The 56552-nt window shown below is 65.0% G+C and carries 51 protein-coding genes; 18 read left to right on the top strand and 33 right to left on the bottom strand.

Features of this window, described 5'->3' with window-relative positions:
• Positions 1-137: 137 nt before the first annotated feature.
• From rlmD to ACI48I_RS05490, 7 genes are all read right to left on the bottom strand, one after another.
• Complete coding sequence (gene rlmD / locus ACI48I_RS05520; RefSeq protein WP_498573562.1) at positions 138-1481, bottom strand: 23S rRNA (uracil(1939)-C(5))-methyltransferase RlmD; 1344 nt, start codon at positions 1479-1481, stop codon at positions 138-140.
• 178 nt (positions 1482-1659) lie between these two features.
• Positions 1660-2685 (bottom strand): RNA polymerase sigma factor RpoS, encoded by a 1026-nt coding sequence (rpoS, locus tag ACI48I_RS05515; RefSeq protein ID WP_193684942.1) that lies wholly within the window; start codon positions 2683-2685, stop codon positions 1660-1662.
• 55 nt (positions 2686-2740) lie between these two features.
• Positions 2741-3667, bottom strand: a complete 927-nt coding sequence (locus tag ACI48I_RS05510; protein WP_193684941.1) for a peptidoglycan DD-metalloendopeptidase family protein — start codon at positions 3665-3667, stop codon at positions 2741-2743.
• A gap of 40 nt (positions 3668-3707) precedes the next feature.
• Positions 3708-4586: a protein-L-isoaspartate(D-aspartate) O-methyltransferase gene (locus tag ACI48I_RS05505; protein WP_498573561.1), complete on the bottom strand. Its 879-nt coding sequence runs from the start codon at positions 4584-4586 to the stop codon at positions 3708-3710.
• Positions 4583-5320, bottom strand: coding sequence for a 5'/3'-nucleotidase SurE (surE, locus tag ACI48I_RS05500; protein ID WP_193684939.1), 738 nt, complete (start codon positions 5318-5320; stop codon positions 4583-4585). The genes ACI48I_RS05505 and surE overlap by 4 nt, the downstream gene beginning before the upstream one ends.
• A 306-nt stretch (positions 5321-5626) precedes the next feature.
• Positions 5627-8296 (bottom strand): tetratricopeptide repeat protein, encoded by a 2670-nt coding sequence (locus tag ACI48I_RS05495; RefSeq protein ID WP_498573560.1) that lies wholly within the window; start codon positions 8294-8296, stop codon positions 5627-5629.
• 7 nt (positions 8297-8303) lie between these two features.
• Positions 8304-8912 carry a toll/interleukin-1 receptor domain-containing protein gene (locus ACI48I_RS05490; protein WP_193684937.1) on the bottom strand — a complete coding sequence of 203 codons (609 nt, stop codon included), beginning with the start codon at positions 8910-8912 and terminating at the stop codon, positions 8304-8306.
• Between the two features lie 181 nt (positions 8913-9093).
• Between ACI48I_RS05490 and ACI48I_RS05485 the strand changes: the two genes are divergently transcribed.
• Positions 9094-10068: an NADPH:quinone oxidoreductase family protein gene (locus tag ACI48I_RS05485; RefSeq protein ID WP_498573559.1), complete on the top strand. Its 975-nt coding sequence runs from the start codon at positions 9094-9096 to the stop codon at positions 10066-10068.
• 177 nt (positions 10069-10245) lie between these two features.
• Here ACI48I_RS05485 and yoaA read toward each other — a convergent pair whose 3' ends face one another.
• Together yoaA and ACI48I_RS05475 are read right to left on the bottom strand one after the other, a co-directional pair.
• Positions 10246-12276: a DNA repair helicase YoaA gene (gene yoaA, locus ACI48I_RS05480; protein WP_193684935.1), complete on the bottom strand. Its 2031-nt coding sequence runs from the start codon at positions 12274-12276 to the stop codon at positions 10246-10248.
• 50 nt (positions 12277-12326) lie between these two features.
• The gene (locus ACI48I_RS05475; RefSeq protein WP_056333185.1) at positions 12327-12527 is read right to left on the bottom strand and encodes a YdcH family protein; all 201 of its coding nucleotides are present in this window, start codon (positions 12525-12527) and stop codon (positions 12327-12329) included.
• Positions 12528-12735: 208 nt separating this feature from the next.
• On the opposite strand from ACI48I_RS05475, the gene ACI48I_RS05470 reads away from it, so the two are divergent.
• The gene (locus ACI48I_RS05470; protein WP_193684934.1) at positions 12736-13533 is read left to right on the top strand and encodes a PP2C family protein-serine/threonine phosphatase; all 798 of its coding nucleotides are present in this window, start codon (positions 12736-12738) and stop codon (positions 13531-13533) included.
• 113 nt (positions 13534-13646) lie between these two features.
• On the opposite strand, the gene ACI48I_RS05465 is transcribed toward ACI48I_RS05470, so the two are convergent.
• The 6 genes from ACI48I_RS05465 to ACI48I_RS05440 form a co-directional block, all read right to left on the bottom strand.
• The gene (locus tag ACI48I_RS05465) at positions 13647-14339 is read right to left on the bottom strand and encodes a hypothetical protein (protein ID WP_193684933.1); all 693 of its coding nucleotides are present in this window, start codon (positions 14337-14339) and stop codon (positions 13647-13649) included.
• Positions 14340-14361: 22 nt separating this feature from the next.
• Complete coding sequence (gene zapE / locus ACI48I_RS05460; protein ID WP_498573558.1) at positions 14362-15459, bottom strand: cell division protein ZapE; 1098 nt, start codon at positions 15457-15459, stop codon at positions 14362-14364.
• Positions 15460-15629: 170 nt separating this feature from the next.
• On the bottom strand, positions 15630-17063 hold the full coding sequence (lpdA, locus tag ACI48I_RS05455) for a dihydrolipoyl dehydrogenase (protein ID WP_498573557.1): 1434 nt from the start codon (positions 17061-17063) through the stop codon (positions 15630-15632).
• Positions 17064-17078: 15 nt separating this feature from the next.
• Entirely contained in the window at positions 17079-17417 is a 339-nt protein-coding gene (locus ACI48I_RS05450; RefSeq protein ID WP_193684930.1) for a PspC domain-containing protein, read from the bottom strand.
• Between the two features lie 69 nt (positions 17418-17486).
• Entirely contained in the window at positions 17487-18743 is a 1257-nt protein-coding gene (odhB, locus tag ACI48I_RS05445; protein WP_193684929.1) for a 2-oxoglutarate dehydrogenase complex dihydrolipoyllysine-residue succinyltransferase, read from the bottom strand.
• A 94-nt stretch (positions 18744-18837) separates the two neighbouring features.
• Positions 18838-21702, bottom strand: a complete 2865-nt coding sequence (locus ACI48I_RS05440) for a 2-oxoglutarate dehydrogenase E1 component (protein WP_193684928.1) — start codon at positions 21700-21702, stop codon at positions 18838-18840.
• Positions 21703-22089: 387 nt separating this feature from the next.
• On the opposite strand from ACI48I_RS05440, the gene ACI48I_RS05435 reads away from it, so the two are divergent.
• The 10 genes from ACI48I_RS05435 (at position 22090) to ACI48I_RS05390 (ending at position 32468) form a co-directional block, all read left to right on the top strand.
• Positions 22090-22758 carry a PepSY-associated TM helix domain-containing protein gene (locus ACI48I_RS05435; protein ID WP_498573556.1) on the top strand — a complete coding sequence of 223 codons (669 nt, stop codon included), beginning with the start codon at positions 22090-22092 and terminating at the stop codon, positions 22756-22758.
• A gap of 31 nt (positions 22759-22789) precedes the next feature.
• On the top strand, positions 22790-23302 hold the full coding sequence (locus ACI48I_RS05430) for a DUF2271 domain-containing protein (protein WP_498573555.1): 513 nt from the start codon (positions 22790-22792) through the stop codon (positions 23300-23302).
• 12 nt (positions 23303-23314) lie between these two features.
• Positions 23315-24157, top strand: coding sequence for a DUF4198 domain-containing protein (locus ACI48I_RS05425; protein WP_498573554.1), 843 nt, complete (start codon positions 23315-23317; stop codon positions 24155-24157).
• A gap of 20 nt (positions 24158-24177) precedes the next feature.
• Positions 24178-25179, top strand: a complete 1002-nt coding sequence (locus tag ACI48I_RS05420; RefSeq protein ID WP_498573968.1) for an FAD:protein FMN transferase — start codon at positions 24178-24180, stop codon at positions 25177-25179.
• On the top strand, positions 25176-26522 hold the full coding sequence (locus tag ACI48I_RS05415; RefSeq protein WP_498573553.1) for a sulfite reductase subunit alpha: 1347 nt from the start codon (positions 25176-25178) through the stop codon (positions 26520-26522). Before ACI48I_RS05420 ends, ACI48I_RS05415 begins: the two co-directional genes overlap by 4 nt.
• 347 nt (positions 26523-26869) lie before the next feature.
• Complete coding sequence (locus ACI48I_RS05410; RefSeq protein ID WP_498573552.1) at positions 26870-29137, top strand: catecholate siderophore receptor Fiu; 2268 nt, start codon at positions 26870-26872, stop codon at positions 29135-29137.
• 64 nt (positions 29138-29201) lie between these two features.
• On the top strand, positions 29202-30737 hold the full coding sequence (locus tag ACI48I_RS05405) for an ATP-binding protein (RefSeq protein ID WP_498573551.1): 1536 nt from the start codon (positions 29202-29204) through the stop codon (positions 30735-30737).
• The gene (locus tag ACI48I_RS05400) at positions 30734-31399 is read left to right on the top strand and encodes a response regulator (RefSeq protein ID WP_498573550.1); all 666 of its coding nucleotides are present in this window, start codon (positions 30734-30736) and stop codon (positions 31397-31399) included. Before ACI48I_RS05405 ends, ACI48I_RS05400 begins: the two co-directional genes overlap by 4 nt.
• A gap of 91 nt (positions 31400-31490) precedes the next feature.
• On the top strand, positions 31491-31931 hold the full coding sequence (locus tag ACI48I_RS05395) for a hypothetical protein (RefSeq protein ID WP_193684920.1): 441 nt from the start codon (positions 31491-31493) through the stop codon (positions 31929-31931).
• A 75-nt stretch (positions 31932-32006) separates the two neighbouring features.
• The gene (locus ACI48I_RS05390; protein ID WP_193684919.1) at positions 32007-32468 is read left to right on the top strand and encodes a DUF421 domain-containing protein; all 462 of its coding nucleotides are present in this window, start codon (positions 32007-32009) and stop codon (positions 32466-32468) included.
• Here ACI48I_RS05390 and gluQRS read toward each other — a convergent pair.
• The gene (gene gluQRS, locus ACI48I_RS05385; RefSeq protein WP_498573549.1) at positions 32446-33366 is read right to left on the bottom strand and encodes a tRNA glutamyl-Q(34) synthetase GluQRS; all 921 of its coding nucleotides are present in this window, start codon (positions 33364-33366) and stop codon (positions 32446-32448) included. The genes ACI48I_RS05390 and gluQRS overlap by 23 nt on opposite strands.
• Before the next feature lie 46 nt (positions 33367-33412).
• Positions 33413-33907 (bottom strand): nuclear transport factor 2 family protein, encoded by a 495-nt coding sequence (locus tag ACI48I_RS05380; RefSeq protein ID WP_193684917.1) that lies wholly within the window; start codon positions 33905-33907, stop codon positions 33413-33415.
• Between the two features lie 123 nt (positions 33908-34030).
• On the opposite strand from ACI48I_RS05380, the gene ACI48I_RS05375 reads away from it, so the two are divergent.
• Complete coding sequence (locus tag ACI48I_RS05375) at positions 34031-34408, top strand: hypothetical protein (RefSeq protein WP_193684916.1); 378 nt, start codon at positions 34031-34033, stop codon at positions 34406-34408.
• An 8-nt stretch (positions 34409-34416) separates the two neighbouring features.
• Here ACI48I_RS05375 and rnk read toward each other — a convergent pair whose 3' ends face one another.
• The 8 genes from rnk to ACI48I_RS05335 form a co-directional block, all read right to left on the bottom strand.
• The gene (rnk, locus tag ACI48I_RS05370) at positions 34417-34824 is read right to left on the bottom strand and encodes a nucleoside diphosphate kinase regulator (protein ID WP_498573548.1); all 408 of its coding nucleotides are present in this window, start codon (positions 34822-34824) and stop codon (positions 34417-34419) included.
• A gap of 398 nt (positions 34825-35222) precedes the next feature.
• Positions 35223-36524, bottom strand: a complete 1302-nt coding sequence (gltA, locus tag ACI48I_RS05365) for a citrate synthase (RefSeq protein ID WP_193684914.1) — start codon at positions 36522-36524, stop codon at positions 35223-35225.
• A 56-nt stretch (positions 36525-36580) separates the two neighbouring features.
• The gene (locus tag ACI48I_RS05360) at positions 36581-36859 is read right to left on the bottom strand and encodes an FAD assembly factor SdhE (protein WP_193684913.1); all 279 of its coding nucleotides are present in this window, start codon (positions 36857-36859) and stop codon (positions 36581-36583) included.
• Between the two features lie 285 nt (positions 36860-37144).
• Entirely contained in the window at positions 37145-37855 is a 711-nt protein-coding gene (locus ACI48I_RS05355; protein WP_498573547.1) for a succinate dehydrogenase iron-sulfur subunit, read from the bottom strand.
• Between the two features lie 56 nt (positions 37856-37911).
• Entirely contained in the window at positions 37912-39693 is a 1782-nt protein-coding gene (sdhA, locus tag ACI48I_RS05350; RefSeq protein WP_498573546.1) for a succinate dehydrogenase flavoprotein subunit, read from the bottom strand.
• Between the two features lie 2 nt (positions 39694-39695).
• Positions 39696-40064: a succinate dehydrogenase, hydrophobic membrane anchor protein gene (sdhD, locus tag ACI48I_RS05345; RefSeq protein ID WP_193684910.1), complete on the bottom strand. Its 369-nt coding sequence runs from the start codon at positions 40062-40064 to the stop codon at positions 39696-39698.
• A 2-nt stretch (positions 40065-40066) separates the two neighbouring features.
• On the bottom strand, positions 40067-40492 hold the full coding sequence (sdhC, locus tag ACI48I_RS05340) for a succinate dehydrogenase, cytochrome b556 subunit (protein ID WP_193684909.1): 426 nt from the start codon (positions 40490-40492) through the stop codon (positions 40067-40069).
• A 213-nt stretch (positions 40493-40705) separates the two neighbouring features.
• A complete protein-coding gene (locus tag ACI48I_RS05335) occupies positions 40706-41470 on the bottom strand; it encodes a GntR family transcriptional regulator (RefSeq protein ID WP_193684908.1) in 765 nt (254 codons plus the stop codon).
• Between the two features lie 261 nt (positions 41471-41731).
• Here ACI48I_RS05335 and ACI48I_RS05330 point away from each other — a divergent pair, with 261 nt between their 5' ends.
• The 4 genes from ACI48I_RS05330 (at position 41732) to acnA (ending at position 47145) form a co-directional block, all read left to right on the top strand.
• On the top strand, positions 41732-42721 hold the full coding sequence (locus tag ACI48I_RS05330) for a malate dehydrogenase (protein WP_193684907.1): 990 nt from the start codon (positions 41732-41734) through the stop codon (positions 42719-42721).
• 133 nt (positions 42722-42854) lie between these two features.
• The gene (locus ACI48I_RS05325) at positions 42855-43844 is read left to right on the top strand and encodes an HpcH/HpaI aldolase/citrate lyase family protein (protein ID WP_498573545.1); all 990 of its coding nucleotides are present in this window, start codon (positions 42855-42857) and stop codon (positions 43842-43844) included.
• The gene (locus ACI48I_RS05320; protein ID WP_193684906.1) at positions 43844-44362 is read left to right on the top strand and encodes a hypothetical protein; all 519 of its coding nucleotides are present in this window, start codon (positions 43844-43846) and stop codon (positions 44360-44362) included. Before ACI48I_RS05325 ends, ACI48I_RS05320 begins: the two co-directional genes overlap by 1 nt.
• A 74-nt stretch (positions 44363-44436) precedes the next feature.
• Positions 44437-47145, top strand: a complete 2709-nt coding sequence (acnA, locus tag ACI48I_RS05315) for an aconitate hydratase AcnA (protein WP_193684905.1) — start codon at positions 44437-44439, stop codon at positions 47143-47145.
• Positions 47146-47239: 94 nt separating this feature from the next.
• Here acnA and ACI48I_RS05310 read toward each other — a convergent pair whose 3' ends face one another.
• The 3 genes from ACI48I_RS05310 to ACI48I_RS05300 form a co-directional block, all read right to left on the bottom strand.
• Positions 47240-47773, bottom strand: a complete 534-nt coding sequence (locus ACI48I_RS05310; protein WP_193684904.1) for a GNAT family N-acetyltransferase — start codon at positions 47771-47773, stop codon at positions 47240-47242.
• 79 nt (positions 47774-47852) lie between these two features.
• Positions 47853-48533 carry a Fe2+-dependent dioxygenase gene (locus ACI48I_RS05305; protein WP_193684903.1) on the bottom strand — a complete coding sequence of 227 codons (681 nt, stop codon included), beginning with the start codon at positions 48531-48533 and terminating at the stop codon, positions 47853-47855.
• Positions 48534-48628: 95 nt separating this feature from the next.
• Complete coding sequence (locus ACI48I_RS05300) at positions 48629-50962, bottom strand: TonB-dependent receptor (RefSeq protein WP_498573544.1); 2334 nt, start codon at positions 50960-50962, stop codon at positions 48629-48631.
• Positions 50963-51280: 318 nt separating this feature from the next.
• Between ACI48I_RS05300 and ACI48I_RS05295 the strand changes: the two genes are divergently transcribed.
• Complete coding sequence (locus ACI48I_RS05295) at positions 51281-52543, top strand: DUF2863 family protein (RefSeq protein WP_498573543.1); 1263 nt, start codon at positions 51281-51283, stop codon at positions 52541-52543.
• 66 nt (positions 52544-52609) lie between these two features.
• On the opposite strand, the gene ACI48I_RS05290 is transcribed toward ACI48I_RS05295, so the two are convergent.
• The 5 genes from ACI48I_RS05290 to ACI48I_RS05270 all read right to left on the bottom strand — a co-directional run bounded on the left by ACI48I_RS05290 (position 52610) and on the right by ACI48I_RS05270 (position 56329).
• Positions 52610-53758, bottom strand: coding sequence for a serine hydrolase domain-containing protein (locus ACI48I_RS05290; RefSeq protein WP_498573542.1), 1149 nt, complete (start codon positions 53756-53758; stop codon positions 52610-52612).
• Positions 53755-54231 (bottom strand): CYTH domain-containing protein, encoded by a 477-nt coding sequence (locus ACI48I_RS05285; protein WP_498573541.1) that lies wholly within the window; start codon positions 54229-54231, stop codon positions 53755-53757. The genes ACI48I_RS05290 and ACI48I_RS05285 overlap by 4 nt, the downstream gene beginning before the upstream one ends.
• A gap of 3 nt (positions 54232-54234) precedes the next feature.
• The gene (locus ACI48I_RS05280) at positions 54235-55356 is read right to left on the bottom strand and encodes a M14 family metallopeptidase (protein WP_193684898.1); all 1122 of its coding nucleotides are present in this window, start codon (positions 55354-55356) and stop codon (positions 54235-54237) included.
• Positions 55357-55477: 121 nt separating this feature from the next.
• Positions 55478-55840, bottom strand: a complete 363-nt coding sequence (locus ACI48I_RS05275; protein WP_193684897.1) for a hypothetical protein — start codon at positions 55838-55840, stop codon at positions 55478-55480.
• A 198-nt stretch (positions 55841-56038) separates the two neighbouring features.
• Complete coding sequence (locus ACI48I_RS05270; protein WP_056333040.1) at positions 56039-56329, bottom strand: KGG domain-containing protein; 291 nt, start codon at positions 56327-56329, stop codon at positions 56039-56041.
• Between the last annotated feature and the right edge of the window lie 223 nt (positions 56330-56552).

Raw genomic sequence — 56552 nt, 5'->3', positions numbered from 1 at the left:
ACCCGAGGGTCGGCTTTTTTTTGCGCTTTTCGTAGGGTGGGCACTCTGTGCCCACGCGGTGATACGCGGCGGCGAGATCGTCGAGCACGATAACGGAATCGGTGCGTATCACCGCGTGGGCGGAGCCCACCCTACGATCACGCCAGTTCGAACACGCCGATCGACTCGACGTGCGAGGTGTGCGGGAACATGTTCACCACGCCCGCCTTCTTCATCACATAGCCTGCCCGGTGCACCAGGATGCCGGCGTCGCGCGCCAGGGTCGAGGGGCTGCACGAGACGTAGACGATGCGCTGCGGCAGGAATTCGGCGTGGCCGCCTTCGCGCAGCTCGGCCAGGGCAGTCACCAGCGCGATCGCGCCGTCGCGCGGCGGATCGATCAGCATGCGGTCGAAACGACCCAGGGCGACGAGGTCCTCCGCCGTCGCCTCGAACAGGTTACGCGTATAAAAGGTCGTCTTTTCCGACAGGCCGTTCGCTTTCGCGTTTTCCAGGGCGCGCTCGCTCAGGATTGCGCTGCCCTCGATGCCGACCACTTCGCGCGCCTGCGTCGCCAGCGGCAGCGTGAAATTGCCGAGGCCGCAGAACAGGTCGGCCACGCGGTCGTTCGGCTGCACTTCCAGCAGCGTCAGCGCCTTGTGCACCAGGGCGCGGTTGATCTGGTGGTTGACCTGGGTGAAATCGGTCGGCTTGAAGGGCATGCGCACGCCGAACTCGGGCAGCGTGTAATACAGCTCCTTGCCCAGTGGGTAGAACGGCGCGACCGTTTCCGGCCCCTTGGTCTGCAGCCACCACTGGATGCCCCATTGGTCGGCAAAGGCCTTGAGCAGCTCCTCATCCTTGTTGCTGAGCGGCGCCATGATGCGCAGCACCAGCACCGTCGTTTCCTCGCCGACCGCCACTTCGATCTGCGGTACCCCGTTGTAGATCGACAGCGAACCGATCAGCTCGCGCAGCGGCATCAGCATGGCGCCCAGGTGCGGCGGCAGGATGTGGCAGAACTTGATGTCCGCGACAAAGGCCGAGGCGCGCTCGTGGAAGCCGACCAGCACCGTGCCCTTCTTCGCCACGTGGCGCACGGACAGGCGCGCGCGGAAGCGGTAGCCCCAGGTCGGGCCATACATCGGACGCATGATGTTTTCTGCTTTTACCTTCGACAGGTGCCACAGGTTGTCTTCGAGCGTGCGCTGTTTCATCGCCACCTGCGCCGTCGGTTCCAGGTGCTGCATCGAGCAGCCGCCGCAATAGCCGAAGTGCTCGCAGCGCGGTTCGACCCGCATCGAGGAAGCGCGCTGCAGCGTGACCATGCTGCCCGCTTCCCAGTTCTTCTTCTTTTTCTTGACCTCGTAGCTGACGCGCTCGCCCGGCAGTGCGTCTTCGACAAAGACCACCTTGCCCTGGGAGCCGTCCTCGTTCTCGAGGTGGCCGACGCCGCGCGCATCCGCGTCGAGGGATTTGATTTCGATGAAAGTTTCTTGCATTGGGTATGGGGGCGCATGGCCCACGCAGAATCGTGAATGTAGGGTGGGCGCCCCGTGCCCACGCGGACGCATGAACAGTGGAAGGCGGATCCAGGAATGAGCCAGGCGCCGGAATTCGGCCTGCTACCGTCGCGCAGGACCCAACGGCGGTAATATCCAGCTCACAAGACCGGCGGCATCATAACAAGGAATCGCGCACGACGCCACGGGCCGCCATCGCCCGCTTCAGCTTGACCAGGGCTTCCTGCTGGATCTGGCGCACCCGCTCGCGCGTCACGCCCATCTCCTCGGCCAGGGTCTCGAGCGTGGCCGGGTCGTCGTTATCCAGGCCGAAACGGCGCATCACGACCAGGCGCTGCTTTTCCGGCAGGCGCGTCAGCCAGTCACGCACCAGTTCGGTCATCTCGTGCTGCTCGGCGCGGGTATCGGGGCCGTCGTCGGCCTCGCCCGGCAGCATGTCCATCAGGCTCGAGCCCGGGTCGTTGTCGAGCGGAGCGTCGAGCGAGGCCGCATGCTCGGACAGGGCCAGGATGTCCTGCACCTCTTCCGGGGGGCGTCCGACCAGGCTGGCGATGTCCTCGATGCTGGCGTCCTTGCCGTCGTGGTGCTGGGCTTCCAGATGGTATTTGGCGCGCAGCACGCCGTTCAGTTCGCGCACCATGTGCACCGGCAGGCGCACCGTGCGCGCCTGGTTCATGATCGCGCGTTCGATGCTCTGGCGGATCCACCAGGTGGCGTAGGTAGAGAAACGGAAGCCGCGCTCGGGCTCGAACTTGTCGATGGCACGCATCAGGCCGATGTTGCCTTCCTCGATCAGGTCGAGCAGGACGACGCCGCGGTTGATGTAGTGCTTGGCGATCGAGACGACGAGCCGCAGGTTATGCTCGATCATCTTCTGGCGGGCTTCGAAGTCGCCCGCCTTGGCCAGGGTCGCGTAATGCGATTCCTGCTGGGCCGACAGGAGCGGCCGGGTACCGATCTGGTTCAGGTAATGCTGGGTGGTGTCGGTCGAGAGCTCGGCCGCAAGCACTTTCTTGAGTTCGTCGACGCTGTCGACCTCGGCGGCCGCGCCGGGCAGCAGTGCGTCGGCATCGGCACCGTCAGTGACTGCTTCGGCAGCGAAACTCGACGCGCCCTCCCCCTCCAGTTCGTCAGGCAGTTCGTCTGAAGCGTCTCTTTCCTGAGAGTGCGGCGGCAGCGTCATTAACCCTCTCTACGAGCATATGAAAAAATCGCCCTGGCGCTTTTTTCCACACGCCCTAACGGCTGGGCAGGAACCTCGACGGATCGACCGGTTTACCCTGCTGGCGAATCTCGAAATGCAGCTTCACCGTCTCGGCGTCGGAATCGCCCATCTCGGCGATTACCTGTCCCTTGGCCACGTTGTCGCCTTCCTTCACGACGATGGCGCGGTTATGGGCATAGGCCGACAGCAAGCTGTTGCTGTGTTTGACGATGACGAGGTTACCATAACCTCGGATACCGCTACCAGCGTACATTACTTTACCGGCGCCCGCCGCCATGACTTGCTGTCCCGCGCGGCCCGCGATGTCGATGCCCTTGCTCTTGCCTTCGTCGAAGGTGGCGATGATGCGGCCGTCCGACGGCCACATCCAGCTCAGCTTCTCGTCGTCGGTCGCGGTGACGGTGCTGCCGACGCGCGAACCGGTGACGGCCGCGGCGGCGGCAGGCGACGGAGCCGCGGCGGCGGCCACGGTCTCGGCGCGCTCGCCGGCCTTGTCGCTGCGCGGCGCCTCGGCGGTATCTTCATACGCCTTCTTGTCGGCGCGCGGCGTGGTCTTGCGCGGCACCGCCGGACGGCTTTCCGGCGGCATCGGCACCGGCTGGGTCACGACCGCCGTGCTGGCCTGGCGCTCGGGCGCGACACGCAGCACCTGGCCGACCTTGATGTCGTCCGGGTCGCTGAGGTTGTTCCAGGTGACCAGGTCGCGGTAGCTCTGGCCGTGGTCGAAGGCGATGCGCAGCAGCGTGTCGCCACGGCGCACGGTATAGGTGCCCTTCGCGTCCGGGCGCGCTTCTTCGGTGCGGACCGGCGCCGGGCGCGGCTTGGCGGTGGAGGAACCGACGGGACGCTCGATGATCGGCGCCTGGCGCGAGGTGGTGGTACAGCCGGCAACCAGGCCGAGCGTGAGAGTCAGCAGGACTAAACGGGGTGTTTGTTTCATTCTCATCTAATATTTGTTACGTACGTGGCAGCGGCGGCGATCAAGCGGTGCCCGGGCGAAGCGGCACGAAATGGCAGGCTTCCAGGGTTTCGCTGGTCCACTCCGACTTGCCGGTACGGGTGATCCGCTGCAGGTGTTGAACCTGGCCGCCGACCGGGGCCACCAGGCGCGCGCCGATGGCGAGCTGTTCGAGCAGGGCGCGCGGTACTTCCATCCCGGCCGCGGCGAGGATGATACCGTCGAATGGCGCAACTTGCGCGAGCCCGAGCATACCATCTCCGTAGTGCAAGCGCAGATTGGACAGGCGCAGGGTGCGCAAATTGGCCTTGGCGAGCTCGTGCAAAGGCTTGATGCGCTCGATCGAATACACCTCGCCGGCGACCCGCGCCAGCACCGCCGCCTGGTAGCCGCAGCCGGTGCCGATCTCGAGGACGCGGTTCATCTGTTTACCGTCGCGCATGGCTTCTATCATGCGCGCCACGATATACGGCTGGGAAATCGTCTGGTGGTGGCCGATCGGCAGCGAGGCGTCGATATACGCCTGGCTGGAGAGCGCCGGCTCGATGAACAGGTGGCGCGGCACGGCCTCCAGGGCAGCCAGCACGTGCTGGTCGCGCACGCCCTGCCCCGCGACCCGCGCCACCATGGCGCGGCGGAGCGCTTCGGTGGCCATCAGGTCCGAGCGCTGGGCGGTGGGCGCGCTCCGGGTAGCCGACGGCGCATAGCCGGGCAGCTTCGGGCCCGGTTGCGGCGCCTTCGGCAGCGGCGCGCCGCCGACGGCGCGCGCCGCATTCTGGGTCGCGGTCTGGGGCGTGGCCACCGGCGCCGGCGTCGTCGGCTTGCGCGCGCCACCGCCCGTCACCGAGGACAGCGGCAAGGGAAAGGTGCTGCCTCCCGTGGTTTTGCTGCGGTCGTTCATGCGAGTCCCTGTTTCAGCAAGGCGAGCTGGGATTGGTGCGTCAGGTCGATCTGGAGCGGCGTGACCGAGACCAGGCCCGTCGACGTGGCGTGGAAATCCGTGCCCTCGCCCGCATCGCGGCAGGCGCCCGGCGCGCCGATCCAGAAGATCTCGCGTCCGCGCGGATCCTGCGAGCGGATCACGGGCTCGGCCTGGTGGCGGCGCCCGAGGCGGGTCGGGGTGAGCGGGCCGAGCGCCTCGTAGGGCAGGTTCGGGATATTTACATTCAGCAGGAACGGCGACGGCAGCATGTCGAACTTGCGCAGCACCACATCGCGCGCAACGCGCGCGGCCGAATCGAGATGTTCCCAGCCGTGGTGGACCTGGGAAAAGGCGATCGCCGGGATCCCGAACAGATAGGCTTCGGTGGCGGCGGCGACGGTGCCCGAATACAGGGTGTCGTCGCCCATGTTCTGGCCATTGTTGATGCCGGAGACGACCAGGTCGGGCAAGGCGTCGCCCATGCCGGTCAGCGCGATGTGGACGCAGTCGGTCGGCGTGCCGTTGACAAAATAGAAACCGTTGGCGGCACGGGTCACCGTCAGCGGACGGTCGAGCGACAGCGAGTTCGACGCGCCCGAGCGGTTGCTGTCGGGCGCGACCACGATGATTTCGGCGATGCTCGCCAGGGCTTCCGCCAGGGCGTTGATACCAGGGGCGAGATAGCCGTCGTCGTTACTGATAAGAATTCGCATCCAGCGATTTTACCTGAAGCAACGCTTTGAACACGCATCCGGGGCAGATAAATTCTGGGCTGCGGGGCGTAGCGGCGTTGCACTGCAACTACGCTAAGCCCCGCGGTTTTCATTTTTATTACGGCGTAGCGGCGTTGCACTGCAACTACGCTAAGCCCCGCGGTTTTCATTTTTATTACGGCGTAGCGGCGTTGCTCTGGAACTACGCACGCCCCGCGGTTTTCATTTTATTACTGGCGTAGCGGCATTGCGTTGTAAGTACGCCATGCCGCGCTATTTTCAATTTTATACCTGTCGGCACACACGTCAGCGCATCGCCAGCGGCCGCCCGCCCGCGGCCTCGATCAGCGCGCCTTCGAGCGAGGCCACCTCGTCCTCGGCAAAGGCGAGCAGCGCATCCTTGTCGTTATCGTCCTGGTACACCTGCTTGATCAGCGCCACCCCGCGCCGCCGCAGCGGCTGGGCGACCGAGGGCCGCAGGATGATTTCGCGCAGGCTGTCGGCGAGCTGGCGCGCCTCGCGTGCCCGTCCTCCCTCGACCAGCTTGTGCAATTGCCCGAGCTTGTGTTCGAGCGGCTCCTGCCCCGCCGGGCCGGAGCTGGCGCGCCCGTCCGGGGCCCGCCCGCCGCCCGGATCGCGGGTGCCGGGCAAACTCGCGCCCGGCAAGCCGGCCGGGCTGTCATGGGCCCCTGCCGACATCGCGCGCAGCTGCAGCAGGCGATTGCCGCCCTCCTCCACGCTCTGCTCGAGCCGGCGCGCGGCGACGCTGTGCCCCTGGCTCGACAGGGTCTGGGCCAGCATCTGCTTGCTGCGCAGGGTTTCGTGGTCGTCCATGCCGCGCAGGCGTTCGTGCAGGCTGACCACGTGCTGCTGCAGGCGGCGCGCTTCTTCCAGCTCGCCCTGCTGGCTCAAGGTCGAGGCCAGCCGCAGCAGCACCCCCAGGGTATCCGGATGTTCGGAGCCGAGGCGCTGCTCGCGCGCCACGGCAAGCGACTGCTGCATGTCGCGCACCGCGCCGAGATCGCCCTGGGCGGCAAAGATCTCGGCCAGGGCCTCGCGTGCCTGCAAGGTGACCGCGGCGTCCATCCCGGCCTGGCGCTCGCGCACGCGCACCACGCTCTCCTGCAGCTTGCGCGCGTTGCCGAGGTCGCCCATGTCGCGCAGCAGCGTGGCCAGCTGCTGGGTGCAGCGCAGCGTGTCTTCATGTTCGGTGCCGAGCATGCGCTGGCGTCCTTCGAGCACCTGCTCGTAGAGCATGCGCGCCCGCGAATACTCGCCCTGCAGGGCCAGTGTCCGGGCCTGGGCAGCGACGGCATCGAGGGTGGCGATCTGGTCCGGGCCGTACAGGCGTTCGCAGGCATCGAGGACGGCATCGTGCAGGCCGAGCGCGGCGCCGAATTCTTCCTGGCGCGCGAGCGTCGCGGCCAGGCCCGAGCGCGCGGCCAGGGTTTCCGGATCGTCGAACCCGGCCGCGCCGGCGCAGTGCTCGACCAGCGCCTCGTACTGCTGGCGCGCCTCGGGCAGCCGGCCGCTGTCGCGCAGGGCGGCGGCCAGCGCCGCGCGGCTGGCGCGGGTGTCGGCATGCGCGTCGCCCAGCAGGCGCTGGCGCAGCGTGGTGCTCTCGGCGAAGCAGTCGCAGGCGCCCGGCAGGCGTCCTGCGTGCAGGTACAGCTCGCCCAGGCGCAGCAGCTCGCGCGCCAGCAGCACCGCGTTCGGATCGAAGGCGGCATGCCCGCCGGCGTGACCCTCATGGCCCGCTGCATCCTCACGGCGCTCGTTCGCCGCCAACCGTGCGCGCGCCGCCTCGACGGCGTCGAGCAACTCGATCTCGAGGCGCGACTGCCACGGAAAGCGCCCCGCCGCAGCCCAGCCGAGCAGCGCCTCGATCGCGCGCGTCTGCGACAGGCGGTCGCCATCGCGTTCGGGCAGCGCGCCGACATGCAGGGCCGCGCCGCAGGCCAGCGCACCGTGCAGCTGGACTTCGTCGAGGTAGCTGTCGAGCGAGACCTGCGCCATGCCGTAGCAGTTGCGCAGCAGCTGTTCGAGACGCGGCTGGTAGCCGGCCACGCCCTTGTGCAGGTCGCCGCGGCGCCACAGCAGGCGGCGCTCGGCGTCGACGCCGTCGACGCCGCAGGGCACCGGATACACCAGTAGCGGACGCTGGGCCTCTTCATGGCTGCAGCGGTACTCGATGGCGCGCGTGACGACGCCGGCCAGGCCCTCGAGGCTGCGCCCGTTCGGCGTGAACAGGCCGACCAGGCGGTCGGGCAGCAGCGTGGTGCAGACGCTCACCGCGGCCGAACGCCCGCCGCGGCAGTCGATCAGCACGTGGCGGAAGTGGCGCGTCAGGTGCGCGGCGAAGGCGCGGAACAAGGCCGGGCAGGCCGCGAACAGGCCGTCCCAGTCCATGCGGTCGGCGCGCTCGCCGAAGCTGTCGTCGAAGCAGCCGGCCCGCATCAGGTACAGGGTGCGGCTCTGGTCGACGCGTTCGACATAGGCTTCCCAATCGATCGCCTCGAGCACCAGGCGCGCGCGTTCCTCGTGGTCGTCGCCCCCTGTCCGTCCGAGCGTTTTCAACTGCTCGCGGCAGGCTTCGAAGTATTCGAGCAGGCCGGGCCGCGCCAGGCCGGGCCGCGATGCCTCGGCGCGTCCCGCCTCGCCGCGCGCGCCTCCGTGCCGGCCGCTGGGGCCGCCCCCGCCCGCGCCTGGTCCCACGCCCCGGCCCACGCCCCGGCCCTCGTCGGCGTGCGCCTGTTCGTAGCGCTCGTCGCGGGTCGGGAACAGGTGGTGCAGGCCCGGCGCCTCGGTGTCCCAGTCGATCATCAGGACCGGGGTGGTCGCATTCTGGCGTCCGGCCAGCAGCACGGCGCTGTCGGCCAGTGCGATGCTGCGCGCGGCGCCGCTTTCGAAGGAATAGAAGGTGGTGACTTCGCCGGGGCCGCCGATCGGCGGCAGCGTCAAACGGTTGATTTCCATGAGCTCCTCATTTTTTGGGGAAGGTGAGATCCGGGACGGCACGCCACTCCGGTGGGACATCGGGGAGCACGAATTGGTTGCAGTCATGCCCGGGGGGCATGGTCATTTTCTGGTACTGGTAGTGGGTGGCGATCCGCTTCACCATCTTGCCGATATCGGGTAGAAAATCCGGGTTCGATTTCAGGTCGGCCGTGGCCATCGTGAAATGCGAAAAATCCACATAGAAGGTCGAGGACGCGATCTGCGGCGGCAGCCGGTCCGGGTGCTGGGTCATGATGACCGGAATGATCAGGTGGCTGGGCAGCGTGTACCACTGGCTGCGCTCGGCCTCGATCTGGCGCATCGCCGCGTATTCGCGCCGCGTGTACGGGTGCGCCTCGTATTTCGGCGTGTAGATGAGGATCATGCAGACGCTCTCGCACATCGCGCGCGCGATCTTGCCGTCGAGGTCATCGCCGCCGCCGAGCTGCTCGGTGTCGACGAAGAGCTCGTCCTCATTGTCGAAATAGGGTTCGAGGTAGCAGCGCAATGCGTCGGCCAGCGCGCTCTTGAAGCGCTTCATCAAATCGTGTCGCCCGTGGGCGTAGCTGAAGAAACAGCCGTACCGTATCGCCATTGCCATTCCTCCAGTCAAGACGCTGCTGGGCCGCATGCGCATCCATCACTCTAGCGCCGCGTTCCCTCATCATTTTGCGGGCGCACAAACGCGTCCGCCTCGCGGGGTCAATGCCAGCGTTAGCGTTCCCTGAGGCATAATCAACTGAATGGATAACCAATAACCAACAGGAGGAGACAGCATGAAAGCAATCGTATGCAAGGCCTGGGGCCCGCCCGACAGCCTCGAACTGCAGGACCTGCCCGACCTGGTGCCGGGCCCGGGCGAAGTCGCCATCGACGTGCGCGCGGCCGGGGTCAACTTTCCCGACGTACTGACGGTACAGGGCAAATACCAGGTGAAGCCGCCCCTGCCCTTCACGCCCGGCAATGAGTTCGCCGGCGTGGTGCGCGCCCTCGGCGCGGGCGTCAGCAACGTCGCCGTCGGCGACCAGGTGATCGGCTTCACCCAGACCGGCGCCTTCGCCCAGCAGGCGATCGCACCGGCAGCCGCCCTGATGCCGATGCCGCCCGGGATGGATTTCGACACCGCCGCCGCGATCACCCTCACCTATGGCACCTCGCACCATGCGGTGGTCGACCGCGGCCAGCTGAAGGCGGGCGAGACGATGCTGGTGCTGGGCGCGGCCGGCGGCGTGGGACTGGCGGCGATCGAGATCGGCAAGGCGCTCGGCGCACGCGTGATCGCGGCGGCGTCCAGCGCGGAGAAGCTGGAAGTCTGCCGCCAGCATGGCGCCGACGTCCTGATCGACTACACCAGGGAAGACCTGCGCGAGGCACTCAAGGCGGCCACCGCTGGCCGCGGTCCGGACGTGATCTACGACCCGGTCGGCGGTCCGTACAGCGAGCCGGCCCTGCGTTCGATCGCGTACCGGGGACGCCATCTCGTGATCGGCTTTGCGGCTGGCGAGATCCCGAAGCTGCCGTGGAACCTGATGCTGCTGAAAAGCGCCTCGGTGGTCGGCGTGTTCTGGGGAGATTTTGCGCGCCGCGAGCCGCAGAAAAACCTGGCGGCGATGCGCGAGATGCTGGGCTGGATGGCGGAAGGTAAATTGAAGCCGCTGGTGTCGAAGCGCTATGCGCTTGGCGAGACGGCGCAGGCCCTGAACGACATGGCCGAGCGCAAGGTGACGGGCAAGGTTGTCATCGTGCCGTGACCGATAACGGCTCCGCTATCGCGCCGGATGATCTCGCTGCCAACGATCACCGCGTGGGCGGGAAACCCGCCCACGCTACGGGTCAGAGCGAAACCGGCCGATTATTCCGAGGCCGGCGGTAGGGTGGGCGGGTCCCCCGCCCACGCGTTCAAGCGGCCAACAGGCAGCCCGTCCGGATTATTCCGCGGCCGGCTTGAAGAAGGCCAGCACCTCTTCCTGCACCCTGGTCCGCTTGAACGGCGGCAGACTCTGCCAGATACGCCGCCCATACGGCTTGCTGATCAGGCGCGGGTCGCAAATCATCAGCACGCCGCGGTCGTCGACGTCGCGAATCAGGCGTCCGGCGCCCTGCTTCAGGGTGATGATCGCCTCCGGCAGCTGGTGGTGCATGAAGCCGTTCATGCCCTGCTTTTCCATCACCTCGATGCGCGCGGCCAGCACCGGATCGTCCGGCGGGGCGAAGGGCAGCTTGTCGATGATGACGAGCGACAGCGCATCGCCGCGCACGTCGACGCCTTCCCAGAAACTCTGGCTCCCCACCAGCACCGCGTTGCCCGCATTCCGGAACGAGTCGAGCAGTTCGGTACGTCCACGCTCGCCCTGCACGAACAGCGGGAACTCCAGCCCCCGTTCGGCGAATTCGGTGCGCAGGCGCTCGGCGACGCGGTTCACGGCGCGGATCGTCGTGCACAGGAAGAAGGTGCGCCCGCCCGCCGCCTCGATCACCGGCAGCGCGCAGTCGACCACGGCATCCGTGTAGCCCATCGAGTTCGGTTCCGGCAGGCCGGTCGGCACGTACAGCACGCCCTGCTCGCCATAATTGAAGGGGCTCGGCCAGGTCAGCGCCGGTTCGCCCGTCAGCCCCATCTGGTCGGCGAAATGCTTGAAATCGTTTTTGACGGCCAGCGTCGCCGAGGTAAAGATCCAGCTGCGCGGCGTGCCTTCGCGCTGGTTCTGGAAGATCGGCGCGATCGACAGCGGGGTCTTGTGCAGCTGCAGCGAGGAGTTGAAGGCCTCGACCCAGAGCACGGCCTGCTCGCCCTCGGGCACCTTGGCCTTCGGATCGGCCTTCCAGGCGTCGTAGGCCGCCTTCAGCTCGACCGCGCGCACGCGGCAGGCTTCCAGCGTTTCGGCGCGCTCGGCCTGGTCTTCCAGCACGTCGATCAGGCCATCGAGTTCTTCCTTCAGCTTGTCCAGCGCCGGGAAGAAATTCGAAGTCGGCGGCACCTGCGGCAGCGACAGACGCGTGCCGCCTTCCGGGAAGGTCAGGCGCAGGTCGCGCGCGGCCTTTTCGACGACGGTGACGACCTTGGCCCAGTCCGGACCGCCGCGCGCATGGGCCAGGCCCTCGGCCAGCACGTCGCGGCACAGTTCCAGCACTTGCGAGGTCGAGATCGACTGGCCGAAGAACAGGGTCGCGGTATCGGGCAGCTGGTGCGCCTCGTCGAAGATGATGGTGTTGGCCGACGGCAGCAGCTCGGCGACGCCGGTATCCTTCAAGGCCACGTCGGCGAAGAACAGGTGGTGGTTGACCACGACCACGTCCGCCTGCTGGGCTTCCCTGCGCGCCTTCATGACGAAGCAATCCTGGTAGTACTGGCACTCGGCGCCCATGCAGGTGTCGCGGGTGGAGGTCACCAGGTTCCACACCGAGGCGTTTTCCGGCACCTTGGCCAGTTCCGCCTTGTCGCCGGAATTGGTCATCTTGATGAAGCGCGAGATCTCGCGCAGGTGGCCGACGTCGTCGCGCGAGGTCAGGCGCCCGTTCTGCAGCGTGCGCTCCAGGTGGAAGTGGCAGACGTAGTTCGAGCGGCCCTTGAGCAGCGCCACCGACACCGGCGCCTTCAGCGCCTGGCGGATGGTCGGGATATCGCGCAGGAACAGCTGGTCCTGCAGGTTCTTGGTACCGGTCGAGACGATGGTCTTGCCGCCCCAGAGCAGCGCCGGGACCAGGTAGGCGAAGGTCTTGCCGGTGCCGGTGCCGGCCTCGGCCATCAGGACCTTCTGGCCGTCGATCGCGCTGGCGATGGCCTTTGCCATCTCGGTCTGCGACTGGCGCGGTTTGAAGGTGCCGACGGCGGGCGCGAGCGGGCCGCCGACCCCGAACAGGCGGTCGAGCTCGGCATCGTATTTACCGGCCGGTTCTTGGGGCGAATAGTCGGCAGGTGCGCCGTCGGCGGCGCCGGGCGCAGGTAATTGATCGGTCAAAATGAGTGCTTTTTTAAATGCGGAGCTTGAATCCGGAGGCCGAAAAGCAATCAGGCCGGCACGTCCGGCACGAGTTGCATTTTCAGCAGGGTGATATGGTCTTTCAGCTGCAGTTTACGCTTTTTCAGGCGGCGCAGCTGGAGCTGGTCGGCATGGCCATCGGCGGTCAGCATGGCAATGACTGCGTCCAGGTCGCGGTGTTCGACGTCGAGTTCAATAATGCGGCGCTGGATGTCTTGGACATCGGTCATGATGGCGGTTCCAAACGAGTTTTTCAACAAGGCGGGGCGGCGGGGACCGCAAGCGGGCGCCGCAGGCAGGCGCTGGGCATACCGAATTCGCATTGCAGATTAACGCTTACGGCTTGCAACGCGACGGCATCTCGGTGCATAGTTTAATCCAGAGCGACGTTGCCGCCAACAAAGATTGGCTTCTGAGCCACGGAAAGCATCAAAGTTTATGAATCTCTTCAAGATCGAGGCCGGAACCGCACAGCACATCGGCAACCGCCCGCGCCAGAACGACCGGGTCGCCATGCTGACGGGTGCGCGTGCGCCGGGCCACGTGCTGGCCGTGCTGTCCGACGGCATCAACAGCGCCGCCGGCGCCGAACAGGTGCTCCACACGGCCAAACAGGTATTCGACAGCTTCAAGCCGAGCGACACGCCCAATCCCGAGCGCCTGGCCCAGCTGCTGCGCGACATCGTGCAGGAAACCCACCTCGTCATCAAGATGAACGCCGTCACCACCGGCGAGGAAGCGCACGCCAGTTTCGTCGGCCTGCTGCTCTCCCCGCACGGCGAGGCGGTCTGGGCCCATGTGGGCGACTCGCGCCTGTACCGTTTCGAAAACGGCGATCCGGTGCTGCGCACGAACGACGAGGCGTATATCGAGCACCTGGTCTCCCTCGACAAATTGCCGCTCGACGCGGCGCGCAACCACCGCCGCTCGAAGCTGCTGCTCAATGTGCTGGGTAATAGCCGCAAGGAACCGTTCGTGACGGTGGGCTGGCAGATGGGGATGGCGCCGGGCGATCAGTTCCTGCTCTGCTCGGACGGCTTGTGGCATTTCTTTACCGATGCGGAACTGGGGGCGGCGCTGGCGAGGTCGACGCCGCGTCAGGCGTCGGAGATGCTGATCAGCAAGGCGCGGGAACGGTCGCAGGGCAAGGGTGGGAATTGCTCGATGGCGATTGTGAAGCTGGTGAAGGCCTTGCCGGAGGGGACAGGAGTGTTTGGGGTGGCGGCGCGGGAGTGAACGGTCGTAGGGGTGGGCGAGGCCAATGGCCTCGCCCACGGCTTCATCGGGCATGCCCGGTGAACCCGTCATTGATGCCATTAGCATCAATGACCCCGTACGTTACGCTGCGGTCAACGTGATGGGGCAGGTGCCTGCTGTTCGGCCTCCGCCTTTTCCTTCCTGGCCTTTTCCGCGGCGCGCTTGGCTTCGCGTTCAGCCTTGCGGCGGGCGACGTCGCGCTGGCGCTCTTCGGACTTGCGGCGCCTTTCCTCGAAAGCGGCCGCATTTGCAGCACGCGTCGCGGCATTCGCCGGTTCCGCAGCGGCCTCCTGGGCGGCGCGCGCGTTGCGGCGGGCGATGCGGCCCGGTACCGTCGATGCGCGCGGGGGCGGCACCGGTGTGAGCGTCTTTGGCGCCACCGGCGGCTGGGCGGCGGCGCTCGCCTCCTCGGCCTGGAACTTCGCTTCGGCTTCCGCGATCGCCTTGTCGCGCTGCTCGACCGTGTTCTTGCGCTTGAAGTGTTCGGCTTCGACCTCGATCATGCGCTGCTCGGCCAGCGCCATGCGGCGTAGTTCCTTGGCCTCGTCCAGACAGTTATTCACGAAGAATTTGTCGTAGCAGACCGCCTCGCGCGCAGTATAGCGCGCTCCGATCGCGGCACGCTCGGCCGCCACTGCCGCCAGGCGCTCGTCGGCCTGTGCCACCGAGGTGGTCGGCGCGACGGCCTTGCTCACCGGTGCGGGGCGCTGGCCGGCGCAGGCGGCCAGCAGGCTGAACATCAACACTGCGCCGCCATGGCGCAACAGGGACTGTGATTTCGTCATCTTCTTCCTCGGGTTCGAGCGGTCAGGCGATGGCGTCGGCCGCGCCGCGCCGTTCGGCGAGCATGTACTCGCGCGACTGCATTTCAATGATACGCGAGACGGTGCGGTGGAATTCGTTCGCCAGCATGCCCTGCGTGTAGAGCTGCTCCGGCTCCACCGCCGCCGACATGATCAGCTTGACCTTGTGGTCGTAGAACACGTCGATCAGCCAGGTGAAGCGGCGCGCCTCAGACGACTGGCCTGCCGACATGGCGGGAATCCCGGACAGGATCACGGTGTGGAAACGCGTGGCCAGTTCCAGGTAGTCGTTCTGCGAACGCGGCCCGCCGCACAGGGTCGCGAAATCGAACCAGATCACGCCGCCCGCATGGCGCAGCGCGCGGATCTCGCGCTTCTCGATGTGGACGATCGGGCTTTCGTCGGCGGTGTCGGCGACTTTCGAATAGGCTTCGCGCAGTGCGTGGTCCGATGCCGCATTGAGCGGCGTGTAGTAGGCCTGCACCTGTTCCATGGCGCGCTTGCGGTAGTCGTTGCCGGCGTCGACGTTCAGGATGTCGAGTTTTTCCTTGAGGAGCGCGATGGTCGGCAGCATGCGGTCGCGGTGCAGGCCATCCGGATACAGCGTCGACGGCTCGTAGTTCGAGGTCATCACGAAGCTGACGCCGTTGTTGAACAGCGCGGTCAGCAGGTTATACAGGATCATCGCGTCGGCGATGTCGGAGACGTGGAATTCGTCGAAGCAGATCAGGCGGTATTTGCGCGCGATGCGTTTCGCCACTTCGTCGAGCGGATCGGCGACGCCTTTCAGTTCATCGAGCTGGCCGTGCACGGCGCGCATGAATTCGTGGAAGTGCAGGCGCGTCTTGCGCACCACCGGGACCACCGAATAGAAGCTGTCCATCAGGAAGGACTTGCCGCGCCCTACCCCGCCCCACATGTAGACGCCGCGCGGCACGTCCGGACGGTTGATGAGACGCTTGAAAGCGGACGACCGCTGGGCCTTGTACTGGACCCAGTCGTCGTACGCCTGCTGGAGGCGGTCGACCGCGGCCTGCTGGGCCGGATCGGACTTGAAGCCGCGCTCGGCGAGGGCGTGCTGGTAGTACTCTTGGACGTTCATAAGTTACACATATAAACGTAGGGTGGGCGGGTCTCCCGCCCACGCGTTCAACGCACATACGCAAGCCAAGGAGCGGGCTGGAATACGTAATTTGAACGCGTGGGCGGGGAACCCGCCCACCCTACGGGGGCTATCGTGATGCGAAGTTCCGCGTGGGCATGCCCACCCTACTAGAAATTCAGCGAACGCTTGTCGACCGCCAGCGCGGCTTCCTTGACGGCTTCCGACAGCGACGGGTGCGCGTGGCAGATGCGGGCGATGTCTTCCGACGAGGCCTTGAATTCCATCGCGACGACGGCTTCCGAGATCAGTTCCGAAGCGACCGGGCCCACGATGTGCACGCCCAGGATTTCGTCGGTGGTGGCGTCGGCCAGGAATTTCACCATGCCCGAGGTGTCGCCCAGCGCGCGCGCACGGCCGTTGGCCATGAACGGGAAGGTGCCGGCTTTGTACGCGACGCCTTCGGCCTTCAGCTGCTGCTCGGTCTTGCCGACCCACGCGATTTCCGGCGAGGTGTAGATCACCCATGGAATCGTGTTGAAGTTGACGTGGCCGTGCTGGCCGGCGATGCGCTCGGCAACGGCAACGCCCTCTTCCTCGGCTTTGTGCGCCAGCATCGGGCCGCGCACGACGTCGCCGACTGCCCACACGCCCGGCAGGCTGGTGCGGCATTCGTCGTCAACGACCACAAAGCCGCGCTCGTCCAGCTGCAGGCCGACGGATTCGCCGCCCAGGCCGATCGTGTTCGGCACGCGGCCGATCGAGATGATCAGGCGGTCGAAGGTCGCGGTCTGCTCTGCGCCGGTCGAATCGGCATACTGCACCGTGACATTATTCTCGCCCTTGGTGATCGCGCCGATCTTGCAACCCAGGTTGATTTTCAGGCCCTGCTTGGTGAACAGCTTGTGGGCTTCCTTGGCGATCTGCTCGTCGACCGCGCCCAGGAAGGTCGGCAGGCCTTCCAGCACGGTAACGTCGGCACCGACGCGGCGCCATACCGAACCCATTTCCAGGCCGATGACGCCGGCGCCGATCACGCCCAGCTTCGATGGAACCGCATCGATAGCCAGGGCGCCGGTGTTCGACAGGATCAGCTTCTCGTCGAATTCCGCGCCCGGCAGCTGGCGTGCGTTCGAGCCGGTGGCGACGACGACGTTCTTCGCCGTCAGCGTGTCAGTCGTTGGACCGGTCACGTTGATGGTGTAGCCGCCTTCGGCCTTGCCGGCGAAGGCGCCGCGGCCGTGGAAGAAGGTGACCTTGTTCTTCTTGAACAGGAACAGGATGCCGTCGTTGTTCTGCTTGACGATGGTGTCCTTGCGCTTGAGCATTTGCGGCAGGTTCAGTTCCAGGCCGGCGACATTGATGCCGTGCTCGGCGAAGGCGTGGCCGGCGTGCTCGAAGTGTTCCGACGATTGCAGCAGCGCTTTCGACGGGATGCAGCCGACGTTGGTGCAGGTGCCGCCTGGAGCCGGCTTGCCTGCCGCGTTGCTCCACTCGTCGATACAGGCCGTCTTGAAGCCGAGCTGGGCTGCGCGGATGGCAGCGATATAGCCGCCAGGGCCGCCGCCGATGACGACGACGTCGAATTGTTTCTCGTTACTCATGAATAGCTTCCTTATTTATTCTTCTGGGACAAAAATCCACATCAGCAGATAAATCACGGCCCCGAACCCGAAGGTGATGGTGAACAGCGCGAACAGGAGGCGCCAGACCCAGGCGTCGATGTTGGTCGCAAGGGCCAGGCCGCCGCAGACGCCACCGAGCCAGCGGTCCACCCGCGAGCGCCGCAGCGCATTGAAGTCGCCGGCGAGCGTGCCGTCGCCCTTGTTCAGGCTGACCTTTTCGCTGCCGGGGGCAGCGCCGGACAGTACCCGCGCCTTGGCCTGTTCAAACTCGGCGGCCGTCAATGCGCCGGCCTGGTGCAGCTCGTGCAGACGCCGGATTTCATCGGAGATCATGGCAGTCCTCCACTAGGGTTCGGCGGACACGCAAGCGCTGGCCTGCGTGTCCGGGCCGTTACAGAGAGATTACAGGTCCAGCAGCAGGCGCGCCGGATCTTCCAGCGCATCCTTCATCGCAACCAGGCCCAGCACGGCTTCGCGGCCGTCGATGATGCGGTGGTCGTAGGACATCGCCAGGTAGTTCATCGGACGGATGACGATCTGGCCGTTTTCGACGACGGCACGGTCCTTGGTCGCGTGCACGCCCAGGATCGCCGACTGTGGCGGGTTGATGATCGGGGTCGACAGCATCGAGCCGAAGGTACCGCCGTTCGAGATCGAGAAGGTACCGCCCGACAGGTCTTCCAGGGTCAGCTTGCCTTCCTTGGCTTTCTGGCCGAATTCGCCGATCTTCTTCTCGATCTCGGCGATCGACATCTGGTCGGCGTTGCGCAGGATCGGCACCACCAGGCCGCGCGGCGAACCGACGGCGATACCGATGTCGAAGTAGCCGTGGTAGACGATGTCGTTACCGTCGACCGAGGCGTTCAGGATCGGGTACTTCTTCAGTGCGGCAACGGCGGCCTTGACGAAGAAGGACATGAAGCCCAGCTTGACGCCGTGCTCTTTCTCGAACTTGTCCTTGTACTTGGCGCGCAGGTCCATCACCGGTGCCATGTTGACTTCGTTGAAGGTCGTCAGGATGGCGTTGGTCGACTGCGATTGCAGCAGGCGCTCGGCGATACGGGCGCGCAGGCGGCTCATCGGCACGCGCTCTTCGGCGCGGTCGCCCAGGTTCGCGACCGGTGCGGCGACCTGTTGAAGCGCCGGCTTGGCGGCTGGTGCCGGTGCTGGAGCGGCGGCAGGCTTGTTGGCGACTGCGGCCAGGGCGTCGCCCTTGGTCACGCGGCCGTCGCGGCCCGAGCCGTCGATGCCGGCGGCGTTCATGTTGTTGTCGGCCAGGATCTTGGCAGCGGCCGGCATGGCGACACCGGACATCGCGCCACCGGTGGCGGCAGGAGCAGCGGCTGGCGTCGAGATCGCTGCGTTCGGCGCGGCCGACGGTACGGCTTTCACTTCCAGCGGGGAGACTTGCGCCGAGGCGTCGGTGTCGATGACGGCGATGACTTCGCCGGCGACGACGGTGGCGCCGTCGGCCTTCAGCAGTTGCACGATCACGCCGGCGCTTGGCGCCGGCAGTTCAAGGACCACCTTGTCGGTTTCGATGTCGATCATGTTTTCGTCGCGGCCGATAGGCTCGCCGACCTTCTTGTGCCACGACAGCAGGGTCGCTTCAGCGACCGATTCCGACAGTTGCGGGACCTTGACTTCGATTTGTGCCATGTAAAACTCCGTTAAATTATTCTGTGATTTTGAAAACACGTTACACACATTAAACAAACCGGCCGCCTTGGGGCGACCGGTTTGCGGTGTGGACTTATTTGGTCAGGATGAAACCCTTGAGCTTCGAGAACGCCGTGTCCAGCAGTTCCTTCTGCTGCGCCACGTGCTTGTCCGAGTAGCCGACAGCCGGAGCCGCCGAGGCCGGACGGCCGGCATATGCCAGGCGCTGACCTTCGTCCATGTTTTCGAAAATGTTGTGCTGGATCTGGAACCACGGGCCCTGGTTCTGCGGCTCGTCCTGTGCCCACACCACTTCGGTCGCGTTGCTGAACTTCTTCAGTTCGGCGCCGAACGACTTGTGCGGGAACGGGTACATCTGTTCCATGCGGATGATCGCGACATCGTTCACGCCGCGCGTCTTGCGTGCGTTGACCAGGTCGTAATAGACCTTGCCCGAGCAGACGATCACGCGCTTGACCTTCGACGCTTCGATCTTCTCGTCGGTCTCGCCGATCACGGTCTGGAAACCGCCCTTGGTCAGCTCGGTCAGCGACGAACCGGCATCCTTGTTACGCAGCAGCGATTTCGGCGTGAAGATGACCAGCGGCTTGCGGAACTGGCGCACCATCTGGCGGCGCAGCAGGTGGAAGATCTGCGCGGCGGTGGTCGGCTGGACGACTTGCATGTTGTTGTCCGCGCACAGCTGCAGGAAGCGCTCGATACGGCCCGACGAGTGCTCCGGACCCTGGCCTTCATAGCCGTGCGGCAGCATCATGACGAGACCCGAGGCGCGGCCCCACTTCACTTCGCCCGAAGCGATGAACTGGTCGATCACGACCTGGGCACCGTTGACGAAGTCGCCGAACTGGGCTTCCCAGATGGTCAGCGTGTTCGGTTCGGCGGTCGAATAGCCGTACTCGAAGCCGAGGACCGCTTCTTCCGACAGCACCGAGTCGATGACCGTGAACTGTGCCTGGTTTTCCGACACGTTGGCCAGCGGCAGGTAGATGCCCTGGTCCCAGCGCTCGCGGTTCTGGTCGTGCAGCACGGCGTGGCGGTGCACGAAGGTGCCGCGGCCGGCGTCCTGGCCCGACAGGCGGATCGCATAGCCGGACGACAGCAGCGTCGCGTAGGCCAGGTGTTCGCCCATGCCCCAGTCCAGGTTCAGTTCGCCGCGGCCCATGGCGGCGCGGTCGGCCAGCACTTTTTCGACCAGCGAATGTGGTTTGAAACCTTCAGGCACCTTGGTGATGCGCTCGGCCAGGCGTTTCAGTTCCGCCAGCGGCACGGCGGTATCGGCCGCGTCGGTCCACTTCTTGTTCAGGAACGGCGCCCAGTCGACGGCGAACTGGTTCTTGTAGTTGGTCAGGACCGGATCGACCGTGTGCTTGCCGGCGTCCATCGCGTCGCGGAAGGCGGCAACCATCTTGTCGCCTTCGTCGGCCGCGATCGTGCCCTGGGCAGCGAGCTTCTCCGCGTACAGCTTGCGGGTGCCCGGGTGCTTGGCGATCTTCTTGTACATCAGCGGCTGGGTCAGCGCAGGCGTGTCCTGCTCGTTGTGGCCCAGTTTGCGGTAGCAGATGATGTCGACGACGATGTCCTTGCCGAACTCGACGCGGTAGTCCATCGCGATCTGAGTAGCCAGCACGACCGCTTCAGGGTCGTCCGCATTGACGTGCAGGACCGGCGCTTCGATCATCTTCACGACGTCCGAGCAGTACAGCGTCGAACGGGCGTCGCGCGGGTCGGAGGTGGTGAAGCCGATCTGGTTGTTGATGACGATGTGCATCGTGCCGCCCGTGCCGTAGCCGCGGGTTTGCGCCAGGTTCAGGGTTTCCATGACCACGCCCTGGCCGGCGAATGCGGCGTCGCCGTGCACCAGGATCGGCAGCACTGTCTTGCCCTTGCGGTCGCCGCGACGTTCCATGCGGGCCTTGACCGAACCTTCGACGACCGGGTTGACGATCTCGAGGTGGGACGGGTTGAAGGCCAGCGACAGGTGGACCGGGCCGCCCGGGGTCGAGACGTCGCTCGAGAAGCCCTGGTGGTATTTCACGTCGCCCGACGGCAGGTCGTCGGCGTGCTTGCCTTCGAATTCTTCGAACAGTTCCGATGGCGCCTTGCCCAGGGTGTTGACCAGGACGTTCAGGCGGCCGCGGTGGGCCATGCCGATGACGATTTCCTGGACGCCCTTTTCGCCGGCGCGCTGGATGGTCTCGTCCATCGAGGCGATGAAGGACTCGCCGCCTTCGAGCGAGAAGCGCTTGGCGCCGACGTATTTGGTGTGGAGGTAGCGTTCCAGGCCTTCGGCCGCGGTCAGGCGGTCGAGGATGTGGCGCTTCTTCTCGGCCGTGAAGGTCGGGGTCGAACGGATCGACTCGAGGCGCTCCTGGATCCAGCGCTTTTCGGTCGGGTCGCTGACGTACATGAACTCTGCGCCGATCGAGCGGCAGTAGGTGTCACGCAGCATTTGCAGCAAGTCGCGCAGGGATGCGTTCTCGCCGCCGAAATAGGTATTGCTGATGTTGAACTTGGTGTCCAGGTCGGCATCGGTGAAACCGTAGAAGGCCGGATCGAGTTCAGGGATGGGCGGACGTTCCTGGCGCTGCAGCGGATCCAGGTTGGCCCAGCGCAAGCCGAGGTTGCGGTAGGCGGCGACCAGCTGGGTCGCGGCGACGCGCTTGCGTGCCATTTCCGGGTCGGCTTCGCCGGCGGTGGCGGTGACGGTGCGGATCGGGCCATGCTTCGCGCGTTCGGCGAAGGAGGCGATCACTGACGAGTGGATCACGTCGGGACGGGCACTGCCGTCGACTGCAGGCACGTTCTGCATGCTGTCGAAATAGGCGCGCCAGTTGTCCGGGACCGAGCCAGGATTGTTCAGGTAGGCTTCGTATAACTCTTCCACGTACGGCGCATTACCGCCGAACAGGTACGAGTTCGCAGTTTGTTGTTGCATCATTCTTGCTCACCTTTTCTTCGCGCTTCGCGAGTTTGGCGGGTTAATCTAACCTTCCGCGACACGGCCTGACCGGTTAGCGGATCGCACTTACTACATCAAGTTGTGGGGGAAGGACAGATGGGGTCGCCATCAACCTGCTGCGCGTCGGACTTTCGGCCTGCGGTGCTCGCTGTACGCTTGTACAGCTGCGCTCCTCGGCCGAAATTCCTTCCGCTCGCTACGGTTGCTGACGACCCCATGTTACTGAGAAGAACCTTCCTGATTCTCCGCAATAGCGGGGGGTATTGTAACGCAACATACGGCACGCATAAGGGCTGGACTGAATTTTGTTGACCACCTAAATGATAATAGTTATCATTTGCGTTGTGTACTCAACAGGAAGCTTGCATGTCTGTCCAGAACCCGCCGCGCTCGACCGAAGCAGCCCCTGCTGCCCTGCCCGGCGCACGGCGCTCGTTGTGGCTGAGGACCTTGCATCAGTGGCACTGGATCAGCTCGGCGATTTGCCTGACGGCGATGTTGCTTTTTAGCATCACCGGCTTCACGCTGAACCATGCGGCGCAGATCGAATCGAAGCCGGAGGTCACGCGCATCAAGTCTGTGGTGCCGGCGGCGCTGCTTCCTGCACTGCGCGTGTATGCCGAACAGCACGTCGACGGCGAGGCGCCGGTGCCGGCCCAGCTCGCCGAATGGGCGAACGCAGCCTTCCCGGTCGACCTGCGCGGCCGCTCCGCCGAATGGAGCGAGGAAGACGCGTATATCGCCCTGCCCCGTCCGGGCGGCGATGCCTGGCTGCGCGTCAGCCTCGACGGCAAGGCCGAATACGAACTTACCAGCCGCGGCGCCATTTCCTGGCTCAACGACATGCACAAGGGCCGGAATACCGGCCCCGTGTGGAGCTGGTTCATCGACCTCTTCGCCCTTGCCTGCCTCGTGTTCTGCATCACCGGTTTCCTGATCATGAAGATCCACGCCGGCAACCGGCCCTCGACCTGGCCCGTGATCGGCTTCGGCATCGTCCTGCCGGCCGTACTCGCACTCTTGTTCGTTCACTAATCTCGCATCTATTAATACAGAAGGCATTTGCATGAAACTGTCTCCCTCGCTCGCCCTGACCCTGCCCCTGATTTCGGGCGGCGCCGTGGCCGCCGACCTGTCGGTGAAGTTCGAACTGCCGCAGCTGAACGTGGCCGAGTACCACAAGCCCTATGTCGCGATGTGGATCGAAAAGGCCGACGGCGCCGTCGCCTCGACCCTGGCTGTGCTCTACGACGTCAAGAAGAAGGACAACGCCGGCGAGAAATGGGTGAAGGACATGCGCACCTGGTGGCGCAAAGCGGGCCGCGACACCACGCTGCCGATCGACGGCGTCTCCGGCGCGACCCGTGCCGCCGGCACCCACACGCTGAGCTTCGGCCCGGCGAAGACCGGCATCGACAAGCTGCCGGCCGGCGACTACAAGCTCGTCATCGAAGCGGCGCGTGAAGCGGGCGGACGCGAACTGGTGCGCGTGCCGTTCAGCCTGCCGGCCAAGGGCAAGGTCGCGGCCACGGCCAACGGCAAGGAAGAACTCGGCGCCGTGTCGATCAACATCCAATAAGAGAAAGCCATCATGCAAAACTCGCTCCACAGTTCATTCGTCAAGCATGGCGTACTCGGCCTGATCCTGCTCGCCACCGCCGGCGTTGCCAGCGCCCACCGCCCCTGGATGCTCCCGACCTCGACCATCGTCGAGACCAAGGAAGCCTGGGTCACGATCGACGGCGCAGTCTCGGAAGGCCTGTTCGACTTCGACCACATGCCACTGCGGATGGACGGCGTGACCGTCACCGCGCCGGACGGGACGACTGCGGCCGGCCCCGCCGCCGTGACGGGGAAACTGCGTTCCTCGATCGACCTGCCGCTCCCGAAGGAAGGCACCTACCGCATCGCCCTGGTCAGCACCAACGTGATGGGCAGCTACAAGGTCGGCGAGGAAGTCAAACGCTTCCGCGGCAGCGAGGCCGATTTTGCGAAACAGGTGCCGGCCGGCGCGCAGGACGTGCGCAAGACCATCACCCACCAGCGCATCGAAACCTTCGTCACCGCACATAAAACGAATGATGCCGCCCTCAAGCCGACGAATGCAGGCCTGGAAATGGTCCCGCTGACCCATCCGAACGACCTGCGCGCCAACGAGACGATGCGCGTGCGCTTCCTGCTCGACGGCAAACCGCTGCCGAACCTGCCGTTTTCCCTGGTGCCGGGCGGCGTGCGCTACCGTGGCGTGGCCGGCGAAATCCGCCTCACCACGGACGCCAAGGGCGAAGCCAGCTTCAAGCTGCCAGCCGCAAACATGTACTGGATGAACGCGGCCTATCCGCCGAATCCGGGCAAGGGTCCTGCTCCGGACAACGGCCCGGCCGAGAGCAAGCGCTACGCCTACACGGCCACGCTCGAAGCCCTGCCGGAGTAAGCGCGCCTTTGAGTACTCCCTTGCGCCAGGTCCTCGTTCCCCTCGCCATCGATCCCGCCGCGCCCCCTGGCGGCAGCGTCCTCTTTGACGCCGCTGGGTCGACGATGGGAACGAGCTGGTCGGCGCACCTGCTCGTCCCTGCCGGCGTGCGCAGCAATCTCGGCGAGCAGATGCAGCGGGAACTCGACGGCATCGTCGGCGAGATGAGCCACTGGGAACCCGATTCCATCCTGGGCCGCTACAACCGCGCACCAAGCGGCAGGTGGCATGCGCTGCCGCCGCGATTTGTCGACGTGCTCGACTACGCGCTGCAGGTAGCTGCCGACAGCGGCGGCGCCTACGATCCTTTCTCCGGCGCGCTGGTCAACCTGTGGGGCTTCGGTCCCGAGCGGCGCTACAACCAGCCGGGTTTTTATGCGCCCGCGCCCGACGCGGTGCAGGCCACGCTGGCGCAGCGCGCGTCTCTCCATCCGGTTTTCGACCGTGCCGGTGCACGCCTGCTGCAGCCGGGCGGCGCCCTCCTCGATTTCTCCTCGGTGGCCAAGGGATATGCGGTCGACCGCCTGGCCCGGTGCCTGGAACAGCACGGCGTGCGCCATTACCTGGTCGAGATCGGCGGCGAACTGCGCGGTGCCGGCATGAAGCCCGACGGCCAGCCCTGGTGGGTGACGCTCGAAGGCGTGCCCGGTGTGGACAGTCCGGCCACGGTCGCCGCCTTGCACGGTTTGTCGATCGCCACCTCGGGCGATTACCGCCGCTATTTCCAGCATGGCGCGCTGCGCGCTTCGCACACGCTCGATCCGCGCAGCGGCTATCCGGTCTCAAACGAGCTCGCTTCCTGCACCGTCCTGCATCCGAGCTGCATGGCGGCCGATGCGCTGTCGACGACGATCACCGTGCTCGGCCCCGAGGCTGGCCTGGCCTTTGCCGAGGAACGCGGTCTCGCCGCGCGCCTGCTGCTGCGCCGTCGCGGCGGTCTCGAAGAGCGCACGACGACGGCTTACCGGGCGCTGCTGCAATGATGCTCACGATCGATCCCGTGCGCTGGGGCAGCGCCCTCGCACTGGTGGCCGCCTGGGGCGGACTGTGCACGGCCATGCTGCGCAGGGCGACGCCTGCGGTCCCGGACGGCGACGCCGACTGGCTGGTGGTCTACGCCAGCCAGACCGGCAACGCCGAATACCTGGCCCAACAGACCGCGGCCACGCTCGCCACCGGCGGCCTGTCGGCACGCGCCCTGAGCATCGAGGACCTCGACGCCGGCACCCTCGCCGGCAGCACGCGCGCCCTCTTCATCGCCAGCACCTATGGCGAAGGCGATTCGCCCGATGCCGCCGCGCGCTTCGCCGGCGTCACGATGGCCGGCGGCGCCGACCTGTCGCAGCTGCACTATGCCGTGCTTGCGCTGGGCGACAGCAGCTACACCCACTTCTGCGGCTTCGGCCGCGCGCTCGATGGATGGCTCACGGCGCGCGGCGCCACGCCCCTGTTCGCGCGCATCGACGTCGACCGCGGCAACGCCGAGGCCATCGCGGGCTGGCAGCACCAGCTCAGCCACCTGGCCGGCACCAGCGATTTGCCGGACTGGGAAGCACCGGCCTATGGCCAGTGGCGCATCCTCGAGCGCACGCTGCTCAACGAAGGCAGCGCCAGCGCGCCCCTGTACCGCATCGCCCTGATCCCCGCCGAGGGGGCATTGCCGGATTGGGAAGCCGGCGACCTGGTGCAGGTCCGTGCTCCGCGCGACCCGGACCTGCCGCGCGAATATTCGATTGCCTCGGTTCCGGGCGAAGGGCGCATCGAACTGCTGGTGCGCCTGCAACGCAAGGATGACACTCGCGACGGCAGCCTTGGTGCGGCCTCGGGCTGGCTGTGCCTGGAGGCGGGCGGCAGCGACACCATCGCCCTGCGCATCCGCGCGCATGCGCGCTTCCGCCTCGGAGAGAATGCGGCGCGGCCGCTGATCTTGGTCGGCAACGGCACCGGCCTGGCCGGCCTGCGCGCCCACATGAAAGCGCGCATCGACGCCGGCGTGGCCGACAACTGGCTCGTCTTCGGGGAGCGCAATGCGCGGGCCGACTTCCTCTGCCGTGACGAACTCGAACGCTGGCGCGACGCGGGCCGCCTGGCGCGCCTCGACACCGCCTTCTCGCGCGACGGCGCCGAGGCGCGCTATGTGCAGCACGTGCTGGCCGAGCAGGCGGCCGAAGTACGCGCCTGGATCGCACGCGGCGCGGCGGTGTATGTCTGCGGCAGTTTGCAGGGGATGGCGAGCGGGGTGCACGAGGCGCTGGCGGCTGCGCTGGGAGCGGATGCACTGGATGAACTTGCGGCGCAGGGCAGATATCGGCGCGACGTGTACTAACGCACCGCGCATGCTGACAGCCACCCACGCGGTGGCTTTTTTTACGCCCGAATCCATAGTGCACCGTATGGGGTCGTTGAGGCTAATGGCCTCAACGACGGGTTCACCGGGCTCTTGAGCCCACGCGTTGCAGAGCGTGCGGAATACGTGCGGTGTTTCGACCGGCAGCCGTGCGTAACGCGTGGGCTCAAGAGCCCACCCTACGGTGCATCAGCACCTCAAATGAAAACGCGAATGATAACGATTCTCGTTTACAAATCGTGGAGCCCTATCTAGAATGCTGGTCAACCCAACAAGAAGCGCCCCGCCTCAACGGGCGTCCTCCAACGAGAGAAAACAGGAAGACCATGCACCCGATCACCAGCCGCAAGCACGCCCCCAGCCGATTCCAGCACCAGATGAGCGCCGCCCTGGCGACGATGCTGCTCCCACTCGCCGCGCAGGCCGGCGAGGCCTCGCCACCCGCCCTCGACGACGCCATGCCGGTCTCGAAAGTCGAAGTCGTCGGCCGCCAGGAAAACGAGTTCAAGGCCGAGCGTGCGTCCTCGCCGAAGTACACCGAGAAGCTGGTCGACACCGCCCAGTCGGTGCAGGTCATCAAGAAGGAACTGATCGAGCAGCAAGGCGCCCTCACCCTGACCGAAGCGCTGCGCAACACCCCGGGCGTGGGCGCCTTCTTCCTCGGCGAGAACGGCAACACGAACACCGGCGACGCGATCTTCATGCGCGGCTTCGATACCTCGGGCAGCATCTTTGTCGATGGCGTGCGCGACGTCGGCTCGGTCTCGCGCGACGTCTTCAACCTCGAGCAGATCGATGTCGTGAAAGGCCCGGCCGGCACCGACAGCGGCCGCGGCGCCCCAACCGGTTCGGTCAACCTGGTCTCGAAAAAAGCGAACATGGAAGACGCGGTGTCGGGTTCGGCGACGGTCGGCAGCGCCTCGCAGAAGCGTGTCACGCTCGATGCCAACAAAGTACTGGATGCCGACCGCGGCATCGCCCTGCGCCTGAATGCGATGGCGCAGGACGCCGGCCGTCCGGCGCGCGACGTGGTCACGGATAAGCGCTGGGCCATCGCCCCGAGCCTCGGCTTCGGCCTGAACGGCCCGACGCGCGTGGTGCTCGATTACCTGCACGTCGACCAGGACAATATCCCCGATGGCGGCGTGCCGACCGTCGGCCTGCCCGGCTACACCAGCCCGGACCGTTCCCGTCCCTTCATCGGCGCCGCCGCACCGGTCGATCCGCAGAACTTCTACGGCTCGACCGGCGACTACGACAAGATCAAGGCGGACATGGCAACCGTGCGCATCGAGCACGACTTCGCGCCCGGCTTCAGGCTGCACAACATCACGCGCTACGGCCGTACCAGCCAGGACTACCTGCTCAGCGCCTTCATGGGATCGAGCGCCAACCTGGCCACGCCCAACCCAGCCGATCCGTCGACGTGGACCCTGGTGCGCAATACCCGCACCGTGAAGGACCAGGAAAACCGCATCCTCACCAACCAGAGCGCCCTCACTTCGGAGTTCGCCACCGGCGGCCTGCGCCACACGCTGGTGACGGGCCTCGAACTGACCAACGAGCGCCAGCTTGCCTACGGCCTGACGGGCCTGGGCCTGCTCCCCGCCGCGAACCTGTACCGTCCGGATGCGGCGGCGCCCGTCACCGGCCTGACGCCGAAGCGCACCGGCGCCTACAACGAGGGTACGATCGGCACGCAAAGCCTGTACGCCTTCGACACCATCAAGTTCGGCGAGCGCTGGATCTTCAACGGCGGCCTGCGCCTCGACCATTTCAATGGTGACTACACCGTGGCCGCACTCACCAACAATGTACTGGTGCCGACCCATTTCACGGTCGGCGACACCCTGGTCAACGGCAAGCTTTCGGCGCTCTACAAGCCGACGGCGAACAGCAGCATCTATGCGATGGCCGCCAGCTCGAAGCTGCCGCCGGGTTCCGGTTTCACGGTCTCGGGTAACCTCAACAACGCGCAGAACCCGATCTACGATCCGCAGGAAACCGTGACCACCGAGATCGGCGGCAAGCTCGATCTGTTCAAGGCGAAGCTCGCCCTGAGCGCGGCCCTGTTCCGCACCGAAGTGAAGAACGAAGTCGAGCAGGACCCGGTCGACCTGAAGTACTACCAGACCGGCAGGAAGCGCGTGCAGGGCGTGGAACTGGGCGCAACGGGCGAACTGGCGCGCAACTGGCTGGTCAGCGCCGGCTACCTGTACATGGACACCAGCGTAAAAGCCGGCAAGCTCACGACCGCGCTCGGCGAAAACCACCTCGCCTACACGCCGAAAAATGCGCTCACGCTCTGGACCTCGTACGAGCTGCCCTTCGGCCTGAAGCTGGGCGGCGGCGCGCGCTACAGCGACCGCCTGCTGCGCGGACTTGATGGCGCCATCGGCACGCCCGCGTACACCGATTCGTACTGGGTGTTCGACGCGATGGCCTCTTACCAGGTCAACCGCAACCTGGACATCCGCCTGAACGTCTACAACCTCGGCGACGAGCGCTATATCGCCAGCATCAACAAGAGCGGCTACCGCTACACGCCGGGCACGCCGCGCTCGGCCAGCTTGACGGCGAACCTGCGTTTCTGAGAATGGATGACCGGGAACGCTGCTTGCCCTAGAATGGCAAGCTGCCACTTCCTCCTGGTCTCCCTTGAAGATATCGATCGGCCTTCGCCTGTTCCTCTCGGTCCTGCTGGCCATCCTGGCGGTGGCGGCGAGCGCCGTCTTCCTGCTGCGCCAGAACGTGCTGGAGAGCTTCGGCGACTACGCGGTCCAGATCGAACTGGACCGCCTGGAAGAACTGTCGAACGACCTCGCCCGGCGCTACGCGCAGCACGGCGACTGGCGCTTCGTCCCGGCCGGCGCCCGGCGCGACTGGATATCGCGCGAACTGGCGCGGCTGCAGGCAGAGCGCGAAGCGCGTGCCCTGCCTGCGGCGCCGGCGCCGGCGGCACCGGTGCGCGCGCTACCCGCCGTACCTGCGGCGCCGTCCGCTCCCGTTGCCGCGGTTGCGGCTCCCGCTCCGCCGGCGCCGCCGGCCCCTCCCCTGCCGCCGCTGCCGCCGCCACCCCTGCACGAAGCATCCGAACCTGCCGAGGCGGCGTCCCTCCAGTCGCGCATCACTCTGTTCGACGCCGCCGGTCGCGTGCTCGCCGGCAGGCCGCCGGGTGCGCTACCGCTGGCGAGGCGTCCGATCCTGGTCGACGGCCGCACGGTCGGCTTCCTGGCGGTGGCGCGCACGGCGCGGCCCACCGACGCCCTCGCCTACGCCTTCCTCCAGCAGCTCGGCGCCAGCCTGTGGCCGATCGCCGCGGCCGGCGTCCTGCTCAGCGCCCTCGCCGCGACCCTGCTGGCCAGCCACTTCCGGCGTCCGATCGGGCGCCTGGCGCAAGGAGCACGGGCGCTGGCCGACGGCCGTTTCGACACCCGGCTGAAGGACGACCGCAGCGACGAGCTGGGCGAGCTGGCCGGCCACTTCAACGTCCTCGCCGCCCGCCTGGAAGGCGCGGAATCTGCGCGCCGCCAATGGGTAGCCGACACCTCGCACGAACTGCGCACGCCCCTGGCCGTGCTGCGCGCCCAGCTCGAAGCGCTGCAGGACGGCGTGCGCAGCGCCGACCCTGGCCACGTGGCGGCGATGCTGCGCCAGGTGCTGGCCCTGTCGAAACTGATCGATGAACTGTATGCGCTGGCGCGCGCCGACGTCGGCGCCCTCGACTGCCGGCGCGAACCGCTCGACCTGTGGCAGCTGGCATGTGAGGAAGCGCAGTCGTTCACGGACCGTTTCAAGGCGGCCGGGCTGACCCTGGAGTCCGGGAGCGCACCGCCGCGGTCGGAGGTGCTTGCGGACGCGGACCGCATGCGGCAAGTGCTGCGCAACCTGTTCGAAAACAGCCTGCGTTATACGGGCACGCCCGGCCGCGTGGCACTCTCGGCGCGGGTGGCCGAGGGACGCTTCGAGCTGGTCATCGACGACAGCGCACCGGGCGTGCCGGAGGCGGCGCTCAGGCACCTGGGCGAGCGTTTCTACCGGGTCGATGCCTCGCGCAGCCGTGCGGGCGGCGGCGCCGGGCTCGGACTGGCGCTCTGCCTGCGCCTGGTCGAAGCGCAAGGGGGCGAATTGCGTTTCGCCCACTCGCCGCTCGGCGGCCTGCGCGCCACGCTGTCATTTGGGCGGGTTGAATGAATACTGTTTATATCGTTGAGGACGAGCCCGAGCTGGCCGCCCTGGTCGCCGATTACCTGCACGCCGCCGGCTTCGATGCCACGGTCTTTGCCGACGGCCTCGAGGCCCTGTCTGCGATCCGCGCAAGGGTGCCGGCGCTGGTCGTGCTCGACCTGATGCTCCCCGGCCTCGACGGCCTGGCGCTGTGGCGCGAGGTGCGGGCCTTTTCCGAGGTACCGATCGTGATGGTGACGGCGCGGGTCGAGGAGATCGACCGCCTGCTCGGCCTCGAGCTGGGCGCCGACGACTACCTGTGCAAACCCTTCAGCCCGCGCGAACTGGTGGCGCGCGTCAAGGCCATCCTGCGCCGCAGCGGCGCCACAGCCCCTGCGCCGGCGGCAGCGCTGGCAATCGACGCGGCCGCCCGCCGCGCCAGCGTACGCGGCCAGGCCCTGGAGCTGACGCGCACCGAATTCGACCTGCTGGCGGCCCTCGCCGCGCGGCCCGGCCAGGTGTTTTCGCGCGCCCGGCTGCTCGAGCTGGCATGCCAGGACAAGCTGGACGCGACCGACCGCGCGATCGACAGCCATATCAAGAACCTGCGGCGCAAGATCGACGCCGCCGCGCCCGGATTCGAACCGATCCGCTCGATCTATGGCCTCGGCTACCGCTTCGAGTACTGAACTCCATTTTGTCTCCACATTCGCGGCGCAAGATGAGGTCATCGGCGCCACCATTACGCGCGCCCGAAACGAACACCGCAAGGAGAACGACATGCACCCACGCGCCATCTTCCTTATCGTCCCGACTGCCCTGCTGCTGGCCGCCGGCAGCAGCGAGGCCGCCGTCCGGATCGACTGCAAGCCCGCAAAAAGCGGACCCTGCGCCGCCCCGCCCGCCCCACCGGCGCCGCCGACTCCCCCTGCCCCGCCGGCCCCGCCTGCGCCGCATGCCGACGGCGACCTGGCCTATGCGCCGATCCCGCCCGTCCCTCCGACGCCGCCCGCACCGCCCGCCATGCCGGCCCCACCCGCCCCGCCGGCGCCGCCGCCCCTGCCCGAGATCCCGGCCGCGGCGCACGCCGCCTGTGCCGGCAAGGCGAACGGCAGCAGCCTGACCTGGACGCTCGGGCCGGGCGAAACCATGCGCGGCCTGTGCGAACGGGTCGACGGGCGCATGGTGTTCCAGCTGCGCAGCTACCGAAAGGCGGATTAAGCGTTTCTGGCGGACGGCACCCTGTTGGCAAAATGATTAGAATCTGCTCATCAGCAATCAATCGTCGGGGCGGCTATGTTCGATATGGATTTGGCGTGGTGGGAATTTATCGTACGCGGCGCGGTCGTCTACCTGGCACTGCTGTTGATGGTGCGCGTCTCGGGCCGGCGCACGGTCGGCCAGTTCACGCCTTTCGATTTGCTGGTGGTGATGCTGCTGTCGGAAGCCGTCTCGAATTCCCTGTCCGGCGGCGATAATTCGCTGAGCGGCGGCCTGATCATTGCCGCCACCCTGATCGCCCTGAACACCGCCGTGGCCTGGCTGTCGGCCAACAGCAAACGGGCGTCGGTCATGCTCGACGGCACGGCGGTGCTGATCGGGCGCGACGGCCAGTTCTTCGACAAGGTCGTCAAGCGCTGCCGCATCACGGAGTCCGACCTCGAACAGTCGCTGCGCTCGGCCGACTGCAAGCGGGAAGACATGGAATGCGCCTTCCTCGAGGCCGATGGCGAAATCACGATCCAGAAGAAGAAGTAATCGACAGCTCGCGCTCGGCCAGCAGCGCCGACCAGGCGGGAATCGCCGCCGCCCAGAAACCGGCCAGCGTGGCGGGCCGCGTGCCGGCAAGCGGCAGCCCGAGGAAGCGCGCGGCATCGAGCAAGGCCTTGACGCCCGCCGCTTCGTCGCCCGGCAGCACGGCCAGCGCGCCGGTCTGCTTGGAGAGCTTTTCGCCGTTGGCGTTGCGCACGACGGGCACGTGCAGGTAGCGCGGCGTCGGCACGCCCAGCAGGCGCTGCAGGTAAATCTGGCGCGCCGTCGAATCGATCAGGTCGGCGCCGCGCACGATGTCGGTCACGCCCTGCTCGGCGTCGTCGACCACCACCGCCAGCTGGTAGGCCCAGTAGCCGTCCGCGCGTTTCAGGACGAAGTCGCCGGATTCATGCGCCAGGTGCTGGGTTCTCAAGCCGGCAAAGCGGTCGACAAAGCTGATGGCATCCATGGGTGAGTCCGGCACGCGCAGGCGCAGGCTGCGCATGGATCGTCCGGGCGCGAGGCCGTGGCGGCAGGTGCCGGGATAGATGGCCGCGCCGTCGGGCGCGACGCCCAGGCGCGAGTCGAGGATTTCGCGGCGGTTGCAGCCGCAGGGGTAGGCATATGCCCCGAGCCGTTCGGCGGCCGCCGCGTACAGCGCCTTGCGCCGGCTTTGCCACACGACCTCGCGGTCGGAATGCATGCCGAGCGAATCGAGCAGCGCAAGGATGGCCGTGTCGGCCCCAGGCACGCTGCGCCCTTCGTCGATGTCCTCGATGCGCACCAGCCACTCGCCCCCGTGGGCGCGGGCATCGAGATGACTGGCGACGGCTGCAACCAGCGAACCGGCGTGCAGGGGCCCGGTGGGCGATGGGGCGAAACGCCCAACGTAGGGATTACTCACGGTGTAAAGGAGTTGCCTGGACGGGGCAACACGATACCACAGGGTCCTATCGCGGGCGGCCCTTCCAGCCGTCCTTCTCTTCGAAGTCGCGGATCAGGCGGGTGACCTGGCGGCCGACCTCGTTCGGCACGGCCATCGACAACTGGTAATGCACGATCTCGAAACTGCTGCCCTTGCGGCGCATGACGCCGCTCGCCTGGCAGACGCCCATCTGGGTGTCGAGCAGCTCGTCGAACCAGATCATCGACCCGTCTTCCGACGAATAGACGTTACGGCGCTGGGCCTTGAAGGCCCATGCCTTCTTGCGCTTGAAATAGGGCCGCGCCCAGGCCTTGAACGCGTCGCGACGCCAGTGCTCGGTCTTGTCGGTCCCGATGTAGACACCATCCTTCGCGATCTTGTCGAAATAGGCCATGCGCGCATGCGCCGCGTCGTCGTGCCAGCGGTCGACGAAGGCGTTGACCTGTTTCTTGAGGCCGGGATCGGCCTGGGCGACGAGCGCGCACAGCAACAGGGAACAAGCGAGCAACAAACGTTTCATGTGGATGCCGATTGTTGACTGGAAAATCACATTCTACACAGCCGTATGTAACCAAGTGTACAAATTGCCAAACTTTTTCAGCTCAGGTATATATTTGGCAACATTACTTCTTGTCAGCGATTTATGCGACTCCTGCTCATCTGCGTGCTCTGCCTTGCGCCTGCCGTCCGCGCCGAACCGGCGAAGCCCTTGCCTCCAGGCCCCTCGCTTGCCCCGCCCGCGCAGGCGGGAGCGCTGCCGCTGCGGGCGCGCCTGGATAAAGAAACGATCCGCACGGCGATCGCAGCGACAGCGGACGAGAACGATCCCAGGCCGCGCCGGCAGGAAGCCGACTCGCTCAGCGCGACGCCCTATCGATCGTTTTCAAAAGACTTTGCCGCCGCCCGCCTGCCGGACTGCCTGCATTCCGAAGGGCTGAAAAACCAGCCGACCTTTTTCCTGTCGGGTTTCATCGCCCTGCCCTTCATCGCAGTCGCCAGGCTGCGCGGCGTCTGCCGCTGAGCGCCTGCCTAGCGGTGCAGTTCGCCCGCGCGTTCGGGCTGGTAGACGATCTCGCGCACCGTCACCTCGAAGCGCCCGCCGTCCGGCCGCGTCCAGGCTATGCTGTCGCCCACTTTCAGTCCCAGCAGCGCATTGCCGACCGGCGTCAGCACCGACAGCCTGTCGGGTGCGCCCTTGACGTCCTTCGGGTAAGCGAGCGCCATGTCGAATTCTTCGGGACCGTGGTCCAGCACGAAGCGCACGCGCGAATTCATCGTGACGACGTCGGCCGGCATCTCTGCCGGCTCGACCAGCTCGGCCCTGGCCAGTTCTTCCAGCAGGGCCGCGCGCGTGCCGGCCTGGGCGGCGGGCAGCGAATCGAGCAGGTGTTCCAGGCGCTCCATGTCGAGCGAGGATACGACGATAGGTGGTCTCATGTGGTACTCCATATACAAAAGGAAAACGCTCCGCGTCATGCGGAGAAGGTCAATGCAGTGGAGGAGGCTCGGGAGGACGGAAGGCGGATGCCGGCCGGATTTCCTCACCGAGCCCGAGAGAGCCAGGCGAGATCTCGCACGCACGCCGCTGGCGTGCAAATGACATGCATGGACGCGACGCGACCTCCCTCGCTCAGGGGTGAACCACAAGCCTTTTCGTAGCTGAATGGATTCATGGCCGGATATAGTCGCTTGCTGCAATAAAACGTAGGGTGGGCTCCGCCCACGCGGTCGTACCCATGCACGCCGCAACGCATGCGACGGACACGGCGCCAGTATAGCGCCACAAACAAAAAAAGCGGGCCGCAGCCCGCTTTCCTGAAACGATCTAAACCGAATTAACGCTTGTCGATCGGCGGCACTTCGCGCACTGGCGAACCGACGAACAGCTGGCGTGGACGGCCGATCTTCTGCTCTGGATCGGCGATCATCTCGTTCCACTGGGCGATCCAGCCGATGGTACGGGCCATCGCGAAGATACCGGTGAACAGCGAGACCGGGATGCCCAGGGCCGACTGCACGATACCCGAGTAGAAGTCGACGTTCGGGTACAGCTTGCGCGAGACGAAGTATTCGTCTTCCAGCGCGATGCGTTCCAGTTCCATCGCCAGCTTGAACAGCGGGTCTTCCTGCAGGCCCAGCTCTTCCAGCACTTCGTGGCAGGTTTCGCGCATCAGTTTGGCACGCGGGTCGAAGTTCTTGTACACGCGGTGACCGAAGCCCATCAGCTTGACGCCCGAGTTCTTGTCCTTGACCTTCTCGATGAAGGCTGGGATGTTCTCGACCGAGCCGATTTCCTTCAGCATGGTCAGTGCGGCTTCGTTGGCGCCGCCGTGGGCAGGGCCCCACAGGCAGGCGATACCGGCAGCGATACAGGCGAACGGGTTGGCGCCCGACGAACCGGCCAGGCGGACGGTCGAGGTCGATGCGTTCTGCTCGTGGTCGGCGTGCAGGATCAGGATGCGGTCCAGGGCGCGCACCAGCACGTCGTTGACCTTGTACTCTTCGCACGGGTTGGCGAACATCATGTGCATGAAGTTGGCGCTGTACGACAGGTCGTTGCGTGGGTACATGAACGGCTGGCCGACCGAGTACTTATAGGCCATCGCGACCAGGGTCGGCAGCTTGGCGATCAGGCGGATCGCCGAGATCTCGCGCTGCTTGGCGTCGTTGATGTCGAGCGAGTCGTGGTAGAACGAGGCCAGCGCGCCGACGGTGCCGACCAGCACCGACATCGGGTGCGCGTCGCGACGGAAGCCACGGAAGAAGAAGTTCATCTGCTCGTGGATCATCGTGTGCTTGGTCACGGTCTCGTCGAACGTGGCCTTCTGCTCTGCGTTCGGCAGTTCGCCATTCAGCAGCAGGTAGCAGGTTTCCAGGAAGTCGCAGTTCTCGGCCAGCTGCTCGATCGGGTAGCCGCGGTACAGCAGCTCGCCCTTGTCGCCGTCAATGTAGGTGATGCTCGAGTTGCACGCCGCCGTCGACATGAAGCCCGGATCGTAGGTGAACTTGCCGGTCTGGCCGTACAGCTTGCGGATGTCGATGACGTCCGGGCCGATCGTGCCCTTGTAAATCGGCATGTCAACCGATGGGCTGCCGTCCGAGAACGACAGGGTGGCTTTGGTATCAGAGATATTCATGGCACTTCCTTCTTGGGAGTGGAATCTACAAAATATAAAACGAAACCGGGTTTCGCTTACGCTTGGCGCAGGCGCGCCAGCAGGGCGCGCACATGCGGCAGGTCGACATCGCCTTCGGGCTCGGCGCGTCCGAGCAGCAGGTCCATCAGCGGATTGTCCGCCAGGTCCAGCAAGCGGGTCAGCGCATCGACGTCGTCATCGCTCAGGTCTGCTTCATGCGCATCGAGGAAGCGCGTGAGGATCAGGTCGTTTTCGAGCAATCCACGGCGTGCGCGCCAGCGCAGGCGGGCCCGGTTGGCGGGGTCGGATTGATGCGCGTTTTGCTGCGTATTCACTCTAGAGTCCGTTGTCGGTCAACACTATACTCCGGCTGCCGGGAATCGGCAGTACGGTACTTCTACTGTATTGATGGCAATACTTGGGATGCAGTGCGGGCATTTTACAGCGGTGGGCACAGGGCGCCCACCCTACCAAACGGTCGCGCGAATGATCACCGGCAGGTTGAACGCGTGGGCGGGAAACCCGCCCACCCTACGGGTATGCGTCGGGTTTGTAGGGTGGGCACTTGTGCCCACGCGTTTACACGGCCGGCCAAATTGCGCCGGCCGCAAAGAACCAACTCAGATCGCGCGGCGGACCAGCAATTCCTTGATCTTGCCGATCGCCTTGTTCGGATTCAGACCCTTCGGGCAGACGTCCGTGCAATTCATGATCGAGTGGCAGCGGAACAGGCGGTACGGGTCTTCCAGGTTGTCCAGGCGCTCGGCGGTGGCTTCGTCGCGCGAGTCGGCGATGAAGCGGTAGGCCTGCAGCAGGCCGGCCGGGCCGACGAACTTGTCCGGATTCCACCAGAACGACGGGCACGAGGTCGAGCAGCAGGCGCACAGGATGCACTCGTACAGGCCGTCGAGCTCTTCGCGCTCTTCCGGATACTGCAGGCGCTCTTTCTCGGGCTTGATCGAGTCGTTGATCAGGTAGGGCTTGACCGAGTGGTACTGCTTGAAGAACTGGGTCATGTCGACGATCAGGTCGCGCACAACCGGCAGGCCCGGCAGCGGACGCAGCACGATCGGCTGGGTCAGTTCGTTCAGGTTGGTGGTGCAGGCCAGGCCGTTCTTGCCGTTGATGTTCATCGCGTCGGAACCGCAGACGCCTTCGCGGCACGAGCGGCGCAGCGACAGCGAATCGTCGACGTCCGACTTGATGCGCTGCAGTGCGTCGAGCAACATCTTGTCGGTGTCTTTCAGTTCGACGGTGATGTCTTGCATGCAAGGCTTCGAATCCTTGTCCGGATCGTAGCGGTAGATCTTCAGTTGGACTGTGCGTGCCATGTTTTACCTATATTCATAACGGACAGGAGCATGTGCTCCTGCCCTGAAGTTCGTTCTTAGAAAGTACGTGCCTTCGGCTTGAAGGTGTCGACCGTCAGCGGCTTCTGCACCACTTCCTTGTACTCGAGGCGGTTGCCTTCCGAGTAGAACAGGGTGTGCTTCATCCAGTTCGCGTCGTCGCGCTGCTCGTAGTCGCTGTGGGCGTGGGCGCCGCGCGATTCCTTGCGCGCCTGGGCCGACACGATGGTCGCTTTCGCGGTCTCGATCAGGTTGTCCAGTTCCAGGGCTTCGACGCGGGCCATGTTGAAGACCTGCGACTTGTCCTTGAACGACACGTGCTTGCGGCGCTCGTCGAGGACCATGATTTCCTTGACGCCCTGGGTCAGCAGCTCGTCGGTACGGAACACGCCGCAGTATTTCTGCATCGTGGCGCGGATGTCGTTGGCGACGCCCTGCACTTTTTCCGAGCCGGTCGAGGTTTCGAGGCGGTTCAGGCGATCGAGGGCGAAGTCGGCGGCGTCCTTCGGCAGGGCCTTGTTCGACTTCTGCTTCAGGTTCGAGGCGACCACGTGGTTGCCGGCGGCGCGGCCGAAGACCAGCAGGTCGAGCAGCGAGTTGGTGCCCAGGCGGTTCGCGCCGTGGACCGAGACGCAGGCGCATTCGCCGATGGCGTACAGGCCGTTCACGACTTTCTGGCCGCCATTCACGATATCAGGGGTAACGACCTGGCCGTGGATGTTGGTCGGGATGCCGCCCATCTGGTAGTGAATCGTCGGCACGACCGGAATCGGTTCCTTGGTGGCGTCGACGTTGGCGAACTTGTGGCCGATTTCCAGGATCGAAGGCAGGCGCTTCTTGATGGTATCGGCGCCGATGTGGCGCAGGTCCAGCAGCACGTGGTCCTTGTTCGGACCGCAGCCGCGGCCTTCCTTGATTTCCTGGTCCATCGAACGCGAGACGAAGTCGCGCGGCGCCAGGTCCTTCAGGGTCGGCGCATAGCGCTCCATGAAGCGTTCGCCGTTCGAGTTGATCAGGATACCGCCCTCGCCGCGGACGCCTTCCGTGATCAGCACGCCCGCGCCGGACACGCCGGTCGGGTGGAACTGCCAGAACTCCATGTCCTGCAGCGGCAGGCCGGCGCGTGCCGCCATACCCATGCCGTCGCCGGTGTTGATGAAGGCGTTGGTCGATGCGGCGAAGATACGGCCGGCGCCGCCGGTGGCGAAGATGGTGGTCTTCGCTTCCAGGATCATCACGTCGCCGGTTTCCATTTCCAGTGCCACCACGCCGACGACGTCGCCGTCGGCATCGCGCACCAGGTCGAGGGCCATCCACTCGACGAAGAAGTGGGTACGGGCACGGACGTTACGCTGGTACAGGGTGTGCAGCAGCGCGTGGCCGGTACGGTCGGCCGCGGCGCAGGCGCGCTGGACCGGCTTCTCGCCGAAGTTGGCGGTGTGGCCGCCGAACGGACGCTGGTAAATGGTGCCGTCAGGGTTGCGGTCGAACGGCATGCCGAAGTGTTCCAGCTCGTAGACGACCTTTGGTGCTTCGCGGCACATGAATTCGATCGCATCCTGGTCGCCCAGGTAGTCGCCACCCTTGACGGTGTCGAACATGTGCCAGTACCAGTCGTCTTCGCTCATGTTGCCGAGGGAGGCGCCGATGCCGCCCTGCGCCGCCACGGTGTGCGAGCGGGTCGGGAAGACTTTCGACAGCACGGCCACGTTCAGGCCGGCTTCCGCCAGCTGCAGGGATGCGCGCATGCCGGAACCGCCGGCGCCGACGATGACCGCGTCGAAGCGGCGGGAAGGGATTGCAGTTTTAATTGCTGCCACGATTACACACTCCAGAGAATTTGCACAGTCCAGGCGGCGCAGGCCAGCAGCCAGAGCACCGTAGCAAACTGCAAGGCCAGCTTGATGCCGGCATTTTTGACGTAGTCCATCCAGATGTCACGGATACCGACCCAGACGTGGTAGTACAGGCCGAGGAAAGTGACGAGGGAGAAGAGCTTGAACCACTGGCGCGAGAACAGGGCCGCCCAGCCTTCATAGGTGAAATTCTGTGCAGTCAGGAAGGTGCCGAGCAGGATCAGGGTGTAGACCACCATCACGATCGCGGTGACGCGCTGCGCCAGCCAGTCCTTGACGCCGTAGTGCGCGCCGACGACGAGGCGGCGCTGGCCGATATTATTCTTGCTTGCCATGGTTAGAATACTCCGAACAGTTTCAGGGCGACGACGACGGTCAGGGCCAGGCTGATGACCAGCACCCAGCGGGCGGTCTTCTGGGCTGCGTCCTTGTCCAGGGCCATGTGGTTGTCCATGAACAGGTGGCGCACGCCGGCGGTGAAGTGGTGCAGGTACGCCCACGACAGACCCAGCAGGATGATCTTGGTGAAGACGTTGTCGACGATGCCGCCGAAGTGGTAATACGAGATTTCCGAACGCAGGCTTTCCTGGAGCAGGTACAGCAGGAAAGGCAGCATCAGGAAAATCCCGAAGCCGCTCACGCGGTGCAGGATCGAGACGATCGCCGATGGCGGCATCTTGTACTTCGTAGTGATATCCGTAATGTGGATATTACGGAACTCCGGCCGTCCTTTTTTTGTGGCCTCTCTCACGGCTTCGGACATACAACACCTCCCTTAACTGACAAAATGTGATTAACCCTTAATTTTCGCCGATTTTTTGCGTCGCACCAAGATGCGATGCCCGAAATTTGCGAGACAAACGCGGAACCGGGTTTTGTTTGGCGCTTTCTTACTAACAACATATTTTAAACGCATAGCCACAAACGTGCTGACGGCCGCTTGTTGCACGATGGGCGGTAAAACCGCCCATCCACGTCACGACAACTCGTTCTGGTAATGATGCTGCGCCGTCAGGTACAGGCCGCGCCGCAGCTCCACCGGCCGGTCTCCATACGTGAACGACACCCGGTCCGCGCACAGCAGCGGCGTCCCTTCGGCCACGTTCAGCACCTCGGCCGCCGCGCCGTCGGCGCCGATTGCCCGGATCTTCTCGGTCGCGCGGATCATGCGCGTGCCGAACTCGGATTCGAACAAGCCGTACATTGGACCCTTGTACTCGACCAGACGTTCGGCCGTCAGTCCCTTGAACAGCTGCCCCGGCAGCCACAGCTCCTCGAGGATGATCGGGACCGCGTCGAAGGACATCACGCGCTTGATGTAGACGACCGCGTCGCCGGATTTGAGCTCGAGCAGGCGCGCGACCTCGGCCGGCGCACGGATGCGCCGCACTTCGAGGTACCGGTTTTCGTGAGGACGGGGAGCGCCCTCGTCGGGCATCAATTTCAGGAAACGGAAGTGGGCGCGCTCTTCGTGGTGAGTGGCAACGAAGGTGCCCTTCCCCTGCCGGCGCACCACCAGGTTCTCGGCCGCCAGCTCGTCGATGGCCTTGCGCACCGTGCCCTGGCTGACCTTGAAGCGCACGGCGAGCTCGACTTCGCTCGGCATCAGTTCGCCCGGCTTCCACTCCCCGGATTGCAGGCTCTGCGTGATCAGCGCCTTGATTTGCTGATACAGGGGCCGGAACGAGGGGGAGGCACTGCCTGGGCCCTCGCCGGAGGGGTTGGTCGGGACGGAATTCATAGACCACGATTTCACCACAAAACTGCCCCTTCCGTCCAGTGTACTTCCCGTATGATATGTGTCTTATATAAGACATATGATATGGATTGACAGGGGTAACGGGCGAGGACTACACTCGCGGTCGATCGGGCGGCCGTCCTTGTGCCGCGCGCCCGGAAGGATTCATGTCCGTTTTGGTATCATTGCACTTTTATTGCAGTTTTCCCGAACAGGCGTATCCTCGGCTTCGACCGTTTTCATTCCCACTTTTGGAGATTCATCATGGCTAAAACCCCAATGCGTGTTGCCGTTACCGGCGCCGCCGGCCAGATCGGCTACTCGCTGCTGTTCCGCATCGCTAACGGCGACATGCTGGGCAAAGACCAGCCGGTCATCCTGCAGCTGCTCGAGATCGACAACGAAAAGGCACAGAAGGCGCTCAAGGGCGTGATGATGGAAATCGACGACTGCGCATTCCCGCTGCTGGCCGGCATGACCGCGCACTCGGACCCGATGACCGCATTCAAGGATGCCGACTTCGCTCTCCTCGTCGGTGCACGCCCGCGCGGCCCTGGCATGGAACGCAAGGACCTGCTGGAAGCCAACGCACAGATCTTCACGGTGCAGGGCAAGGCGCTCGACGCCGTCGCTTCGCGCGACGTCAAAGTGCTGGTCGTCGGCAACCCAGCCAACACCAACGCCTACATCGCGATGAAATCGGCTCCTAACCTGCCGGCCAAGAACTTCACCGCCATGCTGCGCCTGGACCACAACCGCGCCCTGTCGCAAGTCGCTTCCAAGCTGGGCAAGCCGGTCGGTTCGATCGAGAAGATGGCCGTCTGGGGCAACCACTCGCCGACGATGTACGCCGACTACCGCTTCGCCACCGTCGACGGCCAGTCGGTCAAGGACGCGATCAACGACGACGTCTGGAACCGCGACACCTTCCTGCCGACCGTCGGCAAGCGCGGCGCCGCCATCATCGAAGCCCGCGGTGCATCGTCGGCTGCTTCGGCTGCCAACGCAGCCATCGACCACATGCACGACTGGCACCTCGGTACCGCCGGCAAGTGGACCACGATGGGCATCCCATCGGACGGCTCCTACGGCATTCCGAAAGACACCATGTTCGGCTTCCCGGTCACCGTCGAAAACGGCGAGTACAAGATCGTGCAAGGCCTGGAAATCGACCAGTTCTCGCAAGAGCGCATCGACCTCACGCTGAAGGAACTGACCGAAGAGCGTGAAGGCGTGGCCCACCTGCTGGCCTAAGCCGCATACGGCGAACATGGATCCGGCCAAGCCGCCAGTTCGCCGAACCCGCCGTGTTGCCGAAAGCGACGCGGCGGTTTCTTCGTCTTCATCCGTCTCTTCCGCCGCATCCGCCACTTCCAGCGAACCCCACATGCATCCTTCCGAGGTTTTATTCCAGGGCAAACGCCAGCCGCTCCTCCTCCCCGCCTGCGATCACTATTGCGGCTCGGAGAAGCTGATGCGCAAGTCGATGGCCCTGCAACAAGAGCTTGGTCCCGTCTTCGACATCACCTTCGACTGCGAGGACGGCGCCGCCGCCGGCAACGAAGCCGCGCACGCCCAGCTCGTCGCCTCGCTCATCAACAGTGAAGACAACCGTTTTGAGCGTATCGGCGTGCGCCTGCACGACATCGACAGCCCGCATTTCGTCCAGGACGTCGTCACGATCGTCGGCGCCGCGGCCGGCAAGCTCGCCTATGTCGTGCTGCCCAAGCCGAACGGCCTGGACGACGTGCGCCGTGCATTAGAGATCATTAACCGCGTCGCCGTGCCGAACGGCCGCGCAGCGCTCCCCGTGCACGTGCTGATCGAGACCCACGGCGCCCTGCACGAAGCCTACGACATTGCCGCCCTGCCCCAGGTCGAGTGCCTGTCCTTCGGCATCATGGATTTCGTTTCCTCGCACTTCGGTGCGATCCCGGCCGCCGCGATGCGTACGCCGGGACAGTTTACGCACCCCCTGGTTGTCCGCGCCAAGCTGGAGATGGTTGCGGCATGTCATGCGCACGGCAAGGTGGCCTCGCATAATGTGACGACCGAAATCAAGGACAGCGCAGTTGTGGCAAACGATGCACAACGCGCCGGCGCCGAATTCGGTTTTACGCGCATGTGGAGCATCCATCCGGACCAGATCAAACCGATCGTCAAGGCGTTTACGCCCCGTCTTTCGGAAGTCAACGAAGCCACCAACATTTTGCAGGAAGCGATGGCGGTGAACTGGGGTCCGATCGCTCAACATGGGCGCTTGCACGACCGCGCCAGCTACCGATATTATTGGACCGTTTTGCAGCGCGCGAAGCTGGCCGGCCTGGCGCTGCCCGAATCCGCGGCGGCAATCGTCAACTCAACGGAAATCCACTAATGGCCACCTCCCTTCAACACCTGTTCGCCGCCGGCGCTTTCGCGTTCGCGGCTTTTAGTCTGTGCAGCGCTCCCGCGTTCGCAGCTCCCGAGAAAAACCATCCGAAGGCCGAAGACGTCCTGAAGGCCAGGAAATCGTCCCCGAAATCGAAGCAGGCAGCTGCCGCCGCCGAGGACAACTGGGCCCCGGCCGATGAAGCCGAACCGGACATCACCGACACCAAGGTCACCGAGTACAGCTGCGAGCTGAACAACAAGGTCACGATCTATACCAACGAAGGCGACGATTCGCACATCGCCCTGCGCTGGAAGAAGCGCCTGCACCGCCTGGAACGCGTCGGCACGACCACCGGCGCGATGCGTTTCGAGAACACCAATTTCCGCCTGATCTGGATCGGCATTCCTTCGAAGGGCATCCTGCTCGACTCGAGGCTGAACCGCCAGCTGGCCAACGAATGCAAGAACGCCGAACAGGCCAAGCCGGTCGTGGCCGCCGCTTCGGAACTGAAGAAGAGCTGACGCTGCGGCGTCCTACCCGTTGCCCGATATTCGTATATTGAAGCAATAACAAGAAACCCACTGAAGGAGAGCTTATGTCCCGCAACACCCTGAACACGCTGAAGGACTTCCCGCTGAGCGCGGGCCAGTCCGGCCAGTTCTACTCGCTGCCGGCGCTGGGCGAAAGCCTGGGCGTGAACCTGTCGCGCCTGCCGGTGTCGATCCGTATCGTCCTCGAATCCGTGCTGCGTAACTGCGACGGCAAGAAGGTCACCGAAGAACACGTTCGCCAGCTGGCAAGCTGGGGCGCGACCGCCGAGCGCACCGACGAGATTCCTTTCGTCGTTGCCCGCGTCGTGCTGCAGGACTTCACCGGCGTGCCGCTGCTGGCCGACCTGGCCGCGATGCGCAACGTCGCCGCCAAGACCGGCGCCGATCCGAAGAAGATCGAGCCGCTGGTACCGGTCGACCTGGTCGTCGACCACTCGGTCACCATCGACCACTTCCGCGAGCCGAACGCGCTCGACCTGAACATGAAACTGGAATTCCAGCGCAACAACGAGCGCTACCAGTTCATGAAGTGGGGCATGCAGGCTTTCGACACCTTCGGCGTCGTGCCTCCGGGCTTCGGCATCGTCCACCAGGTCAACCTCGAGTACCTGGCACGCGGCGTCATGAAGCAAGGCGACACCTACTACCCTGACACCCTGGTCGGCACCGACTCGCACACCACCATGATCAACGGCGTCGGCGTCGTCGGCTGGGGCGTGGGCGGCATCGAAGCCGAAGCCGGCATGCTGGGCCAGCCGGTCTATTTCCTGACCCCGGACGTCATCGGCGTTCACCTGACCGGTTCGCTGCGCGAAGGCTGCACCGCGACCGACCTGGTGCTGACCATCACCGAACTGCTGCGCAAGGAAAAAGTCGTCGGCAAGTTCGTCGAGTTCTTCGGCGAAGGCACCGCCTCGCTGTCGACCACCGACCGCGCGACCATCGCCAACATGGCACCGGAATACGGCGCAACGATGGGCTTCTTCCCGGTGGACGACGCCACCGTCGACTACTTCCGCGGCACCGGCCGTACCGAAGAAGAAATCACCGCCTTCCAGAACTACTTCAAGGCGCAGGGCCTGTACGGCATCCCGAAAGCCGGCGACATCGACTACACCCGCACCGTCTCGCTCGACCTGTCGACCGTGACCCCGTCGCTGGCTGGCCCGAAGCGCCCTCAGGACCGTATCGAACTGGGCAACGTGAAGAACAACTTCACCGAACTGTTCAGCAAGCCAACCACCGAAAACGGCTTCAACAAGAACCCGGACGACCTGCACAAGCTCTACGAGACGACCAACGGCGTGCGCGTGAAGAACGGCGACGTCCTGATCGCCGCGATCACCTCGTGCACCAACACCTCGAACCCGAGCGTGCTGCTGGCCGCCGGCCTGCTGGCCAAGAAAGCCGTCGAGCGCGGCCTGACCGTCGCGCCGCACATCAAGTCCTCGCTGGCCCCTGGCTCGCGCGTCGTGACCGAGTACCTGACCGCCGCCGGCCTGCTGCCTTACCTGGAAAAGCTGGGCTTCGGCGTGACCGCCTACGGCTGCACCACCTGCATCGGCAATGCCGGCGACCTGACCCCGGAACTGAACGCCGCGATCGTCCAGAACGACATCGTTGCCTCGGCCGTCCTGTCGGGCAACCGTAACTTCGAAGCACGTATCCACCCGAACATCCGTTCGAACTTCCTGGCCTCGCCACCGCTGGTCGTCGCTTACGCGATCGCCGGCAACATGACGCGCGACCTGATGACCGAACCGGTCGGCAAGGACACCAACGGTGTCGACGTCTACCTGGGCGACATCTGGCCGTCGAGCCAGGAAGTCGGCGCGCTGATGCGCTTCGCGATGAACTCGGAAGTGTTCAAGAAGAACTACGCCGACGTCAAGGGCAACCCGGGCGAACTGTGGGAGCGCGTCTCCACCACCGAAGGCCAGGTGTACAACTGGCCTGAGTCGACCTACATCGCCGAGCCGCCGTTCTTCGCCGACTTCGAGATGACCCCGAAAGCAGCCGCCACCGGCGTCACCGGCGCCCGTGCGCTGGGCGTGTTCGGCGACTCGATCACGACCGACCACATCTCGCCAGCCGGCTCCATCAAGGAAGACGGCCCAGCGGGCAAGTGGCTGAAGGATCACGGCGTGCTCAAGGCCGACTTCAACTCCTACGGCTCGCGCCGCGGCAACCACGAGATCATGATGCGCGGCACCTTCGCCAACGTGCGTATCAAGAACAAGATGATCCCGCCGAAGGCCGACGGTTCGGCAGTCGAAGGCGGCATCACGATCCACCAGCCGAGCGGCGAACAGCTGTCGATCTACGACGCGGCCATGAAGTACGTGGCCGAAGGCACCCCGACCATGATCTTCGGCGGCGAAGAGTACGGCACCGGCTCCTCGCGCGACTGGGCAGCCAAGGGCACCCAGCTGCTGGGCGTGAAGGCCGTGGTCGTGCGTTCGTACGAGCGCATCCACCGCTCGAACCTGGTCGGCATGGGCGTGCTGCCGCTGCAGTTCATCGGCACCGACAGCGTCGAAACGCTTGGCATCACCGGCAAGGAAACCTTCGACCTGAAGGGCCTGGAAGGCGAGATCAAGCCGCAACAGCTGGCTACCCTGGTCATCCACCGTGAAAACGGCGAGACCAAGGAAGTGCAGGTCCTGCTGCGTATCGACACGCCGATCGAAGTCGACTACTACAAGCATGGCGGCATCCTGCCGTTCGTGCTGCGCCAGCTGCTGGCTGCGTAATTGTCCTAAGCCCGCTTCACGGCGGGCTGCGGATGACAAAAAGGGCTGGAACCTTGACGGGTTCCAGCCCTTTTTAATTAACTGCGATGCCACCCTACGTGGCGGCGCATGGCGCATGGCATTCGAAATGCAGCCGGTCGTACCACACGCCTTTCATCTCGAAGCTGCGCCGCGAATGCCCGAACTGGACGAACCCATTGCGCAACAGCACGCGCGCCGATGCGGCGTTGTCGATGCGCACGTCGGCCTCGATGCGCGCCAGTCCCAGCTCGCCGAAAGCGATGCCCAGCACCTGGCGCACCGCCTCGCTCGCATAACCCTTGCCGCAGGCCGCTTGCGCCACCCGGTAGCCGAGCACGGCCGACTGGAAATGCGCGCGTTTCACGGCACTCAGGTTGGCCCGCGCGACGATGCGGCCGTCTTCTTCCTTCAGCAGGAACTGGTAGCCGAGGTCCCCGTCCGCGTCCGTGCACGCTTCCGCGATCGCCTCGGCCACGCCCTCCGGGGAATAGTAGGACGCAGGCCGCGCATTGATCGTCGCTTCGAAAAACGCGCGGTTCTCCGTTTCGAAATCGAACAGCGATGCAGCGTCGGCAAGGGTGAGCGGCACGAGGATGGGCTGCGGCATGCGGATGGCTCCTGGTTGGATCCGGGCATGCTCGCATGGATCGGTTATCGAAGCAACAAGAGGCCCCTCCCCCTTCGGCTCAGACCTCCGCCCACATCCTGAGCAGGTTGTGATAATGCCCGGTCAGCCCGACCGTGGCCTCGGACTCGCCGTGCGCCGCGCGCAGCTTCTGGATATTCGTGTCGAGCTCGAACAGCAGCGCGCGCTTGCTGTCCTCGCGCACCATGCTCTGGGTCCAGAGGAAGGACGCGATACGCTCGCCTGTCGTCACCGGCAGCACCTGGTGCAGGCTGCCCGAGGGATAGACGATGGCGTCGCCCGCCGGCAATTTGACCTCATGGGTGCCGTAGGCATCCACGACGACCAGCTCGCCGCCCTCGTACTCGTCGGGTTCGCTCAGGAACACGGTGGTCGAGACGTCGGCCCGGATCGCCGGCAGGCCGGGACGCTGGGCGCGGATGGCGCCGTCGACGTGCAGGCCGTAATGCTCCCCGCCGGCGTAGCTGTTGAAGTACGGCGCCAGGATGCGCAGCGGCAGGACGCTGGAAAAGAACAGCGGGTTGGCCATCAGCGCGGCGCTGACGATCTGGCCGAGTTCCAGCGCCAGCGGCGAAGCCTCGGCAAGCTGGCGGTTGCGTTTGACTTGCGCGCCCTGTGGTCCGACGCTGGCGCGGCCGTCGATCCAGTCGGTCTCGCGCAACCGCTGGCGCATCTGCGCGACCTGTTCCTGGCTCAGTACGCCAGGGATATGGAGCATCATGGTGCTTACCCTTCCGCAAAAAACACGACCCTCCCCGCTTCAAGCAGGGAGGGCCGGGTGAAACTTGGCCAGGAGAGCGGCTGGGCCGCGTTTCCTTAAAACTTCAGGTTCGCCGTCAGGCTCGCCGAGCGTCCCGCACCCACGCCGGCATAGTGCGGCGAGGACACGCGGTCGAAATACAGCTTGTCGCCCAGGTTCTGGATGTTCAGCTGGAACGACACGTTCTTGTTCAGGTTATAGCTGGCCATCGCATCGAAGCGGGTGTAGCTCGGCGCGTATTTCGTGTTGTTGATGTTGGCGTAGACCTTGTCGACATAGTTCATGCCGATGCCGGCGCTGAAACTCTTGTTGAAAGCGTACGAGGTCCAGAGCGAGGCGCTGTGCTTCGGCGTGGTCGGGAACACGTTGCCGTTATACGGCGACACGACATAGCTCGGTGCGGCCGTGGTGCCGACGTTCAGGTAGCCGTTGTCCGCCACGACGCCGTCCAAGTAGGTATAACCACCGAACACTTGCCAGGCATTGGTCAGCTTGCCCGAGAAGCCCAGTTCCAGGCCCTTCAGTTCCTTGCGGCCGACGTTCTGGCTGGTCCCGTCCGGCGCGGTCACGCGAGCATTGTTCATCTTGCTCTGGAAGATGGCGGCGTTCAGCGACAGGCGGCTGTTCAGCACTTCCCACTTGGTGCCGAGTTCGAAATTCTTGCTTTCCTGCGGCTGCAGGTTCTGCACGGCGACCGTCAGCGCGTCGAGGCCGTCGCCGCCATCGTTGCCCGGCGGCGTGGCCGAAGTGGCGTACGACACATAGATGCTGCCGTTGGCGCTTGGCTTGTAGACGAGGCCGGCCTGGTAGGTCGTGAAATCGGTATCGACGTGGGCGCGGGTGGCGGCCGTGGTCGGGCCGGCCGCAGTGTCGAGCGCGGTCCTGAACTCATCCCAGCGCACGCCGACGTTGAGCATCCACTGCGGATTGAATTCGATGGTGTCGAACCCATAGACGGCGCGGGTGTTGGTCTTCACGTTTGTCAGCGCCGGCGAGACGCTGCGCGTGGTTACCCACGGGTCGTAGGGATTCGGGTTGTTCAGGGGCGCGCAGTTGTAGAGCGTTTCAGCGCCCGAGGTCGGGCAGGTGAAGGTTTTGGTCAGCGGATTGTTGGTGCCCGGCGTGAACAGGTAGCTGCTGCGCTCGGTCGACTCGCGGCTGATTTCCACGCCGGTGTTGAAGCTGTGCTTGATCGTGCCGGTCGTCAGCTTGCCGGTCAGGCTCGTGGCGTTCGCCATCGTTTCCGTGTCGGTGACGCGGGTGTTGGCGCGGCGCCAGACGGTGCCGTAGAGGACCGTGTTGCCCTTCGAATCGTCGGGCTGGGTCCAGACGAAGTCGTTCTTGCTCTTGCCATAGCGGGTGACGTTGCGCAGCACCAGGTTATTGCCGAAATCGTGGCGCAGGTCGATCGTGCCGATGTCGGTTCTGGTGTCGCGGAAGTCGCGGTTGGCCAGGCCGTAGAAGGTTTCGCGATCGACAGTGAACGGCGTGCCGTTGCCGTTTTTCGCGACGTTGGGGCCGGTGGTGAACGGGTTGTTGAACGGGATGCCGGTGTCCGGGATCTCGCTCGACTGCATGTGGTAGTAGCTGAGGATGGCCTTGGTCGGCCCGGTCAGGCCGAAGCTGATCGTCGGTGCGATGCCCCAGCGGTCCCCGCCGACGACGTCGCGTCCGGCCACGTCCGCTTCGTGCGCCATCACGTTCAGGCGGAAGGCGGCGTTCTGGCCCAGCGTGCGGTTGATGTCGCCGGTGACGCGGCGGTATTTGTCGGTGCCGATGCCGACGCTGGCGTTATTGAAATTGTCCAGCTGGGCCGACTTGCTGACCAGGTTGATGCCGCCGCCGGCCGAGGAACGTCCGCCGTAGGCCGAGTTCGGACCCTTCACGACTTCGATCTGTTCCAGGTTGAAGATTTCGCGCGACTGCGAACCCGAGTCGCGGATGCCGTCGACATAGGTGTCGGTCTGGGCGTTGTAGCCGCGGATAAAAACGTTGTCGCCCACCGGGTTGCCGCCCTCGCCCGCGCCGATGGTGATGCCCGGCACCGAACGCAGCGCGTCCGTCAGCGAGACGGCTGCCGTTTGCGAGATCACTTCCTGGCCGATGACGGAGACCGACTTCGGCGTATCGAGCAGCGCGGCCGTGAACTTGTCCGAGCTCGACGCGACCGGCGCCTGGACGTCGCGGCGCGCGGTGCCGGTGACTTCGACCTTGGCGACCGGTTGCTCGATCTCCTCGTTGCCGCTGTCGGCATGCGCCAGGGGCGAGGCCAGCGTCGCCAGCACGGCGAGCGCGGAACCGGTCAGCACGGGCGCGGCGGCGCGCGGGTGCTTGCGGCTGCGGATGAAGGAGGTGGCGCTCTGCACTGCTGGGCTTGCTGTCGTGGTCATGGTCATCGCTGGTAAGTTTGCCCCTCCGGTGGCGAAACTGCGTCTGGCGAAACCGGAGAAGAAATGAGAACGATTCGCATTATGATTTCTATTGACGGATTTGGCAAGTATTGATGGGCAGCCCATCGAGGCAATGCACTGCGGCAAGCGCGAGTGTCAGCTGCACACCACATCCGCCGCAAACGCCACCCCGCCGGTTGTGTTCATGGCATGTGGCCGAATCAACTACAATACCGGGGATAAGGGTTTATCATGGCCCCTCGCAGTTCGATCCTGCCCTTTCGATCCTCACCTATTTACAAGAGATTCTTCAGCGCTATGCGTCGTCCCTCCAAAGATCCATCAAATAAACTTTCCGCAGAAAGCCAGCGTCTCTCCAGCATTGCCCAGGCCATCGTGCAGTCTGCCAGCCGCGTCGAAGAACGCAACTGGGAGCGCCAATTGGATACGCAGCTGCAGAAACTGCTCAAGACCAATCACCAGGAAAGCATCGACGCCGCACTCAACGCCCTGTTCAAGGACGACCTTGCCGGCTACGATGTGCTGATGGATGGCGTCGAGGCCGTCAGCGAATCGTCGACGATGGTCGAGCAGGCCAACGATGGCGCCGAGGTCACCTGGCAGGCCTTGCTGGTGGCGGCACCGATCCTGGCCTGGACGCGTTTTTCGATCGGCTCGGGCACGATCCCGGCGGACTTGCTCAGCACGCTGTCCGCACATTTCTCGGCCCACCTGCTGGCCGAAGGCACGCAGATGGCCATGGCGCCGACGCTGTACGCGATCGACCAGTTGCCGCGCACCCATGCCGAAACCTATGCGCTGACCCACAAGCTGGCCCAGGCCGCGCACAAGGGCGCCAGCATCAAGCCGGCGGTCCGCGCGCCGGAAACGGCGCCCTTCCTGGCCGACACCCGCTACCTGCTGGTGACGATCGTGGCCCCGGTCGGCGCCCCGCTGTTCCGCTGGCAGGAAGCGCAGCACCAGATCGATTTCGAAAAGGAACGCGCGAACGCCCTCACCGCCTGGCGCGAGCAGGCGACCGCGAACGTGGCGCGCCTGCTGCCGGGCTGCGGCGTCGAACTGCTGCTGCCGGAAGCGTATTACGTGGCCTGCCGCGAAGCCGACAAGGCGATCCGCCCGATCTCGATCCGCGCCGCCGTGCACTATCTGACCAACACGCTCGACCTGGAAGCTTCGGACCTGCGCGCCGTGATCGCCGGCTTCGGCGAAGAAGCGGCCGATGGCCAGATCGACGAATACCGCGTCGGCTTTACCCTGCGCCAGAGCGCCGAAGTCGTGTACGGCATCGTCTGGCCACTGTATGGCCAGGAAGACGAGGAAGGCACGCCGATGGAGGGACCGGGCGCGGGCGGCTTGCTGCCGGCACCGCTGACCCCGATCAACGAGATCATCGCCCACCTGAACGAAGCGGGCATCACCCACATCAAACGCATCAACGAGCTGTATGTCGCCGAATATTGCGACGACTGCGGCGCGCCGCTGTTCGCCGATCCGACCGGAGAGCTGGTGCATGCCGAGATGCCGGAAGATACGCCCACGGGAACCGAGCACTTCCACTGATCGTGCCTGTCACGCATCCATGAAAAACGGCGCTTCGAGCGCCGTTTTTTTATCGATAGCCGGAGATCACCGTATCGCCGCGATCACCCGCTTGCCGAACTCGGCAACATTGCCGCCATGCCAGCGCCAGACGATCACCAGGTCGTGGTCCGGCGACACCAGGATCGTGTTGCTGCCCGCGCCCAGGGCGGCGAAGGCATTCGTGGGCAGGCCCGGCCGGGTCTTGCCCTTGGTATTGAGCCACCACAGGTAGCCGTAGTCCGGCCCGTGCGCGCTTGGGGTGAGGGCTTCCTTGACATAGCTTGCAGGCACGACCTGGCGGCCGTTCCAGGCGCCGCCGCGCAGCCACAGGTAGCCGAAGCGCGCCATGTCCCAGGAATTGATCCACATGCCGCCGCCCCAGCGCGTGCCGCCGCTCACCGAGGGTACCTGCTTGCCGTTCAGTTCGACATAACTGTTCGTGTAAGGCACCCACTTCCAGGTGGTCGAGGCGCCGATGACGTCCATCACCTGCTCCTGGAACACTTCAGGCAGCGGCTTGTCGAACACGCGCAGCAGCGACAGTGCGAAGCGGTTGATGCGCACGTCGTTGTATTCATAGTAGGTCCCCGGGGCGCCCGGCGTGCGCGGCTTGCGCTCGCCCGCCCCGAACTGCTCCTTGCCGATGAAATCGGCATTCTTGCCCCACATGCTGCCTTGCCACTCGCTTTCCTGCTGCAAGTGGTGTTTCCATGTGATCGGCGCATTCTGGGCCGACGCATAGCCGCCATCGTTCACGCGCCTGGCAACCGGCTCGTCCAGCTTGCCGATGCGTCCGTCGCGCTGGGCCACCCCGGCCAGGGTCGACAGCATGCTTTTCGCAACCGAATAGGTCGGGTCGACAAAGTTCGTATCGCCGAACTCGGCCACGACATAGCCCTTGTAGATGACGACGCCATTCGTGTGCGCGCGGCGCGTCGGCATCGAACCGAGACGGCTGCCGAAGGTCGCTTCCTGGTCGGAAAAGTCGACGGCGCGTTCGGTTTCATGGCCTTGCGCGTACTGGACGGCGGCCGCCAGCGCCGCCGCGTCCATGCCCAGCTCGGCGGGCGCCTTGCGCGCCCATTCTCCGGCCGGCGGGAAATAGTTCACAGGCTGGGCGGCATGGAGGCCGGCGCTTGCCAGCAAGGCTGCAATGCCGAGGAAAAGCGAACTGCGCCGGGTCATGCGGGTCATGCGAGATCCTTCCACGAGGAATACGGGTGGCGAATCAGGTTGGAATTGAAATAGCGGGCGTCGTGCGTGACTTCAGCTCCCAGCCAGTCCGGCCTGTCGAAAGGCTCGTCTTCGCTGGCCAGCTCGATCTCGGCCACGACCAGCCCGGCATTGGCGCCGAGGAATTCGTCGACTTCCCAGATGTGGGCACCGGCATGGATACGTCGGCGAACTTTCTCGATCAGTGGTGGCTGGCACAGCATGTCCAGCAGCTCGGATGCCTCGGCGAGGGGAATCGGATATTCCCATTCGCCGCGTGTGGCGCCCTGGCTCTTGCCTTTGATCGTGAGAAAAGCCTTGTCGCCCTCGATCCGGACGCGCACCACGCGCGCCGGGTCGAGGCTGAGATAGCCCTGGCGCAGCAGCACCGGTTCGCCCAGCTCCCGCCAGCCATCGCTGGCCACCAGGAACTTGCGTTCGATCTCTACGCCCACTGATTAATCCAGCGATTGCAGGATCGGCTGCAGGATCGCCGCACCCAGGGCCGCACTGCGCGCACCGTTCCAGCCGGTGTAGCTGTTGGGCAGGTCGGCATTGTCCTTGAACGGCATCTCCAGCGTCAGCGACAGGCATTTAAACGTGTGGCCGACGTATTTCGAGGCCAGGGTCAGCAGTTCTTCGTTGTACTTGCTGGCCGCATAGCCATACACGTTCTGGAAGTCGGGGCTGGCCGCCATGTACTGGGCCACGAAGGCCTTCTGGCGCGCTTCGCGCTCGGGCGTGAAATCGGCCAGCATTTCGTTGCCGGCCACGAAGTTGTACGGCAGGGCCTCGTCGCCGTGGATGTCGAAGAACATGTCGACACCGGTTTCATGGATCTTGTTCTTCACGCACAGCACTTCCGGGCTGCGCTCCAGGGAAGGCGTCATCCACTCGCGGTTCAGGTTGGCGCCGGCGGCGTTGGTGCGCAGGTTGCCGCGCACCGAGCCGTCCGGATTCATGTTCGGCACGATGTAGAACACGGCGCGCTGCAACAGCTTGCGCGCGATCGGGTTGGCGTCGTCGAGCAATGCATCCATCAAGCCTTCAACAAACCATTCGGCCATCGTTTCGCCCGGGTGCTGGCGCGCGATGACCCAGATCTTTTTCTCGGCGGCCGGATTACCGATCACCACCAGGTTCATGTCGCGGCCGTCGACCGTGGTGCCGATGTCGTGCACGCGCGCGATCGGGTTTTCCGCCACTTCGCCCAGCAGGCGCAGGTGGCGCTCCCAGGTGTAGGGCTCGAAATAGGCGTAGTAGATGCTGTCGAGTTCAGGCGTGTGGTTGACCGTCATGACCTGGCCGTCGAAGCTGGTCGGCACGCGGAACCAGTTCTCGGTGTCATAGCTCGCGGCGACCTGGTAGCCCTCGAAACCCTTCGGATAGGTTGCCTGGCCGGCATTCAGGAAACGGATCGTGCAGGCCTGGCCACGCGCGCCCTGCAGGCGGAAGTGGAACCACTGGTGAATGTCCGCGTTGTTGTCGCGGCGCAGGTTCAGGTCGATCTGTTTCGCGTGCTCCGCGGCGACCACCTCGATGGCGCCGGAATCGAAATGCTGGCTGATTTTGATAGGCATGGCGGATCCTTTGTTGGCCTGTTCGCAAAGTGAAGGATGATGATACCGGATTCAATGCCCGGATTTGACGCCGCACTCCCCTGCGCGGGCAGAGGACACGGGCGTCGCGACGGGGCGCCGCTTACGCGTCGAGGTCGATCAGCTCGCGGCTGTACATGCCCATGATCTGGCGCATCAGCTCGACGTTGCTGCGGTTGAGGACGAGCACCAGGTTCGGCGTCCGGTCGAGGTTGAACGCCATGCGCAGCTTGCCCGGCAGTTCGCGGCAATTGAGCGTCAAGGCGCGCGGATTGTTCGGATTATGCCAGTCCTGCTGGGTGATTTCGGGCGGCGCCGGTGGCGCTTGCAGGTTCGGATCCTGGTTGACCGGCATGTGTTTCAGCAGCCAGAAGACGATCGATGCCGGGATATGCAGGCAGATATCGCCGGCGCCTTGCGTGGAGAACTTGGCGAGCAGCGAATTGCCGACGCGATCGCACGACATGGACATGCTCTTGACTTCACGAATGACCGCTTCTTTCACGACGAGATTCCTCTGGATAGTTAAAAAGGCGCAGCGATTCTACCCCATCCATGTGTGGCTTTGGCAAGAAAACGGGGAGCTTGACGCTCCCCGTGCATATTCGTCCTGACGTCCCGTGCCGGCCACCACCGGCAGCCGGCACGGCGTCGTGGTCTGGCCTTACTCTTTCGAGCTGCGGCCGCCGCTCTTCGAGGAGCTGCGCGAGCTGCTGCCCGAACCGGCGCTTGCCGATTGACGGTTGCCGTGGCTCATGCTGCCGGCGCGGCGTGCTTCCTCGGAGGTGAATTCGTGCGCAGTGCCTTTCTGATGGGCTGCCTTGCCGCCCTGGCTGGCGATTTCGCGCTGGCGCTGTGGATCCATCGATGCGAAACCGCGATTACGGGTGCCGCCAGCACTCTGGCTGTTGGACTGGTTACCGCCTTGCTTGTTGCCTTGGTTACTCGAAGCCATGATCGTGTTCTCCCTGTTCACTTATAAAACCGCCGCGTCCTGCGGCAGGCTTGACCCTCGCCCATCAATTGACGCCGATGAGCGAATGTCGAATTCATAGTAGGCATGCGAATTAGATGAGGGTATAGGACATTTTCAGATGACTTTGTAGGACTACAGGCGACAGAAAATGCACTTACGAAATAGCGTGCTTTTGATCACTTTCCCCATCAGTTATTGTCCT

This window comes from Massilia sp. LXY-5, assembly GCF_059801075.1.
This window is presented reverse-complemented; position numbering and strand designations above follow the sequence as displayed.

What these genes read in the sequence shown, in the direction of transcription:
- ACI48I_RS05330 (WP_193684907.1), top strand. Translation starts at nt 41,732, where the DNA reads ATGGCTAAAACCCCAATGCGTGTTGCCGTTACCGGCGCCGCCGGCCAG.
- rlmD (WP_498573562.1), bottom strand. Translation starts at nt 1,481, where the DNA reads ATGCAAGAAACTTTCATCGAAATCAAATCCCTCGACGCGGATGCGCGC.
- ACI48I_RS05305 (WP_193684903.1), bottom strand. Translation starts at nt 48,533, where the DNA reads ATGATGCTCCATATCCCTGGCGTACTGAGCCAGGAACAGGTCGCGCAG.
- ACI48I_RS05435 (WP_498573556.1), top strand. Translation starts at nt 22,090, where the DNA reads ATGTCTGTCCAGAACCCGCCGCGCTCGACCGAAGCAGCCCCTGCTGCC.
- ACI48I_RS05320 (WP_193684906.1), top strand. Translation starts at nt 43,844, where the DNA reads ATGGCCACCTCCCTTCAACACCTGTTCGCCGCCGGCGCTTTCGCGTTC.
- ACI48I_RS05410 (WP_498573552.1), top strand. Translation starts at nt 26,870, where the DNA reads ATGCACCCGATCACCAGCCGCAAGCACGCCCCCAGCCGATTCCAGCAC.
- ACI48I_RS05375 (WP_193684916.1), top strand. Translation starts at nt 34,031, where the DNA reads ATGCGACTCCTGCTCATCTGCGTGCTCTGCCTTGCGCCTGCCGTCCGC.
- ACI48I_RS05400 (WP_498573550.1), top strand. Translation starts at nt 30,734, where the DNA reads ATGAATACTGTTTATATCGTTGAGGACGAGCCCGAGCTGGCCGCCCTG.
- odhB (WP_193684929.1), bottom strand. Translation starts at nt 18,743, where the DNA reads ATGGCACAAATCGAAGTCAAGGTCCCGCAACTGTCGGAATCGGTCGCT.
- ACI48I_RS05290 (WP_498573542.1), bottom strand. Translation starts at nt 53,758, where the DNA reads ATGACCCGCATGACCCGGCGCAGTTCGCTTTTCCTCGGCATTGCAGCC.
- ACI48I_RS05300 (WP_498573544.1), bottom strand. Translation starts at nt 50,962, where the DNA reads ATGACCACGACAGCAAGCCCAGCAGTGCAGAGCGCCACCTCCTTCATC.
- ACI48I_RS05280 (WP_193684898.1), bottom strand. Translation starts at nt 55,356, where the DNA reads ATGCCTATCAAAATCAGCCAGCATTTCGATTCCGGCGCCATCGAGGTG.
- ACI48I_RS05335 (WP_193684908.1), bottom strand. Translation starts at nt 41,470, where the DNA reads ATGAATTCCGTCCCGACCAACCCCTCCGGCGAGGGCCCAGGCAGTGCC.
- ACI48I_RS05295 (WP_498573543.1), top strand. Translation starts at nt 51,281, where the DNA reads ATGCGTCGTCCCTCCAAAGATCCATCAAATAAACTTTCCGCAGAAAGC.
- ACI48I_RS05325 (WP_498573545.1), top strand. Translation starts at nt 42,855, where the DNA reads ATGCATCCTTCCGAGGTTTTATTCCAGGGCAAACGCCAGCCGCTCCTC.
- ACI48I_RS05390 (WP_193684919.1), top strand. Translation starts at nt 32,007, where the DNA reads ATGTTCGATATGGATTTGGCGTGGTGGGAATTTATCGTACGCGGCGCG.
- ACI48I_RS05450 (WP_193684930.1), bottom strand. Translation starts at nt 17,417, where the DNA reads ATGATCTCCGATGAAATCCGGCGTCTGCACGAGCTGCACCAGGCCGGC.
- ACI48I_RS05425 (WP_498573554.1), top strand. Translation starts at nt 23,315, where the DNA reads ATGCAAAACTCGCTCCACAGTTCATTCGTCAAGCATGGCGTACTCGGC.
- sdhC (WP_193684909.1), bottom strand. Translation starts at nt 40,492, where the DNA reads ATGTCCGAAGCCGTGAGAGAGGCCACAAAAAAAGGACGGCCGGAGTTC.
- ACI48I_RS05395 (WP_193684920.1), top strand. Translation starts at nt 31,491, where the DNA reads ATGCACCCACGCGCCATCTTCCTTATCGTCCCGACTGCCCTGCTGCTG.
- ACI48I_RS05505 (WP_498573561.1), bottom strand. Translation starts at nt 4,586, where the DNA reads ATGAACGACCGCAGCAAAACCACGGGAGGCAGCACCTTTCCCTTGCCG.
- sdhD (WP_193684910.1), bottom strand. Translation starts at nt 40,064, where the DNA reads ATGGCAAGCAAGAATAATATCGGCCAGCGCCGCCTCGTCGTCGGCGCG.
- gltA (WP_193684914.1), bottom strand. Translation starts at nt 36,524, where the DNA reads ATGAATATCTCTGATACCAAAGCCACCCTGTCGTTCTCGGACGGCAGC.
- ACI48I_RS05495 (WP_498573560.1), bottom strand. Translation starts at nt 8,296, where the DNA reads ATGGAAATCAACCGTTTGACGCTGCCGCCGATCGGCGGCCCCGGCGAA.
- ACI48I_RS05415 (WP_498573553.1), top strand. Translation starts at nt 25,176, where the DNA reads ATGATGCTCACGATCGATCCCGTGCGCTGGGGCAGCGCCCTCGCACTG.
- acnA (WP_193684905.1), top strand. Translation starts at nt 44,437, where the DNA reads ATGTCCCGCAACACCCTGAACACGCTGAAGGACTTCCCGCTGAGCGCG.
- ACI48I_RS05310 (WP_193684904.1), bottom strand. Translation starts at nt 47,773, where the DNA reads ATGCCGCAGCCCATCCTCGTGCCGCTCACCCTTGCCGACGCTGCATCG.
- ACI48I_RS05275 (WP_193684897.1), bottom strand. Translation starts at nt 55,840, where the DNA reads ATGTCGTGCGATCGCGTCGGCAATTCGCTGCTCGCCAAGTTCTCCACG.
- ACI48I_RS05485 (WP_498573559.1), top strand. Translation starts at nt 9,094, where the DNA reads ATGAAAGCAATCGTATGCAAGGCCTGGGGCCCGCCCGACAGCCTCGAA.
- ACI48I_RS05380 (WP_193684917.1), bottom strand. Translation starts at nt 33,907, where the DNA reads ATGAAACGTTTGTTGCTCGCTTGTTCCCTGTTGCTGTGCGCGCTCGTC.
- ACI48I_RS05430 (WP_498573555.1), top strand. Translation starts at nt 22,790, where the DNA reads ATGAAACTGTCTCCCTCGCTCGCCCTGACCCTGCCCCTGATTTCGGGC.
- lpdA (WP_498573557.1), bottom strand. Translation starts at nt 17,063, where the DNA reads ATGAGTAACGAGAAACAATTCGACGTCGTCGTCATCGGCGGCGGCCCT.
- ACI48I_RS05490 (WP_193684937.1), bottom strand. Translation starts at nt 8,912, where the DNA reads ATGGCGATACGGTACGGCTGTTTCTTCAGCTACGCCCACGGGCGACAC.
- ACI48I_RS05510 (WP_193684941.1), bottom strand. Translation starts at nt 3,667, where the DNA reads ATGAAACAAACACCCCGTTTAGTCCTGCTGACTCTCACGCTCGGCCTG.
- rnk (WP_498573548.1), bottom strand. Translation starts at nt 34,824, where the DNA reads ATGAGACCACCTATCGTCGTATCCTCGCTCGACATGGAGCGCCTGGAA.
- rpoS (WP_193684942.1), bottom strand. Translation starts at nt 2,685, where the DNA reads ATGACGCTGCCGCCGCACTCTCAGGAAAGAGACGCTTCAGACGAACTG.
- ACI48I_RS05440 (WP_193684928.1), bottom strand. Translation starts at nt 21,702, where the DNA reads ATGATGCAACAACAAACTGCGAACTCGTACCTGTTCGGCGGTAATGCG.
- zapE (WP_498573558.1), bottom strand. Translation starts at nt 15,459, where the DNA reads ATGAACGTCCAAGAGTACTACCAGCACGCCCTCGCCGAGCGCGGCTTC.
- ACI48I_RS05270 (WP_056333040.1), bottom strand. Translation starts at nt 56,329, where the DNA reads ATGGCTTCGAGTAACCAAGGCAACAAGCAAGGCGGTAACCAGTCCAAC.
- ACI48I_RS05475 (WP_056333185.1), bottom strand. Translation starts at nt 12,527, where the DNA reads ATGACCGATGTCCAAGACATCCAGCGCCGCATTATTGAACTCGACGTC.
- ACI48I_RS05355 (WP_498573547.1), bottom strand. Translation starts at nt 37,855, where the DNA reads ATGGCACGCACAGTCCAACTGAAGATCTACCGCTACGATCCGGACAAG.
- ACI48I_RS05470 (WP_193684934.1), top strand. Translation starts at nt 12,736, where the DNA reads ATGAATCTCTTCAAGATCGAGGCCGGAACCGCACAGCACATCGGCAAC.
- surE (WP_193684939.1), bottom strand. Translation starts at nt 5,320, where the DNA reads ATGCGAATTCTTATCAGTAACGACGACGGCTATCTCGCCCCTGGTATC.
- ACI48I_RS05465 (WP_193684933.1), bottom strand. Translation starts at nt 14,339, where the DNA reads ATGACGAAATCACAGTCCCTGTTGCGCCATGGCGGCGCAGTGTTGATG.